At 54.4% G+C, this 57,671-nt stretch carries 50 protein-coding genes (2 of these 50 only partly in view); 7 read left to right on the plus strand and 43 right to left on the minus strand.

Translation table 11 applies throughout. The annotated features are described in order from the left end of the window. The 3 genes in view from bioB to bioA are tightly spaced (at most 13 nt apart) and all read right to left on the minus strand, a layout consistent with a single transcriptional unit that may run on beyond the window. Nucleotides 1–889 carry the 5' portion of a biotin synthase BioB gene (gene bioB, locus AC0YOA_RS20570; RefSeq protein WP_475788181.1) on the minus strand. 110 nt of this gene lie to the left of the window's left edge, so only the first 889 of its 999 coding nucleotides appear in the window; the start codon lies at nucleotides 887–889; its stop codon lies off the left edge, out of view. A 13-nt stretch (nucleotides 890–902) separates the two neighbouring features. Beyond that, nucleotides 903–1,640, minus strand: coding sequence for a dethiobiotin synthase (gene bioD / locus AC0YOA_RS20575; protein ID WP_475788182.1), 738 nt, complete (start codon nucleotides 1,638–1,640; stop codon nucleotides 903–905). Next, a complete protein-coding gene (gene bioA / locus AC0YOA_RS20580) occupies nucleotides 1,637–2,998 on the minus strand; it encodes an adenosylmethionine--8-amino-7-oxononanoate transaminase (RefSeq protein ID WP_475788183.1) in 1,362 nt (453 codons plus the stop codon). Before bioA ends, bioD begins: the two co-directional genes overlap by 4 nt. Nucleotides 2,999–3,372: 374 nt before the next feature. Here bioA and AC0YOA_RS20585 point away from each other — a divergent pair, with 374 nt between their 5' ends. Further along, entirely contained in the window at nucleotides 3,373–3,558 is a 186-nt protein-coding gene (locus AC0YOA_RS20585) for a hypothetical protein (RefSeq protein WP_475788184.1), read from the plus strand. Here AC0YOA_RS20585 and AC0YOA_RS20590 read toward each other — a convergent pair. The 4 genes from AC0YOA_RS20590 to AC0YOA_RS20605 all read right to left on the minus strand — a co-directional run bounded on the left by AC0YOA_RS20590 (nucleotide 3,521) and on the right by AC0YOA_RS20605 (nucleotide 6,109). Next, the gene (locus AC0YOA_RS20590; RefSeq protein WP_475788185.1) at nucleotides 3,521–4,147 is read right to left on the minus strand and encodes a phosphatase PAP2 family protein; all 627 of its coding nucleotides are present in this window, start codon (nucleotides 4,145–4,147) and stop codon (nucleotides 3,521–3,523) included. The two genes, AC0YOA_RS20585 and AC0YOA_RS20590, sit on opposite strands and share 38 nt — an antisense overlap. A gap of 27 nt (nucleotides 4,148–4,174) precedes the next feature. After that, nucleotides 4,175–4,963, minus strand: a complete 789-nt coding sequence (locus tag AC0YOA_RS20595; RefSeq protein ID WP_475788186.1) for a hypothetical protein — start codon at nucleotides 4,961–4,963, stop codon at nucleotides 4,175–4,177. A 30-nt stretch (nucleotides 4,964–4,993) separates the two neighbouring features. Continuing rightward, a complete protein-coding gene (locus AC0YOA_RS20600; protein WP_475788187.1) occupies nucleotides 4,994–5,842 on the minus strand; it encodes a protein phosphatase 2C domain-containing protein in 849 nt (282 codons plus the stop codon). A gap of 111 nt (nucleotides 5,843–5,953) precedes the next feature. Then, nucleotides 5,954–6,109: a hypothetical protein gene (locus AC0YOA_RS20605; protein WP_475788188.1), complete on the minus strand. Its 156-nt coding sequence runs from the start codon at nucleotides 6,107–6,109 to the stop codon at nucleotides 5,954–5,956. A gap of 52 nt (nucleotides 6,110–6,161) precedes the next feature. Here AC0YOA_RS20605 and AC0YOA_RS20610 point away from each other — a divergent pair, with 52 nt between their 5' ends. Then, nucleotides 6,162–6,377 (plus strand): hypothetical protein, encoded by a 216-nt coding sequence (locus AC0YOA_RS20610; RefSeq protein WP_475770115.1) that lies wholly within the window; start codon nucleotides 6,162–6,164, stop codon nucleotides 6,375–6,377. A 116-nt stretch (nucleotides 6,378–6,493) separates the two neighbouring features. On the opposite strand, the gene AC0YOA_RS20615 is transcribed toward AC0YOA_RS20610, so the two are convergent. From AC0YOA_RS20615 to AC0YOA_RS20695, 17 genes are all read right to left on the minus strand, one after another. After that, nucleotides 6,494–7,135 carry a hypothetical protein gene (locus tag AC0YOA_RS20615; protein ID WP_475788189.1) on the minus strand — a complete coding sequence of 214 codons (642 nt, stop codon included), beginning with the start codon at nucleotides 7,133–7,135 and terminating at the stop codon, nucleotides 6,494–6,496. 14 nt (nucleotides 7,136–7,149) lie between these two features. Beyond that, complete coding sequence (locus AC0YOA_RS20620; RefSeq protein ID WP_475788190.1) at nucleotides 7,150–8,271, minus strand: glycoside hydrolase family 88 protein; 1,122 nt, start codon at nucleotides 8,269–8,271, stop codon at nucleotides 7,150–7,152. 59 nt (nucleotides 8,272–8,330) lie between these two features. Next, on the minus strand, nucleotides 8,331–9,155 hold the full coding sequence (locus AC0YOA_RS20625; RefSeq protein WP_475788191.1) for an amidohydrolase family protein: 825 nt from the start codon (nucleotides 9,153–9,155) through the stop codon (nucleotides 8,331–8,333). A gap of 19 nt (nucleotides 9,156–9,174) precedes the next feature. Continuing rightward, complete coding sequence (locus AC0YOA_RS20630) at nucleotides 9,175–11,058, minus strand: heparinase II/III family protein (protein WP_475788192.1); 1,884 nt, start codon at nucleotides 11,056–11,058, stop codon at nucleotides 9,175–9,177. 118 nt (nucleotides 11,059–11,176) lie between these two features. After that, a complete protein-coding gene (locus AC0YOA_RS20635; RefSeq protein ID WP_475788193.1) occupies nucleotides 11,177–12,082 on the minus strand; it encodes an aldo/keto reductase in 906 nt (301 codons plus the stop codon). 294 nt (nucleotides 12,083–12,376) lie between these two features. Beyond that, entirely contained in the window at nucleotides 12,377–14,296 is a 1,920-nt protein-coding gene (locus AC0YOA_RS20640) for a DUF8034 domain-containing protein (protein ID WP_475788194.1), read from the minus strand. A gap of 27 nt (nucleotides 14,297–14,323) precedes the next feature. Further along, the gene (locus tag AC0YOA_RS20645; RefSeq protein ID WP_475788195.1) at nucleotides 14,324–15,865 is read right to left on the minus strand and encodes an ABC transporter substrate-binding protein; all 1,542 of its coding nucleotides are present in this window, start codon (nucleotides 15,863–15,865) and stop codon (nucleotides 14,324–14,326) included. Nucleotides 15,866–15,961: 96 nt separating this feature from the next. Next, nucleotides 15,962–16,849 (minus strand): carbohydrate ABC transporter permease, encoded by an 888-nt coding sequence (locus AC0YOA_RS20650; RefSeq protein WP_210038818.1) that lies wholly within the window; start codon nucleotides 16,847–16,849, stop codon nucleotides 15,962–15,964. Between the two features lie 22 nt (nucleotides 16,850–16,871). Then, nucleotides 16,872–17,801 carry an ABC transporter permease gene (locus AC0YOA_RS20655; protein WP_210038817.1) on the minus strand — a complete coding sequence of 310 codons (930 nt, stop codon included), beginning with the start codon at nucleotides 17,799–17,801 and terminating at the stop codon, nucleotides 16,872–16,874. 924 nt (nucleotides 17,802–18,725) lie between these two features. Beyond that, entirely contained in the window at nucleotides 18,726–21,053 is a 2,328-nt protein-coding gene (locus AC0YOA_RS20660) for a helix-turn-helix domain-containing protein (RefSeq protein WP_475788196.1), read from the minus strand. 299 nt (nucleotides 21,054–21,352) lie between these two features. Beyond that, nucleotides 21,353–23,275: a threonine--tRNA ligase gene (gene thrS / locus AC0YOA_RS20665; RefSeq protein ID WP_475788197.1), complete on the minus strand. Its 1,923-nt coding sequence runs from the start codon at nucleotides 23,273–23,275 to the stop codon at nucleotides 21,353–21,355. 430 nt (nucleotides 23,276–23,705) lie between these two features. Then, nucleotides 23,706–23,867: a hypothetical protein gene (locus tag AC0YOA_RS20670; protein ID WP_475788198.1), complete on the minus strand. Its 162-nt coding sequence runs from the start codon at nucleotides 23,865–23,867 to the stop codon at nucleotides 23,706–23,708. Nucleotides 23,868–23,935: 68 nt separating this feature from the next. Continuing rightward, entirely contained in the window at nucleotides 23,936–24,853 is a 918-nt protein-coding gene (locus AC0YOA_RS20675; RefSeq protein WP_475788199.1) for a helix-turn-helix transcriptional regulator, read from the minus strand. A 117-nt stretch (nucleotides 24,854–24,970) separates the two neighbouring features. Continuing rightward, the gene (locus tag AC0YOA_RS20680; protein ID WP_475788200.1) at nucleotides 24,971–25,984 is read right to left on the minus strand and encodes a zinc-dependent alcohol dehydrogenase; all 1,014 of its coding nucleotides are present in this window, start codon (nucleotides 25,982–25,984) and stop codon (nucleotides 24,971–24,973) included. 2 nt (nucleotides 25,985–25,986) lie between these two features. Continuing rightward, entirely contained in the window at nucleotides 25,987–26,244 is a 258-nt protein-coding gene (locus AC0YOA_RS20685; RefSeq protein WP_475788201.1) for a hypothetical protein, read from the minus strand. An 87-nt stretch (nucleotides 26,245–26,331) separates the two neighbouring features. Further along, a complete protein-coding gene (locus tag AC0YOA_RS20690; RefSeq protein ID WP_475788202.1) occupies nucleotides 26,332–28,239 on the minus strand; it encodes an ABC transporter ATP-binding protein in 1,908 nt (635 codons plus the stop codon). Next, on the minus strand, nucleotides 28,226–29,956 hold the full coding sequence (locus AC0YOA_RS20695) for an ABC transporter ATP-binding protein (RefSeq protein ID WP_475788203.1): 1,731 nt from the start codon (nucleotides 29,954–29,956) through the stop codon (nucleotides 28,226–28,228). The genes AC0YOA_RS20690 and AC0YOA_RS20695 overlap by 14 nt, the downstream gene beginning before the upstream one ends. Nucleotides 29,957–30,230: 274 nt before the next feature. Between AC0YOA_RS20695 and AC0YOA_RS20700 the strand changes: the two genes are divergently transcribed. After that, a complete protein-coding gene (locus AC0YOA_RS20700; RefSeq protein ID WP_475770131.1) occupies nucleotides 30,231–30,683 on the plus strand; it encodes a GNAT family N-acetyltransferase in 453 nt (150 codons plus the stop codon). 155 nt (nucleotides 30,684–30,838) lie between these two features. Here the strand turns inward: AC0YOA_RS20700 and AC0YOA_RS20705 are convergent, their stop codons facing one another. From AC0YOA_RS20705 to AC0YOA_RS20735, 7 genes are all read right to left on the minus strand, one after another. After that, entirely contained in the window at nucleotides 30,839–31,441 is a 603-nt protein-coding gene (locus tag AC0YOA_RS20705) for an ABC transporter ATP-binding protein (RefSeq protein WP_475788204.1), read from the minus strand. Beyond that, on the minus strand, nucleotides 31,431–32,357 hold the full coding sequence (locus AC0YOA_RS20710) for an ABC transporter ATP-binding protein (protein ID WP_475788205.1): 927 nt from the start codon (nucleotides 32,355–32,357) through the stop codon (nucleotides 31,431–31,433). Before AC0YOA_RS20710 ends, AC0YOA_RS20705 begins: the two co-directional genes overlap by 11 nt. Before the next feature lie 28 nt (nucleotides 32,358–32,385). Then, nucleotides 32,386–33,249, minus strand: coding sequence for an ABC transporter permease (locus tag AC0YOA_RS20715; RefSeq protein WP_475788340.1), 864 nt, complete (start codon nucleotides 33,247–33,249; stop codon nucleotides 32,386–32,388). After that, nucleotides 33,249–34,238 carry an ABC transporter permease gene (locus AC0YOA_RS20720; protein WP_475788206.1) on the minus strand — a complete coding sequence of 330 codons (990 nt, stop codon included), beginning with the start codon at nucleotides 34,236–34,238 and terminating at the stop codon, nucleotides 33,249–33,251. Before AC0YOA_RS20720 ends, AC0YOA_RS20715 begins: the two co-directional genes overlap by 1 nt. Before the next feature lie 18 nt (nucleotides 34,239–34,256). Next, entirely contained in the window at nucleotides 34,257–35,873 is a 1,617-nt protein-coding gene (locus tag AC0YOA_RS20725) for an ABC transporter substrate-binding protein (protein WP_475788207.1), read from the minus strand. Nucleotides 35,874–36,020: 147 nt separating this feature from the next. Beyond that, nucleotides 36,021–36,467 (minus strand): nickel-responsive transcriptional regulator NikR, encoded by a 447-nt coding sequence (gene nikR, locus AC0YOA_RS20730; RefSeq protein WP_475788208.1) that lies wholly within the window; start codon nucleotides 36,465–36,467, stop codon nucleotides 36,021–36,023. Nucleotides 36,468–36,585: 118 nt separating this feature from the next. Next, nucleotides 36,586–37,563, minus strand: a complete 978-nt coding sequence (locus AC0YOA_RS20735; protein ID WP_475788209.1) for a YpdA family putative bacillithiol disulfide reductase — start codon at nucleotides 37,561–37,563, stop codon at nucleotides 36,586–36,588. Between the two features lie 255 nt (nucleotides 37,564–37,818). Between AC0YOA_RS20735 and AC0YOA_RS20740 the strand changes: the two genes are divergently transcribed. Beyond that, nucleotides 37,819–38,367, plus strand: coding sequence for a HupE/UreJ family protein (locus AC0YOA_RS20740; RefSeq protein ID WP_475788210.1), 549 nt, complete (start codon nucleotides 37,819–37,821; stop codon nucleotides 38,365–38,367). Between the two features lie 110 nt (nucleotides 38,368–38,477). Here AC0YOA_RS20740 and AC0YOA_RS20745 read toward each other — a convergent pair whose 3' ends face one another. After that, nucleotides 38,478–40,250, minus strand: coding sequence for a methyl-accepting chemotaxis protein (locus tag AC0YOA_RS20745; RefSeq protein WP_475788211.1), 1,773 nt, complete (start codon nucleotides 40,248–40,250; stop codon nucleotides 38,478–38,480). A gap of 275 nt (nucleotides 40,251–40,525) precedes the next feature. Between AC0YOA_RS20745 and AC0YOA_RS20750 the strand changes: the two genes are divergently transcribed. Continuing rightward, nucleotides 40,526–40,732 (plus strand): hypothetical protein, encoded by a 207-nt coding sequence (locus AC0YOA_RS20750; RefSeq protein WP_475788212.1) that lies wholly within the window; start codon nucleotides 40,526–40,528, stop codon nucleotides 40,730–40,732. 164 nt (nucleotides 40,733–40,896) lie between these two features. Here the strand turns inward: AC0YOA_RS20750 and AC0YOA_RS20755 are convergent, their stop codons facing one another. Next, the gene (locus tag AC0YOA_RS20755) at nucleotides 40,897–41,253 is read right to left on the minus strand and encodes a winged helix-turn-helix transcriptional regulator (RefSeq protein WP_475788213.1); all 357 of its coding nucleotides are present in this window, start codon (nucleotides 41,251–41,253) and stop codon (nucleotides 40,897–40,899) included. A gap of 102 nt (nucleotides 41,254–41,355) precedes the next feature. Between AC0YOA_RS20755 and AC0YOA_RS20760 the strand changes: the two genes are divergently transcribed. Next, nucleotides 41,356–41,994 (plus strand): NADPH-dependent F420 reductase, encoded by a 639-nt coding sequence (locus tag AC0YOA_RS20760; RefSeq protein WP_475788214.1) that lies wholly within the window; start codon nucleotides 41,356–41,358, stop codon nucleotides 41,992–41,994. Nucleotides 41,995–42,023: 29 nt separating this feature from the next. On the opposite strand, the gene AC0YOA_RS20765 is transcribed toward AC0YOA_RS20760, so the two are convergent. The 8 genes from AC0YOA_RS20765 to AC0YOA_RS20800 form a co-directional block, all read right to left on the minus strand. Beyond that, entirely contained in the window at nucleotides 42,024–43,199 is a 1,176-nt protein-coding gene (locus tag AC0YOA_RS20765; RefSeq protein WP_475788215.1) for a glycoside hydrolase family 28 protein, read from the minus strand. A 39-nt stretch (nucleotides 43,200–43,238) separates the two neighbouring features. Then, nucleotides 43,239–43,385 (minus strand): hypothetical protein, encoded by a 147-nt coding sequence (locus tag AC0YOA_RS20770; protein ID WP_475788216.1) that lies wholly within the window; start codon nucleotides 43,383–43,385, stop codon nucleotides 43,239–43,241. A 116-nt stretch (nucleotides 43,386–43,501) separates the two neighbouring features. Further along, nucleotides 43,502–45,679 (minus strand): glycoside hydrolase family 88/105 protein, encoded by a 2,178-nt coding sequence (locus tag AC0YOA_RS20775; protein WP_475788217.1) that lies wholly within the window; start codon nucleotides 45,677–45,679, stop codon nucleotides 43,502–43,504. Between the two features lie 114 nt (nucleotides 45,680–45,793). Beyond that, the gene (locus AC0YOA_RS20780) at nucleotides 45,794–48,046 is read right to left on the minus strand and encodes an AraC family transcriptional regulator (RefSeq protein WP_475788218.1); all 2,253 of its coding nucleotides are present in this window, start codon (nucleotides 48,044–48,046) and stop codon (nucleotides 45,794–45,796) included. A 171-nt stretch (nucleotides 48,047–48,217) separates the two neighbouring features. Next, on the minus strand, nucleotides 48,218–49,084 hold the full coding sequence (locus tag AC0YOA_RS20785) for a carbohydrate ABC transporter permease (protein ID WP_475788219.1): 867 nt from the start codon (nucleotides 49,082–49,084) through the stop codon (nucleotides 48,218–48,220). 44 nt (nucleotides 49,085–49,128) lie between these two features. Continuing rightward, nucleotides 49,129–50,106: an ABC transporter permease gene (locus AC0YOA_RS20790; RefSeq protein ID WP_475788220.1), complete on the minus strand. Its 978-nt coding sequence runs from the start codon at nucleotides 50,104–50,106 to the stop codon at nucleotides 49,129–49,131. Nucleotides 50,107–50,151: 45 nt separating this feature from the next. Further along, the gene (locus AC0YOA_RS20795) at nucleotides 50,152–53,445 is read right to left on the minus strand and encodes a glycosyl hydrolase (protein ID WP_475788221.1); all 3,294 of its coding nucleotides are present in this window, start codon (nucleotides 53,443–53,445) and stop codon (nucleotides 50,152–50,154) included. Between the two features lie 77 nt (nucleotides 53,446–53,522). Continuing rightward, on the minus strand, nucleotides 53,523–55,076 hold the full coding sequence (locus tag AC0YOA_RS20800; protein WP_475788222.1) for an extracellular solute-binding protein: 1,554 nt from the start codon (nucleotides 55,074–55,076) through the stop codon (nucleotides 53,523–53,525). Between the two features lie 437 nt (nucleotides 55,077–55,513). On the opposite strand from AC0YOA_RS20800, the gene rbsK reads away from it, so the two are divergent. Continuing rightward, complete coding sequence (gene rbsK, locus AC0YOA_RS20805; RefSeq protein WP_475788223.1) at nucleotides 55,514–56,422, plus strand: ribokinase; 909 nt, start codon at nucleotides 55,514–55,516, stop codon at nucleotides 56,420–56,422. Nucleotides 56,423–56,763: 341 nt separating this feature from the next. Here rbsK and AC0YOA_RS20810 read toward each other — a convergent pair whose 3' ends face one another. Further along, on the minus strand, nucleotides 56,764–57,429 hold the full coding sequence (locus AC0YOA_RS20810; protein WP_475788224.1) for a response regulator: 666 nt from the start codon (nucleotides 57,427–57,429) through the stop codon (nucleotides 56,764–56,766). After that, nucleotides 57,426–57,671 carry the 3' end of a histidine kinase gene (locus tag AC0YOA_RS20815; protein WP_475788225.1) on the minus strand. 1,032 nt of this gene lie beyond the right edge of the window, so only the last 246 of its 1,278 coding nucleotides appear in the window; the start codon falls outside the window, past its right edge; its stop codon occupies nucleotides 57,426–57,428. The genes AC0YOA_RS20810 and AC0YOA_RS20815 overlap by 4 nt, the downstream gene beginning before the upstream one ends.

Genomic DNA, 57,671 nt, shown 5'->3' on the forward strand with positions numbered 1-57,671 from the left:
CTGCATATAGAGACAGCGGCTGCAGCGTACGAAGGTTGACCTCGCGGCCGCCGGCCACGCGGATTTCTTTGGAGGGGCATATAAATCTGAACAAGGCCAGCACCCTCAGCGCTTTTAAGGCCGGTACACGGTTCGCCTTTTCCAGGGGTGTCCCCGGTATCGCATTAAGAAAATTGACCGGGATGGAATCCACATCAAGCTCGCGGAGCGCAAAAGCCATTTCCACAATTTCCTGATGGGTCTCGCCCATGCCGATAATGACTCCGGAGCAGGGAGACATGCCGTAGGCTTTCACCTTTTCCACAGTTTCTACACGCTGTCCATAAGTGTGGGTAGTGGTGATTGCCGGGTAGTTCGCTTTACTTGTATTCAGGTTATGGTTGTACCTATGCACGCCCGCTTCCGCCAGCCGCTCGGCCTGGCCGTCCTTTAACAAGCCCAGACAAGCGCATATTTTGAGCGGCATGGTTCTGCGGATTTCCTGTACCGCGTCCGCTACCTGCTCCAGTTCCTTGTCCGTCGGTCCTTTTCCCGAGGCTACGATGCAGTAGGTTCCGGCTTTGCGCGCCATGGCTTCGCGCGCTCCGGCGAGCAGGGTATCTTTATCCAGCAGGCTGTATTTTTGTATGGAAGCCGTCGATACGATGGACTGCGAGCAGTAGCCGCAATCTTCGGGACACAACCCGCTTTTGGCATTGATGATCATATTTAGCTTAACCTTCCTGCCGTAAAAGAACTTCCTCACACTGAACGCGGCATGCATGAGCGGCAGCAGCTCGTCATTGCCGGCTTCCAGAACGGCGAGCCCTTCTTCCAGTGTCAAGCATTCCCCATTTAACGACTTTTGGGCGAACGATTGCCATTCTATTTGAATTGAAATTGTGTTCATCTCGGTCATCTCCCTAATTTCTAGCCAAAAGCGCCTCTTTGACCAGTGCGAATTGAATATGTTGCCGTACGGTATGTACCAGCGTGTTCGTATCCTCCGGGGCATGAATCCGGGGAAGACGGCCAAGCACCGGAATGCTGCTGTAATGTTCGATCAGCTCTGCATTTGTGGAGAGGCTCGGATCGTCATGCGTTTCTGCCGACTCGCCATCGTTCAGGATGATACCGACAATGGAAATTAATCGAAGCTTCAGGTATGACACCGTCAACAGCGTGTGGTTAATCGTGCCGAGGCCGGATCGGACCACAATAAGTGCGGGCAGACGAAGCTCTGCCATCAGGTCCGCCACGAGGGCATCCTCTGTCAGCGGAACAGCCACGCCTCCCGCTCCCTCTACAAGGAGCGCATCGTAACGCTTGGCAAGCGGTCCGCCGGATGCAATCAGCTTCTCCAGCGTAAGGGTCACTCCCGCTTCCCGGGCTGCGAGCAGCGGTGTAAGCGGAGCGGCAAACGAGAAGGGAGCCACCGCCTCCGGCAGTTCATCGATCCCGGTGCTCTTCAACAGCTGCTGGGCATCAGTCCTTCCACTGCCAAAAGTGCTGCCGGATTGAACCGGCTTCCAGACGCCGACATTCCTTCCTTCGGCGCGAAGTGCAGCGGCGATAGCCGCTGTGACGACCGTTTTGCCAACGCCGGTGTCCGTACCCGTCACGAATAGTCCTCTTATTGGCTGTGCATTCGTTTGGTTCATGCCGCCGGCCCGCTCTCGGTGACGCAAATTATCGCTTCCACCAAAATAGCCGTCATGAGCTCCAATTCCGCTTCGCTGCTGGCAAGCGGAGGGATGAACACGATCACATTGCCGAGCGGCCTCGTCAGCATGCCGAGTTCTCTGGCTTTAAGACTTGTCCGGACGCCGATTCGCTCCACCCAGTCGTACGGTTCGCGTGTATTCTTGTCGCGTACAAGCTCGATTCCAATCATCAGTCCCTGCTGGCGGATGTCCCCAACATGCGGGCGTTCTTTAAGCTCTGCGAGCCTATGCTCCACCAAAGATGCCTTGGCCCGAACCCCTGACAGCATACTGCGCTCTTCAAACAGCTTCAGGCTGGCCAGCGCCACGGCACAGCCAAGCGGGTTTCCCGTAAAGGAATGACCGTGAAAAAAAGTTTTCTGCTCCTCGTAATCGGCATAAAACGCGTCATACACTTCATCGGTCGCAAGCGTCGCCGCCACAGGCAAATAACCGCCCGTAAGACCTTTGCCGATGATCATCAGATCAGGGGAAACCCCTTCAAGGTCGCACGCGAACATCTCTCCCGTCCTGCCGAAGCCAGTCGCCACCTCATCGGCGATTAGCAGGACATCATGCTCGCGGCACAGCTTCGCGATTTCCCGCAAGCAGCCAGGCGGCATCACGATGATGCCCGAAGCCCCCTGCACAATCGGCTCTACGATCAGAGCGGCAATGCTGGCCGCCTGCGAATGGAGCAGCCTGCGCAGGGCGGTAAGCGTAGTTTCCAATGCTTCTGCTTCTCCGCCCTCGCAGCGGTAGGCATAAGGATAAGGAATGACATGGGAAGAAAAAAGCATGGGACGGAACACATCATGGTACAGCGGAATCGCACCGACACTGACCGCGCCGATCGTATCCCCGTGGTACGCCTGATTCATCGTGATAAACTGCGTTTTGCCCCGCACACCCCGGTTATGCCAATATTGAAAAGCCATCTTGATGGCAATTTCGACACCGGTTGCTCCGGAATCGGAGTAGAAGACTTTCGTCAGACCTGGCGGAGTAATTTCGGCCAGCTTCCCGGCAAGCTCAATGGCGGGCACATTGCCCATGCCAAGAAGGGTGGAGTGCGCGACGCGGCCCAGCTGGTCCGTTATGGCCTGATTCAGCTCCGGCACGTTATGTCCGTGAATATTAAGCCAAACCGAGGAGAAGCCGTCAAAATAAGCCCTGCCGTGAATATCGTACAGCCTGATGCCTTCGCCTCGTTCGATAATGAGAGGTTCCGAGGCATGATAGTCTTTCATTTGGGTAAAAGGATTCCATAGATGCGCCTGGCTTATAGCAGCAAGCCGTTCGTAATCCGTATGCACAAGACATCACCATCCATTAGGCATTTCAATTGTTAACCATAAATAAAAATGTGGTTAACAATTAAGTAAAGCCATTGTAGCAAACCCGCATATGTCTGTAAAGGGAAAGCATACGGCGGTTTTATCGCATCGTACAATACAGCTGGGGCATCTTTATAGCTTCCTTCATCCCGTTTAATAGCCATCCTCCATGCGTCTGCTGGCTGGCATACAATCCAATGTACCTTCTCAAGGATATAAATTTAACACGGCTTATCCACCTATTGTTTACTCGGAGTCTGCCAACAAGTAAAACGATGCCGAAGAATGGGGTCACGAAGCCCGCCCTACAGGCTGCTTCCGAATAAGGCTGAATACCGGATGAGGGAACCTTCATGCAGCGAAACACCGCGTGCCGGGAGCTGCGCGCGGTGCGAAGAGATGAGCTGCCAGAAGCGGTGGGACTGGATCAGCAGAATGGGGTGGGGAATTTGCGGCTGAAGAACCGCGGGCTGGAGACAGGGCAGGCAACAGGCAGCCCTGCTACGCTCTGCCGGCTGCAGTCCGTCTTTGCCAGATGAGGAACAGGCGGATGCACAAGGTGATCCAGCAGGCGCTGACCCAGTAACCGCCGAGCACATCGGATGGATAATGAACGCCGAGATAGATGCGGGACAGGCCCATGCACAGTATCATGAACAGGCTGAAGGCGATCAGGGCAATTCGCCAGCGCTTGGTGGACAGATGCCGCCACAGCAGAAAGGTTAATATGCCGTACAAGGTGAAGGCCGACATGGAATGGCCGCTGGGGAAGCTGAAGCCAACTTCCGTGGCAATACGGTGTATATCCGGACGGGCCCGCTGATACAGGGCTTTCAACGTTTCATTGAGCATCCACGAGCCGAGCAAAGCGGCGATAAACAATACAATCTCCCTGCGGTGCTTGAACACCACAGCAAGCAGAACGGCGATAACAAGCGAGAATGGAACGGCGATTTTCGAGGAACCAAAATAGGACAAGCCATTTGCAATCCGGGTGAGCCAATCATTTTCCCAGCCTTGAACGGCATGAATAATTGAAAGATCAAACTGCTTTAGGCTGTCTCTTTGGACAAGCAGGGAAAGCCCCCCGAATCCGGCTAAAGCTAGCAGCAGCAACAAAACCCACATCAAACATTTACCTCCATATTCTATAAATCACAGTACGCCGAGAATCCAGCCTTCCAAAGGAACAATCTCCGCTTTCTGCTGCGGCGTCAGTGTGGACAAGCTCATATAATGCCCCAGTCCGCCGGACCGGTCCTGCTCGTGCAGCCAAAGCGCGATGGCATAAGCATCCCGCTCGTCCCGTTTGGCAAGCTCCCCGGGGTACGAATACCGGTTGTGCAGCAGCGAAGGATACACCTCCGCAATCACGCTCTTGTGCGGGGGCGGCTCGAGACCGTCATAAGGCCAGACGTGCAAGATATCGGCGAACTCCCTGCGTAGATCGTAGATCCAGGGCAGCCCGGCATGCGTGGAGAACGCCACGGAGATCAGCGTCGGATTCAGGTGAAGCACACTTTTCGCGGAAGACGTGTACTTCTCCGTCACTCTCAGCTCCGTCGGGTTCGGATAAGGCAGCGTCGGGGAGGCAATCGCCGACACCGGCTTCTCCCTCGCCTCCCCCCAATGCTCGTCAAAATGCCGCAAAAAGGCCATCCAGTCAGGCAAAGCCGGCTTATGCGGACGCTCGTCCCGAAAATAGGACAAAGGAAAGGACAGCCCGTGATCCATTCCCACAATCATCGTCCCCCGTTTGCCTTCCTGCTGCGCTCTGAGCGAATCCGCCAGATAGGCGTAACAGCCCTGGCGCGACCAGCTCCGGTTATGACGCGCACGCTGCGGCTCCCCGCCGGCAAGGGCCTCAAATACCTGAATCGAGGTATGCTTTTGCCTCGGTGAAGCTTTGCCGGAATAATCGATGCCCACATAATGCTCAAACATAAACAGCCTCCATATTAGCGGACTTATGACTCAAGTGAAGCTGATCACAATCGCCGTCTTGTCGTCCGATTTCTTGACCCGGGGATATATCACGCAGTCGGGATCGGATTCTTCCAGGGCAAGAAGCCAGTCGATATAAGGTTGAAGGCCCATCTCCCGCACCTTGAAGGCGATCTCCAGCGCTCCCTCGCGATCGGATTCGCCTGCTTGCTTCGGTATGTACAGACCGTCGGACAATAGCAGGAGCGACTCGATATTGGTCCGGCTGATCCGCCCGAATTCCGCAAAATCCGCGAATCCCGGATCACCGTTCAGCACGGCGTAGCCCCCCGGCGCGTTAGCCAGATCCCGCCCCTTTATGATCTGCGGCTTGGCATATTCCCACAGCTCCGCCCGCGTCGCCAGTCCCGCCTGAACCCCCTCGGCCCAAACAGCTTTTGTCCGGTCGTCGACATGGGCCAGTTGATCATGTGTGATGATCCGTATCGTGCCATCGTTATAGTAAGCTGCCAGCATACAGTCGCCGGCATGGGCGAATTCAATCCATTTCTCCCCGATATGAATCAGGACGGCGCATGCGCTCCACAGCTCTTCTTTCCGCTCCGGGCGTATGCCCGCGTCCAGCATGCCCGCGCGCAGCAGCCGGTTCGCCTCCTCCAGCAGTCCAAGCGGAGAAACTGCCACGGCTTCCTGAGCATCGCAATAATCGGCGATCAGCCTCGCGGCCAGATAACCCCCGGTCTCCCCACCGGCTCCCGTATAAGGAACGAGCGAGGTGGCCCCGTCCACAACGCCGAACAGTCCGGCTTCTTCATTCACTATGAGGGAATCCTCGTTCCACGGACTTACGCCTTTTACGGTAACACTCGTCAGTTTCAAAAGCCTTCTCCCCCCTGTCGGTTCTCTATTATTATGGAGGTATTTGCGGCACCATTCAAGTATCGGCATGCAGGCGCAGTTATCCGCTTGGGAGGCAGGCACTCGACATTTTCATGCATTGGCTTTATGATGATTCCGATACATAATGAACCTGTTCTCATAGAGACCGGTCACGGGTTCGGCCCCATCAACCCGAACCGGCCAATGAACAAGCAGCATCAGGGCCCGGATCGAATTCAAGCGGGCATAGATTCGGGCTTGAAACAACAAAATCCCCATCCTGTGGAAGAATGGGGATTCATGAAAAGGAGCATGAAGAATGGCACAGCATCGCCGTTTATTGACGGATCAGGATTTCAGTGAAGCGCAGGAGCGCCAGTTCCGCATCCGTGTTTTCAAAGATGATCATATTACCGATACGGGCGGGGTAATTGTCCGTTTTGACGAGCAGACCGTTGTTATCCAGTCCAGCGTCAGCGATGTCGCTTATCATGCCCGGAAGGACTGCGAATTTTTTGAGCTGCGCAAAAGATAACCGCGTGTGGCTGCCATCTAAGCAAGCATCCCCACACCGTGCGCGGGGAGCCCGCGCGCGGTGCCGAGCCTAACGCGCCACTGGAGGATCAGGCCATCAGGGCTGATGACCAGCCGCTAAAAGCTGAAAATCAGCCTCAGCGGACGCCACAGCTCCTGACCATGGGCAGCACCGGCCCAGCGCTCGAAGTGAGGCTCCATGGTTCCGTGCCAATCCTCCGGCGTGCGGCTGCTGTCCAGAAGCCCTCGCCTCGGGACAGCGCTCACCTCTGCCGGAAGCTCCTGATAGGAGAACAGCAGCGTGCCGTGTACTCCGATGATATAGGTTTTATTGAAGCCCTCGGGCCGCTCCTCCTGCAGCTGGTAATGATAGAAGACATAGGATGCGAACTGCTCCGGCTTCAGCCGGGCTATCGCTCCGGCACGCTGCACCACCTTGCGCGAGCCGCGCCAGGAATCAGCATCTTCGGGCAAGCCGTCATGAAAAATATCGATCATCGATACCGACGTTTGCCCGCCGCTTTCGTCCGGCCAGTTCTCCAGCCATCTGCCGGCCGCCGGTTCCCATTCAAAAACAAAATCATCGTTTGCCGTTTCGTAATACAGGCATACATGCCTGTCGCCCGTAAAGACGGAGAACGTGCTTATGCCCTGATTTTGCAGGGCTGCCTGAAGCACGTCCCCATTCTCCTGAAGGACATGCAGAAAAGGCTCTGAACCTCCGGTCTTAAGCATGGAATAAGCCAGTCGTCTTCTCATCCGCATATTCCCCCTTACCAGAATAGCTCCTCATGTCCCCTCAGCTTGCAGATCGCCTCAGCGAAGAAATAATCACCATAGATCATGGGAACATTCACGAATGCCCGCTTCGGAAAATTCGCGGTTCCCATGCGCAGCAAGCCCTCTTCCCCGTCGTCATCCCAGGTCCCGCAGCGATCATCCAGTTTCTTCAGCATGCCAAATGCCGCATCCCGATAGTACCGGGAATTCGCCGCGGGCACGAGCCGGGCGATTTCCAGCATTCCGCTGGCTGCGCAAACGGCGGCGCTGGAGTCCATCCCCATGCCCTCCTCATGTGGGGCCCGGAAATCATAAGGCGGCAGTCCGTCCTCCGGCAGATGATCGAGGAACATCTGTGCCGTCCTCCTTGCCGATTCCAGATACCGGCTTTCGCCCGTATACCGCGCGCCAAGCGCCATTCCGTAGAGCGCCCAGGCCGTTCCGCGGGACCAGGCCGAGTCGGCGGCGTAGCCTTGACCGGAGATCGCCTCAAGCCGCTGCCCCGTTTCGGGATCGAAGCTTACGATATGATTGCTCGACCCATCCGGGCGGATGATGTCGCGCAATGCCATATCCGAATGCTCCATGGCAATATGGCGGTAGCGGGGATCCCCCGTCTCCTCGCTCGCCCAATATAACAAGCCGAGATTCATCAGGCAGTCGATGATCGCCCAGCCCACGCGTTCCGGCTGGTTCCAGGCCCGGATGAAATGTCCCTTGGCATTGTAACGGCTCATCAGATGGCTGGCCGCCGTCAGGGCGCGGCGTCTGGAATCGGGATTGCCCAGCAGCTTGTACTGCGCGACTGACGTCAGGCTCCACATGAAGCCGACATCATGATGCAGCGTCTCGTACTGCTGGAGCGGGGTATCCAGCTGTCTCTCAACAGAGTCGGCAAGATCCCGCAGCCGTTCATCTCCGTTCTCCCGGTAAATCAGCCAAAGCAGCCCCGGCCAGAAGCCATTGGTCCACCAATCCGGCGCTTCATTGTAGTATTGTCCGTCTATCGAAATATAGGGAAATGAGTCTCCGATTCGCCTGCTTGTGAGGCTGACCTTGCCGATAATCTGCTGCCATTTGTCCTCTGCCCATTGAAGCTGTTCCGCATCCTGCATCCCTGTATTCCCCCATCCTTTTTGTGTTCCGTCATCTCTTGCGCTCCCGCCACCGGCCTTCACACGCCATAGATGCGCCTGGCATTGAGGCTTCGTGCAAGTTTACGCTCCGGCTCGCTCCATTCAGACGGCAGCACCTTCTCGAAAAATTCTACTGCTTCGTCATAAGTGCCCCCGAGCAGCGCAACAGGCCAGTCGCTTCCGAACATTACCCGCTTGGGACCGACCGCCCCGCACAGATGATGAACATAGCGGTAGAGCATCTCCGGATAGAACCCTCCCGCCTGGGTCAGCATCCCGGAGATTTTGAAAGCGGTGCCAGGAAGCTGCGCCAGCAGCGAGACTCCCGTGCTCCATGGCTCCCAGGCTTCATCCTTCACGCCTGGAATGCCCAGATGATTGATGACGGCCTTCAGATCCGGCAGCTTCGACAGTAACTTGGCGGCAGCTCCCAAGTGCGCGGCAGTCACCAGCATATCCAGCGTCAGCCCGTCCGACTGCAGGCGGGAAAGCCTGGACAGCAGCAGGCTCTCGGCGCTGCTTCCGGCCTCCGGAATATCGCCTCCGTTGATGCGGATCCCGGCAAAACGGCGGTTCTCCCTCAGCCTGACGTAATCCTGCTCAAAAACGTCCGCCAGCAGGCTCATCCCGCCTACCACCCCCGCGATCCACGGAACCTTCTCCGCAAGCGCCAGCATGTAATCTGTCTCCGCAGTGGTCGCCGCAGCCTGAACAAGAATTACCGAATCGACATGATTCCGCTCCAACGCAGGCAGCAGATCTTCCGGAATGAAGTCCCGCGCAATTACCGGAGTATCCGGTTTAATCCATGCATAATCCCCGCGCGCCAGCTCCCACATATGGACATGGCTGTCTACATACATGCGATTACCCCTTTCTGAATTACACCCGCCATTTGAACCGTACTTCACTCTCAGTCTGCAGATCTGGCCCGATTGCCGTCAAAAGAATGCGGTAGAAGACACGCTCCTCTCCATTCAGCCCTTTGGCGGTCTGCGGGTCGATTTCCAGCTCAAAAGCCCCCGGTTGATAATTCATCTCCACGGGGCCAAGCAGCAGCGTACCTGTCCCCGGCCGCAGCGGCTCAACCGATGAAATAAAGACTTCGACCACCGATTGCGGTTGTCCTTCAAACCGCAGGGAATCCGCTACCATCAGCTCGAACGCTCCCGCTGCTGATCGCTTCCAGCGGAAACGGCGCGTCAGCCCGGCCAAGCCTGGACAGTCATAGGCTCCGGTTAAATCCAGATCAAAGCCAACCTCTTCCTCCGTGCGTGCATAATGGGTGACCTCCGCCCGGTACTCTTTGCCCGCGGACTGCCTTCTGCCCCCGATAATTGGTACTGAATGCCCATGAGATCCGGCTGTCAGTGTCTCATACCGGATTCCGGGCTGAAAATATTGCCGCGTATAATGGCCGGCTCCCGGGTCAGCCAGCACGCTGACGCCATTCACATGCAGCAGAAAGTGCCCCAGATCGTTGTGGTTATGCGGCTCCCCGTTGCTGCCTCCCTTGGCGGCAAAGGCAATGAAATTATCCCCGCTGCGGCTTTTGGAGATCGCCCATTGGTGGCCCTTGAAATAATAATCCTCATGGGTCGGCTCACCCCCAGCCGAGCTGGACGGAGCTTCAGCTGTGGAAGCCGCTTCGGCTGCATCTGCGCCGTCCAATGTCCACATCATCAGCCTGCTCGTATTGGCCCAATACGTGAACAGCTGATTGGCCTCAGGCTGCTGCTGCGGCACCTCGACATTACTGAAACGTGAATGCAGCCGCGCAAACAAGCCCAGATTAAAATCAATCCGCTCCACCGAATCGGAGAAATTGACGACCTTGCTGCCGGAGAGCAGGCAGGCATTCGGAAAAGTGACGATCCGTCCGATCTTATCGCCCTCCAGGAGATCAATCCGTCCTCCCGTCCGCTCGCGCAGCATCTCCGCGAAGTAGACATAGAACCCGAAGCCGAACTGCCAATAGGCTACGCCTTCCGCCGTTGCTCCTTCCTCGTCGAAACCGCTCAGATGGTTCCTCATCGAGTCAATAATCCGCCACAGCATGCCCGACAGCCGCTCGCTGTCACGTTCTTCATAGATAGCGCACGCGCCGATGCCAGCCGCGCATACAGCAGGCCAGTTGTTGGTCTTCAGCTCCCAGGTATGCGGCGCCGGATCTCGGAAGAACGGACCAAAGATGCGGCTGTCCAGCTCCTTGCGGATCCGGTTTCGAATCCAGGGATGCAGCGTATCTCCGAGCATAGCCAGGATTTCGGCAAGCGCGAAGCCGGTGATCGCAGCGAACAAATCCACCGATTCGCGCGGCGGAATTTCGCGGTCCCAAATATCGTCCGGGTACGCATTGCGGTATACCCCCACATGCGCCGGGAACACCCATGTCGATTCCTCGCAAATCGCCCACAGGCAGTCTTCAAGCGGCGTATCCCATTCGCCGGGACCGTCAGTCAGCCTAAGCAGGGAAAGCACGGTAAGGCGCATCCTCCGGTCAAATATTTTGGCCTCGAAGGTCTGCCTGTCTCCCGTCTGCCCGAAGAGAATGAATTCGGAGAACGGCAGAACTTCGGGCTGATTGGCTGCGTAGTACGCGCCCTTCTCCCGCACCTGCGCCCATAAAGGGGCAAACAGCGGCTTGGCCGCGCTTTTCTTCCAGTTATCGGCCGCTAATGATTCGGGGAACAACGTATAACCGTCCCTGTCCGCTTCTTCAAGCGCCGTCTTCAGCTCGCGAAGTGTCAGTTGATCGATGCCCATGGCTTAAGCTCATCGCCTTCCTTAACCATTCTGATTTACTTGCTGGAGCGCGCTTCGCTGCCGGCGTATGCCGGAGGCTTTGTATAGGCGCCGGTTCCTGAATTCGTTCCGGCTCTTGTCAGCCAAAGACGGGTGGGAGCCCACCAAACAACTCATACAAACGGGCAAGCTCCGCTTCCGGCAGCCCTTGCCCGTCACAATAGCTGATGTTCTTAAGCAGCGATTTCACGGAGCTGGTTCCCGTCAGCGTAACGGCAATATCCGGACAGGTCAGGCTGAAGCGCATGGCCGGCTCGATCAGGCCCTTCGGTCCGGGCCTGCGCAGAAAGTCCAGCTGCGCCTTGCGCCGCTCCGCCTCTTCAAGCAGCTCCCGGCCCTGAAGGAAGGGAGCGGGTGAATCCGCGAGCAGTCCCATGCCCAGCACGCTCCCGTTGATAATGCCGACTCCATGTTCTCTTGCAAAGGGGTGCAGCGTGTCCTTCGACGAGAAATCGATCAGCATGTAGCGGCCGTAATTCTGCACCATGTCAATCTTCCCCGCAGCAATGAAGGGGAGCAGCAGCTCGGGCTTGCCGGCATTGACGCCGATTGCCCGTACCTTGCCCTCCTCCTTCAGCTTCAGGAAAGCCGCGACGGTCCCGTTCATCGCTTCCTCGAAGGTCGTCCGCTCCAGCTCATGCAGCTGAATGAGATCGATATAATCGGTTTGCAGGCGGCGGAGGCTGTCCTCGAAGCAGCTTAGGGTATTCTCGTACGTATAGGCCTGATCGCGCCTCACGGCTTTGGTTGCCAGCACCGTATCGGCGCGTCTTCCCTTCAGCGCGCGCCCGATACGCAGCTCGCTTTGCCCGTTGCCGTACAGGGGAGCGGTATCGATGAAATTAATGCCGGAATCAAGCGCCGTGTGAACGACGCGCTCTATCTCTTCATCCGTAGTTGCGCCGAAGTCGCCGCCCAGGGGGGCGCCGCCAAGACCGAGCTTCGACACCCGGATGCCGGTTTGGCCCAGCGTCGTATATTGCATTTCATTCCCTCCTTGCTTTATCATCCCCCGCAAGCAGAAACGGCTAATGCCGTCCTTTGCGGCAGCGTAAATTACTTCCCTTGGACCTTCTAGTAATGGATAAATGCGATACTTATGCATTCTGGCAAGAAGCAACGGCTATCGCCGTCCCTGGCGGTAAAGTTAGTTTCATCCTCACAATTATCAGAAAAAGTGAGGCCAAATTTTATACGTTCTGATTTTCAAGAAGAAACGGCCGTAAGCTTGCGTTTCTCCGGCCGTTCCCGCCCGCACCGCCAGACAATCACCGGACTTCTAAGTCCTGCCTCGCAGCATGAGCGTGCTGTCCGCCTGCTGCCAGGGCGTTTCATAGGAAGGCGCATTCACATAGCGGTCCATCTGCAGCACCAGTTTGACGCCTGCGCCCCTGCCCAGCCTGACCAGCAGCCACTTGCCGGACGCGTCGGCGCTGCCTGTCCTGCTGCCTGCCTCGTCATACAGCTCAGCCTTGCGGAACGCATGCTCCCCGAAGCTTCCTCCCTGCAAAATAACTTCCTTCTCCTCGAACAGGCTTAAATTGACTAACGTCAGCGTAACGGATGTCTCGGATATACGGTCGATCAGAGCGCCGACCGATTCCGGCAGTCCCGGCCGCTTGCCCAGGCCGTCATAATAACGGATGCGGGCGTGCTGCAGGCCGCCGTGCGAAATATGCGCAGGCGCGCCGAAGGTCAGCTGTATGAGCGATTCCATATAGACCGGGCACATTTCCTGCCAGGCGTGGATGCCGTTAATATCTTCCCAGTCCCAATTGGCAGGATCGCCCGCCTCTGAGCGCATTTTGCCCAGCTGCTGTGCGATCAGGCGGTAATTGGCGTCCAGAATGCGCTGGGGATATTCCGGAAATTCGCCCTGCATGAACAGGAACCACGGAATCAGATTGCCGATGAAATGCTTCGTTTCCTTGCCTGAATCCGGATTTCGCCCCGATACGACGGGAATATCGATTTGTCTCAGAAACTCCGGAATGGCAATGCGCCGGACGCGCTGCTGATCCTCTTCGCTCATGGATACGCTCCACAGATGAATGGGATACACGGCATTGGGTATACGGTAATCCGTCCATCCGGCATCCGTATGCTTGTTCGGCGTGACCCAGCGTCCCTCCTGATCCTCCTTGCCCAGACTCCAGTTCATATCCAGCTGGCTTCTTGCAAGATCCAGCTGGCTTTTGTCGCCTGTCAGCAGCAGCGCGTTCATCGACGCATTGATCATCGGCTCGATAATCGTCAGGAAGCCGTGCGGCCACCGCCACCCATAGTAGCCTCCCCACCATTTTCCATCGTTGTATTCGCCGATCTTCCCGCTTAGACCAACGTTATCGGGCGTCAGCCCCCCGTTACTGGCAGTCCGCTCTCTCCAGGCATCCAGATAGCCCAGCACCCACATGCGGTAGGCTTCATCCCCGGTGAACAGGAAGGCGTGGGTGATCAATCCCGTTGCGTTCAGGTTCAACGGCACATCGCCTTTGGCCTTGCGATCATTCATCCGCTGGATGATTTGCCTGTAAATCAGATCGTCGGACCAGCGGCAGGTGCCGCTGGCGTAATCGACGCCATCCAGATCCTCGAAGGGAGCCGGATAATGATCCAGCACCCCCCGGTGAGTGATCCAGTCTTCTTCCGTCATGTCGAACCGGGGACCGCGGCTTCCCGTAATCGGCGAGCGGATAAGCCTTAGTTCCTTATCATAGTTGGGAGCCGCAGGATCGTCGCCGGTATACATGGCTGCGAATTTTACGGTCCGCTGCCTGTTCTTCAGAGACTCCGGGTCGCTCATGCCCAGAAAATAAAAGTATAAATAGCCTTCGCCATGATGCATCCAGTCATAATAACCGTCAAACTCATTATGAATCTGGCCATACGCGGTCCACTGCCAGGTAAGCGCTTCCCACATGAAGCCGGAAAGCCGCTTGACCTCCTCGCTCCCGCCAATTGTGTAGAGCAGAGACAGATACATGAACGCTTCATAAGGATCGTCCGATCCATCCATTCCGGGCCAATTGTCCCGCCAGATCAGCGTTCCGTCCGGACGTGTGTAGCGGGCAACGAATTCCGATGCCGCCTCGTTCAGCGTATCGATCAGCAGCCGCTCCGTCAGCGCCCATTGTGGAGGCGCCCATAGGGTGTCCGCCTGCAGGATGGGCATTTCCGCCCGTTCTCCCGATAATGGCATAGGTTAAGTTCGCTCCTTTTCGTTTCCTTACTGTGAAGCCTTCCAGGCGTCGAGCTGCTTCTGCGCTTCTGCAATAATCTCGTCAATGCCCGCCTGCTTCAGCTTGTCGCGGAATTCGGCCAGCTTATCCGCCGCGCTGATGACTCCTGTATTCAGGCCGGGGGAATACTCGTCTACCACGGAGGTGACGTTGGCAATTTGCGACATGACCGCATCGGATTTGAACTTGAAGCCCATAATCGGCGAAGGCTTCGCGGATTCGTTCTCTGCCTTTGTCTGCTTCGCAACCTCAGGATCCTTGCCGTCCAGCACATAGCCGTTGAATACATTGCCGAGTACCCAATCGCTGAGAGCATAGCCGCTGTCCGGAATCAGCTTGACCTTGTCGTCCGCCGTTTTCGTGTAGTTCGTGCCTTCAATTCCGTAGATGAGCAGATTATATAACTCTTTATCCGTATTGACCAGATTAATCAGCTGCATGGCCCGCTCGGGATTCTCGGACGTCCGGCTGACCGCCGACATTGTCGTAATAATCGTGTTTGTGCCGGTGTATACATCGGTCACAGGAACATAAACCATATCCTGACCGCCCATCTGAACCTTCGATTCCGCTTCTCCGCCCGGCTTCAGCACATTATGATAGGAAGTGATGACATTGCCGGTCAGATTCATATTGGCTGCGTTCTTGAGCGTTGCCGCGTCCTGATTAATATAGCCTTTCTCAAACCAGTCCTGCACCATGGCCAAATATTCCTCGTACTGCGGCGTCTCATACATATTGATGATTTTGCCCGGGTCATTCAGATCGATGACCGCAATATTCGTGATGACATTTTCCATATTGTAGGTGCGGTTCATATTGCCGAATTTCCCTTTGTTGTCCATGCCCATCGGGATGACGGAGCTGTCGTCCGCATGGATTTCCTCCAGAATCGGCGTCAGATCGGAAGGCTTCTTGAGCGTGCTGATATCTATGCCCAGCTTGTCGATATAGCGCTTCTGAATAAGGAAGCCTTCGCGGTTCGTTACCGTCTGGTAATTGGGGACGCCGTAGATTTGCCCGTCAATTTCAGTTGCCTTCCAGACAAAATCCGGCATGCTGGCCTTAACGTCCGGCGCATAGTTGTCAATCAGCTCATTGAGCGGAAGGAATGCGCCCTTGCCCTGATTTTGCACATAGTCAAAATTCCAGTTGGAGGTCCAGATCAAATCCGTTTTCTCCCCGGATGCGACCACAGTGTTCATCTTCTGCGTGTAATCCCCGAACGCCACCGGCATGAATTTGACAGTCGCGTTGATTTTTTCCTTGATGATTTTGTTCGCTTCCGCAGCGACCTTATCCATAGCGGCGGGAACCGCCGAAACCGGGAAATACCAGGTCAGCTCCACTTCCTTGGACGTATCGGCGCCTTTGTCAGCCGTTTCGCCGGCTGCCCCGGAGTTCGGGGTGTTTGTACTGCCGGCTGCGTCATTCGCGCCATTATTGCCGGTGTTGGAACCGCAAGCGGAAAGAACCAGAACCATCAAGCCGAGCATGACCATGAGCACTTTGTTTTTCGCCTTTGTCATCTTCTTGTAACCTCCCGTTTTCTATTCATCTCTTCTTTGAAGCTGTATGTGTCACAGTCCGTCCGGCCTTGGCCGTGCGGAAGCGGATGAACCGGATTAACCTTTGACGGAACCAACCGTGAGTCCGCTTACAAAATACCGCTGGAAGAAAGGGAACACGAACATCATCGGTCCGGCTGCCAGAACGGCCATCGCCATGCGGGCGGACAGCTTCGGAAACTGTGTCATGTCGATTTGGACATTCACCCTGTCGATATTATTGGACAAATAATCAATCGTGTTCATAATCCGGTACAGCAGCAGCTGCAGCGGAACCAGCTTCTGGTTGTCGATGAACAGGAGCCCCAGCCACCAGTCGTTCCAGTAGGCGAAGGAGATAAACAAACCGACCGTAGCCAGCGCCGGCGTGGACAAAGGCAGCACGATTTTGAAAAAAATGCGGTATTCGCTGGCTCCGTCCATTTTTGCCGACTCATAAATTTCACCGGGAAGCTTCTCCATGAATCCTTTCATAATCAGCACATAGAACGGATTGATCAGATAAGGGATGATCAGGGCCCAGATGGAATCCTTGATGCCCAGATATTGGGTCACGAGAATATAGAACGGCACCAGGCCGCCGCTGAACAGCAGCGTGAAGAACACATACAGCGTCGTGGCCCGCCGGTAGCTGTAGTCCGCCCGGGAGATGGAATAGGCAACCATTGAGGTCAGCAGCAAGCCCGCCACAGATCCCACCACGGTAACCAGAATCGTAACGCCGTAAGCCTGCAGCAGCTGGCCGGGATTTTGGAGAATCATGGAGTAGGCGCTGAAATTAATATGGCTGGGAATGAGCCGGTACCCGGTCGTCAGCAGCGATTTTTCGTCTGAAATCGATATGGAAATCACGAGCAGCAGCGGAATGACGATCAGCGCCGACAGCACGAGAAAGAACAGATTAATGATCAGCTGCGCGGATTTTGCACTAGCCGTATTGGACATGGATTCTTACCTCCTCTAACGCTTACCATAAGGCGTTGTCTGAATTGACTTTTCGGATCAGTGCATTTGCCGCTAACACCAGCACCAGCCCCACAACCGACTGGTAAAGACCGATCGCCGTGGACATCCCGATGTTGCCGACAACGCGCAGGGAGCGGTAGACATACGTATCGATAACGTCCGTTGTCCCGTACAGGAAGCTCGTATCGTTGGGAATAAAATAGAACAGCCCGAAATCGGCGCGGAAGATATTGCCCACATCCACAATGAACAGAACCACAATCAAGGGAACGAGCAGCGGAACGGTAATCCGCGTGATGACCTGCCATTTGTTCGCTCCGTCGATGCGGGCCGCTTCATAATAACTCGTATCGATCCCGATTATGCCTGCATAGTAGATCAGCGTCGAGAAGCCGACCATTTTCCACAGCTTCACCAGCACCAGAATATAAGGCCAATATTGGGATTCCTGATACCATTTGACCGGGTGGCCCCCGAAACGGATGAGCAGCTCGTTCAGGTAACCGCTCGTCTGATCGAAGAAGCCAAGCGTCACGTAGCTGATTACCACCCAGGACAGAAAATAGGGCAGAATAAGCACGGTCTGATGCAGCTTCAGCCAACGCCGGTTGATTTCATTCATGAGAATGGCCAGCGTGACGGCAATCAGAATGGTCAGCACAATAAAGGCCGAATTATACAGGATTGTATTGCGGGTAATGCGGAAGGCATTGTCGGATGTGAAGAAAAACTTGAAGTTGTCCCATCCGACCCAGTCGCTCCCGAGCAGGCCTTTTGCGTAATTGTAGTTTTTGAAAGCGATTACCAAACCGATTAGCGGAAGGTAGTTAAAGATGAGCTTGAACAGAAGAGCCGGCAGTGTAAGAATGAACAGCTGCCGGTTCCTGTTCCAGCGCCTCCATCCGGCGCGAAACCGACTGGTAGAATTCATGGCCTCACCCCTCTCTGACGTGTTACTTCCGATTATGAAGCTGCCGCCCGCCTCTTGAACACTGCTAAATTCATACATCGACTGCGATTTGCGCACTTCCCGGCTGCTCAATTCGAACTGTTCATTCCGGCTATGACTGTTAAAATGTGATTTTTGCAGGCTTTCCGCAGGGAATACCGGCCGCTACGTTCGATGGCCTCTGGGCGTTATACCGTTATGTCTCATGTGGTTCATGTCTCATGTGGCTCAACCTGCCGCATTGCTGCCGACCTCGGGTTGAATTCCTCAAAGTGGGGAAAACCTTACTACAGCTCACCCGACGTGCTCCACAATATGCATTTGCCCCATCCGCCCACTCTAGCAAGGAAAAACCCGCTTGCACCGCTCCCAATCTCTGTTTGAAGCCTCTAAGCCGGAAAAACCCTACTACAACTCCCCAGTCGTGCTCCACAGCACGCATTTGTCCCATTCGCCCGCTCTAGCAAGGAAAAACCCGCTTGCACCGCTCCCAGCCTCGGTTTGAAGCCTCTAAGCCGGAAAAACCTTACTACAACTCCCCGGACGTGCTCCACAGCACGCATTTGCCCCATTCACCCACTCTAGCAAGGAAAAAACCGCTTGCACCGGTCCCAATCTCCGTTTGAAACCATCTAAGCAGGAAAAACCTTACTACAGCTCCCCCCGTCTGCTCCACCGTTCATGCCCCACCCCTATCTGGCCCCGCCTGCCCGCTGCCCCAGAAAAAGTTGTCCTTTCTTATATTCGCGAGCGCTGCCGAGTACTATAAAAAGGCACCCCCGGAATCGTGGAATCCTGCACAGGTATTCCAACAGCATTCGATTCCAGTGGTGCCTGTCATACTGCATTAAGCCAACCGTTAACCAGGGGCAGTCTGGCCCGCCTCCTTACAAATCGCTCTTGCCCTTACCCTCTCCGCGCGATGCGGTATTCGCCCGGGGTCATGCCGATGTTTTTCTTGAACAGCTTGAAGAAATTGCTCTCGCTGCTGTAGCCCACTTTATGCATGATCTCGATGACGCTGTCCTCCTCCTGCTCCAGCAGCTTCATCGCCACCGCCAGTCTCACCTGGTTCATATAATCAGCCACGGACAGAGATTCGCTGCTGCGGAAATACCGGCCCAGGTAGGCCGAGGACATTTTCATAATAGCGGCTATGCTTTGCAGGCTTAAATTGGGATCGGTATAATTCAGCTGCACAATCTCCTTGACCGCCTCGACCAGGAAATTCTGCTTGCCCGTCTTGACGTTATTGCGCTCATTGACCAGCTCTTCGAGAACATGCTCGATCTGCTCTCGGATATCCTCCAGCGTTTCCTGCTCCAGAATCAGGTTCGTATAGCGCTTCAGCTTGCTCATAACGGTCTGCACATGCTGAATGTTCAGCTCCCGGATGGTTTGGTGGATGACCATAATAACCTGCAGCACAGCAAAATCGATCTGCTCGATATGAAGGCCCTTGATCCACACCATCCAATCATCCAGCCTGGCTTTCATCATAGGAAGATCATTGCTGCGGATGCTCTCAGAGAGACGCTTCTCCAGATCAAGGGGGATCTGCTCGTTTGCCTCGCCGGCTTCCGCCGCATACAGCTCTGGCGTAATCAACGCCTGCTTGCCCAGGACCATCCGGTGAAGGGAATAAAATTGAAGCTGCTCATACTGCCGCGTCAGCAGCTTGTAATCATTGAAAGGCTGGCCCACGACGATGGTCAGCGTGAGCTTGTAATAACCGCTGACCGTATCCTGGATCAGCCGAAGCCGCTCAAGCAGCGCGGAGTCCGGCTGTGCTCCGACCTGAGGATGGCGAATCAGCAGGACCAGATGGTCGCTTGCCATATCCACCGCCGGATCGGCATCATGCGAAGCGATGATCTCTTCCACGATGTTGGTCACGGCGAATTTGACCAGCTTCTGTTCCCGTTCATTGCGGGAATCGCGGAATTTGGCGTAATCGTCAATTTTTAGCAGGCAAAGCACAAAGGTGGAGTCGGCATCCAGCCCCCGATCCTGGCAGTACTCCTCATATTCGCTCCTGGATATGCCGGGACTGTCCATCAGCCAGCGCTTCAGAAAATAATGATGCCGCACGTCACGGCTCGCTTCGCGGTCATTGCGGAGAAGACTCATGGTCGTCTGCATATCCTCATAGACGAAGGACAGATAGCCCAGCTCATCCCTGCTGCCGCTCACCCGCTCGCGGTCAGGCGTCGGTGGAAGATTCAGCTGATTCATCAGCTTGCCGACCGGCTTGTACAGCTTTATTGAAGCAAATGCGGCAACAAACAACGAAATCGCCACAAATAAAAGCAGAACCACAAGGGAGAACGTCCCGATGGCATTGATTTTGCCAAAAACGGCATCATAGGGCTGAACACTGACGATTTTCCAGCCATTCACCTTGGAGGTGAGATAGTTGACGATCTGCTTGCCCTGCGCCGTCTTGGCGATAAAATAACCCGAGGGCGCCTCGACATCCAGCAGCCTGCCGTTGAGCTCCTGCATAATGCTGTCGTCCGGGGCCGCCTGCTCGCGGGGACTGAATTGATTGCCCTGCGAATCGATAATGAAGGCATAACCTGACGAATTATCGCCCAACTCGTTGATCATGCGGATATTATCGAACATCCAGGAGGACTTCACATTCAGCATCAGAATACTCTGGCTGGACGAATAGTCGCCAGCCGAGCTGTAGATCAGCAGCGATAATACCGAGCCTTTGCCTGCGCCGTCCTCTTCCGACATGGGCTGGAGCGTAAGCTTGGGGAACGTCCGGTTCTTTTCTAAAAACGCTTTCAAAATATTATAAGGCTCCTTCGCGCCGCAGCTGATCGGCGAAAGAAAGGTGGTCGAATAATAGCATTTATTTGAGCTGTTATAGATCGCAATGGAGCTGAGATAAGGATTGGAGATCAATATCCGGTCCATCTTCTCCAGCTTATTGTAGAATTGGAACATATCGAGGGAGGGACTGTTCAATAACGAGATGATATCGCGGTCATTAAAGGTGGATACGGTCAGATTCGTAACCATTTCATTCAGGTTGTCGATATTGTAGTTGATTTGGCTGAGAACCTTGTGGTTGGCGTCCTGCTGAAGCTCAAGAGCGGTGTTCCGCGAGAAGGCATACAGGACGCTGCAGAAGATCAGCAGCAGGGGCACGATAAGCAGGATGGTTGTGAAGAAGATGCGTTTGAAATAATTGCGTGAACGATAGAGCGCAAACAAGCCCATGGGGATGCCCCTCCCTCTTTTGTATGCGATAATGCCGCCATTATATCACGAAGCAGGTTTGCGGGACGAGTGTATCTGTCGGAATAGGCGGTGAGTACAAATAATTGCAAGAAGAGAACGGATCTCATCGTCTTCTGACGGCAAAAAATGCTTCTTCCCACAGACCTTATCGACATTTTCAGAGTGAAGCTTAATACCAAAGAGTTGAAAAAGGCCGGATTATGCGATATGGAACTCGCGTAATCCGGCCTTTCTGCTGTACTCAGGGAGCCTCGATGTCTCTTCCATTTGGCCGCCCGCTAACGCCTGCCCGCAATCTCCCCGAGCAGCAGCTCCGTTACTTCGGCTACGCTCATGGAGCCGAGGTCGCCCTCTCCCCGCTTGCGGACTGCCACAGAGGCTGTCTGCTGCTCCTGCTCGCCCAGCACCAGCATATAAGGAACCTTCTGCAGCTGCGCTTCCCGGATTTTATACCCGAGCTTCTCGCTCCGCAGGTCCGCCTGGGCACGAATACCCGACCGTTCAAGCTGTCGCTTTACCTCTACCGCATAATCCGAAAACACATCGGACACGGGCAGCAGCTTCACCTGTATGGGAGCCAGCCAGAGCGGAAACGCCCCGGCGTAATGCTCTGTAAGAATGCCGATAAAGCGGTCGATGGAGCCGTACACAGCCCGGTGAATGACAACCGGACGATGCTTCTGGTTATCCTCTCCGATGTAATTCAGATCGAATTTCTCCGGCATCTGAAAATCCAGCTGAACCGTTGCGCACTGCCAGCTGCGCCCAAGCGCATCCAGAATATGAAAATCGATTTTCGGCCCGTAGAAAGCCCCGTCGCCTTCATTCAGCCGGTACTGGATTCCACGATCCTCGAGCACACTGCGCAGGGCTGATTCCGCTGCTTCCCACAGCTCGGCAGAACCCATGGAGTCCTCCGGTCTTGTCGACAGCTCCAGCCTGTAATCGAACCCGAACACCCTGTAGAAGCGGTCAATCAAAGCAAGAACGGCATTTATTTCTTCCGCAATCTGGTCGGGCCGCACAAACAGATGCGCGTCATCCTGGCAGAACGTCCGCACCCGCATCATTCCGTTCAAAGCTCCCGAGAACTCGTGACGATGCACCTGTCCGAATTCGGAGATCCGGATGGGAAGCTCCCGATAGGAGCGCAGGGCGTTTTTGAAGATCAGCATATGTCCCGGGCAGTTCATCGGCTTGAGCGCGAATCTAGTTTCGTCCACCTCGGTAAAATACATATTCTCATGATAATGGTCCCAGTGGCCGGATTCCTCCCACAGCCGCTGATTCATCATGAGCGGCGTACGGACCTCCTCGTAGCCTTCCTGCCGCTGCTGCCTGCGCGAGAATTCCTCCAGCTCGTTACGGATAATCATCCCGTTCGGCAAATAAAACGGCATTCCCGGAGCCTCCTCGGAAAACATGAACAATTCCAGCTCCCTGCCAAGCTTGCGGTGATCGCGTTTCTTCGCTTCCTCAAGCCGCTGCAGATGCTCGTCAAGCTCCGTTTTCTTCACAAAAGCCGTTCCGTACACCCGCTGGAGGACGCTCTTGCTGGAGTCGCCCCGCCAATAGGCGCCAGCCACGCTCTGCAGCTTGAAGGCACGGATCAGGCCCGTTGATGGCAGATGCGGGCCCCGGCACAGATCGAAAAATTCACCCTGATCATAGATCGAAATGACGGCAGCCTCCGGCAAATCGCGAATCAGCTCCAGCTTGTACGGATCATCAAGCTCTCCGAAAATCCGCAGCGCTTCGGTCCTTGATACTTCCCGCCGGGTAATCGGCAGATCCTCCTGCGCGATCCGCTTCATCTCTTCCTCGATGGGTCCCAGTTCATCGACGGAAAGCGGCTTCGCCAAATCCATGTCGTAATAGAAGCCGTCTTGAATGACTGGCCCGATGCCAAGCTTTACCGCTTCCTGCCCATATAAGCGCCTGATGGCCTGGGCCATCAGATGGGCCGCGCTGTGCCGGTAGACAGCCAGGCCGTCCTCGCTCGCCAGTGTGACAATTTCCAGAGCACAGTCTTCGACAAGCGCTGTGTCCAGATCGACAAGCCGGCCGTCTACCCGGGCGCACGCGGCGCTTTTCCGCAAGCTCGGGCTGATCGCTTCGGCAACCTGCAGAGCCGTGGTTCCCTGCTCCACCTCTCGTATTTTCCCATCCTGCATCCTTACTTGAACCCGCTTCATTGCCATTCTCCTTCTCCTCCTTTTCTCCGGTATTTTCGTTTATGTGAACGCAAAAAAACGCCTCCATCCCTGGAAAGGGACGAGTGCGTTCAAGCTCGTGGTTCCACCCTCATTCGATCCGCCTCCAGCTGCGCCATATGCGCTGCTTAAACAAGGCAGGATCCTCATTGATGCATCCGGTAACGGGGATGATTCGGTCTCGTCTACTAACGGCTGCTGTCATTCGCAGCGGGTTCGATGCCACGGCTACAAAGGGGTAATTCCACATCCGGTCACCGGGGAGCTCTCAGCCTTGACTCCTTCTCTGGACAGTCCGTTACGTTGAACCATGTCTTTGATTATCGCCTCATATTCAATTTCCCACAGTATAATGAATTGGCGATACGCGGTCAAGCACAAATTCAAACGACATTCCCAAAATGTGCGGTCATGCAGGTTATACGCCTTTCAGACCGATCAGGGCAATCACTGAAGATAGAAGTCTCATGGACCGCTTCCGCTTCGTTTCAATCCACATCCAGGCACTGCTATCGATTTTTTTGAGCTCACGATTACGCAGTTTCATCTGTTCTTCATAGAAAAAGGGATGATTGATCATCAGCTCCACTTTCCTTCCGTTTATCGTATTTGAGCTCATTATAAATAAAAAAGTATGACAACAGAGTGTCATACTTCATCATATCGGGCTAACATATTTTCAATTTTCTTTTTCATCCGGCGCCTCAGCGAGGGCGGTTCGAGAACGACCACATCCTCGCCGAAGCTCAGCAGCCTTTCCATCAGCCAATCGGTATCGATAGCCTGGGCAATCGTCAGCGTAAGCGTGCCGTCTTCATTGAACCTTTTCTCGTCCAGATAAAATTCATCCAGCACCCTGGCGAGCGGGCCTGCCGAGAAATGGATGACCGCATAATCGACCTGCTCCTGAACATCTCCGCCGCCGGAGAAAATATCTTCGGTGGGAACGTTGTGACGGCGTTCGAACAATTCCGGCAGGGCAGCAAGCTCCGACATTCTCGGCAGCTTGAAAACCCGATAGTCGCTGCGCGAACGGCAGAATCCGTATAAATACCAGGAATCGTATTTCAGCAGCAGGCTGACAGGCTCAACGGTCCGCTCCATTCGCTCATCCTTGGCACTCATATAATAAAATCGGACAAGCTGGCCGGCGTTAATCGCTGATCGCAGAGTTCGGAGAATTTCATTGTAAGCCCTCCAGCTTCCCAGATCCATCGTCAGGCTCGGAGTACGGCTATTCTTGCTCTGAACGGTCTTCAACCGATGAATCGTCTGCTGTGCCCGGTCATCCTGGAATACGGTTGCCGTACTGTTTAGAAGGGTGATCAAGGAGGCGATATCGTCGGAACCGAGCAGGCTTTTGTCCATCTTGTATTCTTTAATGATCCCATACCCGCCGTTCACGCCCTGATAGGATACGACGGGAATGCCTGCCGCGCAGATAGCCTCTATGTCCCGGTAAATGGTCCTTTGCGAAACGCCGTATTTGTCCGCCAATTCCGATGCCGAGACCACCTCATTATTCAGCAGCGCATATGTAATGGATATTAGCCTCTCCAGCTTCATGAATGGATCACCGCCTTTGTCCGATATGCGCATATTTGGATTCCAGGCTGTCAATATGCTGTTTTACTTCAATCCAATTTGCAGCACGCAATACCAGGTCGTTAGTAACACCGGCGATCAGGGCCGGATGACGATCTTCAGTGTCGTTTCCTTCTCCTTGCTGCACAGCCTCATCGCTTCTTCCATTTGATCCAGCTCCAGAACATGCGAAATGATCTTGTCCCCGGGTATGACCCCTGCTTTCATATACTCCAGAACCATCGGCAGGTATATGCCGGGGCTGGCATAACTTGCGCGGAGCTGCAGCTTGCGGACGTGAAAATCGTTGACGTCCAGCTCGATCTTCTCGTCCCCCGAAGCGCCGAACCCGATATAGGAGATGATGCCCCCGAAGGCCAGCAGCGGGAGCGCATCTCCCAGGAAGTGCGCAGGCGCTGTCGTCAGCACGCGGTCGAATTTCTTATGCAGATCAGTCCGCTCGCTCAGCGGCCCATCGACAACAAGGACCTCCGCCCCGAGCTCCTTCGCCACCTCCAGACGCTTGCTGTTGCCGGATCGGCCGATGCAGACGACCTGGACCGCGCCGCTGCGCAGTGCCAGCGGAATCGCCATCAGCCCGATCGGTCCCGGTCCGATGATGCAGACACGCGAGCCCAGCTCGATGCCGGCCGTCTTCACCATGTCCAGCGAGACGCCTGCCGGCTCCGCCAGGCAGGCCACCTCCGGCGAGAGCCCCTCATATGGAACGACGCAGCAGGCGGGAACCGTCATATATTCGCTGAACCCCAGGGCCGGGCGGCCCCAAAAATGCGGCGCGCTGCGGCAAAGATCGACCCTGCCGTTGCGGCATACTTCACATTGACCGCAGAAGCTCGACGATTCCAGCACGACCTTCTGTCCAACCTGCAGGCCGTCGCAGCCGGGTCCCAGCTTCTCGATAACGCCGGCGACCTCGTGGCCGAAGGACTGCCACTCCTTCGCTTTGCTCTCAGCCGCGAACAGATCCGAACCGCAGATGCCGCATGCCTCGACCCGGATGAGCACTTCTTTGGCCGGCGGCTCCTCCGGCATGCTGACCCGTCTGATCTCGGTCTGCCATGGTGCCTTCAAATACGCGCTTCTTATTTCCATATTTACACTCCCCCCACTGCAACCGTTGGATGCAGGCTTGCCGCTGCCCGGTTGTCAGTAACTGCAACCGTTGGATGCAGGCTTGCCGCTGCCCGGTTGTCAGTAACTGCAACCGTTGGATGCAGGCTCGCCGCTGCCCGGTTGTCAGTAACTGCAACCGCTGGATGCAGGCTCGCCGCTGCCCGGTTGTCAGATGAACTGTCATCTCCGCAGAGTTTTTTTGAAGCGCTTACAGCTTCACTGACTCTGCTTACCCTCATTTTACACTTCCAGTCCGTCACTTGTCCTTTGTAATATTGTTCAGCGGACTGGAAATGCCGGATCAGGACAAAGCAGGCGAAAGCCGGCTAACCGCCGGCCACCGCTCCGAACTGATTCGTGAACATTGTAAAATAGATTCCCCGCCGCCCCATCAGCTCCGAATGGGAGCCGCTCTCCACGATTGCGCCGCGGTCGACGACCATAATGGTATCCGCATCGCGGATCGTATTGAGGCGGTGGGCGATGAGGAAGCTGGTCCGCCCCCGCAGCACGCCCCGCAGCGCGTCCTGAATATGCAGCTCTGTCCGCGTATCGATGCTGCTGGTCGCCTCATCGAGAATAAGTATAGACGGATCGGCCAATATAACCCGCGCAATCGCCAGCAATTGGCGCTGGCCCTGGCTCAAATTGCCGCCGTTCTCGGTTAGCGGGGTATCGTAGCGCAGCGGCAGCCTGGCGATGAAAGCTGCTGCATTGGCCAGCTCTGCGGCGCGCTCTACCTCACTGTCGGAGGCATCCGGCTTGCCGTACTTGATATTGTCCTTGATCGTGCCGGAGAACAGATACGTGTCCTGAAGCACGATGCCGAACGCCCGGCGCAGGCTGTCCTTCGTATAGTCGCGGATATCGCGCCCGTCAATCCGGATGGAGCCTTCCGTAACATCGTAAAATCGCGTGATCAGATTCACGACTGTCGTCTTTCCCGCTCCCGTAGGGCCAATGAAAGCAGTGCTCGTTCCTTCTGCCGAGTCGAAGCTGACGTTCTTCAGAATCGGCACGTCGGCTCGGTAGCCGAACGATACATTGTCGAAGACGACATGTCCCCGCGGGTTCGTAAGGGGCACCGCACCCGGCGGGTCCTCCGGCTCCTCTTCCTCGTCAAGCACCTCGAATACCCGCTCCACGCCGGCAACACCCGACTGCAGCACATTGAACAGATTGGCAATATCCGTGAGCGGACGAACGAACTGGCGCGAATAGCTGAGAAAACTGGCGATCACCCCGACCGTAATATGGCCGTTCACCGCCAGGATACCGCCGACAAGAGCCACTGCGGCGAAGCCGATATTGTTGATGACGTTCATGATCGGCATCAGAAAGCCCGCACGGATCTGCGCCTTGATGCCGACCTCGCACAGCTCGGCATTCACCTCGTCGAACTCGGAGATCGCTTTTTCCTCGCGGTTGAACGCCTTGACGATGTGGATGCCGGAGATCGTCTCCTCCACATGGCCGTTCAGCCTTCCAAGGCGGTTCTGCTGCTCCTTGAACAGCGGTCCTGTCGAGCGTGCGATCGCGCGCGTCAGCAGGAAAACGCCGGGCACTGTAATCAGACTCGCCAGCGTCAGCCACGGGCTGAGGACGATCATCATTACAAGCGAACCGACAAGCGCGACCGAGCCCGTCATGACCTGGACGGCGGACTGGGCCACCGTATTGCTGACATTGTCGATATCATTGGACATGCGGCTCATCAGATCGCCGTGCGTTCGGGTATCGAAGAAGCGGATGGGCAGCTTCTGCAGTTTGCCGAACAGCGATGTCCGCAGTCGCCCGACGATACGCTGCGCCACGCCGGCCATCAGCCAGCCCTGCAGAAAAATCAGCCCGCCATCCGCAAGATAGGAAACAACAAGCGCAATCAGCGCAACTTGAAGGAGGCTGAAATCGACCTGCCCGACCGCCTTCCCGCCCCCTGCGCCGGACATCGCATCTACAGCCATCCCGATAAGATAAGGACCGGTCAGCGTAATGAGGGCATCAACCAGGATAATGGCGAAGATAACGGTAAGCCGCTTTCGCTCGCTGCCGACATACGTCCACATCCGCTTCAACGTCGCGGCCAGGTTTTTGGGCTTAACGACCGGGCCGCCTCTGCGTCCGGCGCCGAAGCCGCCCCGTCCCGCCATTCCTATCGGCGGGGGAGGAGGGGCAGGCGTACCAGCCTGCGGCTCGCGGCGTTCATTCTCCTCACTGCGTTCAGACACTGGCATCCACCTCCTGCCCGGCCTGCGACCGGTAAATTTCCTGATACGCCCTGCAGCTTCTCATCAGCTCGTCATGCTTGCCCGTGCCGACGATCTCCCCGTTGTCGAGAACGACGATCTGGTCGGCGTCCATGACGGACGTAATGCGCTGGGCGATCAGCAGACATGTCAGCCCTTCGGCATAACGCTTCAGCGCCTCCTTGATCTTCGCCTCCGTCGCCGCGTCGACGGCGCTCGTGCAATCGTCGAGAATGAGGATCGACGGCTGCCGCACAAGCGCCCTGGCGATCGACAGCCGCTGCTTTTGCCCGCCCGACAGATTGACGCCGCCCTGGCCAAGCTTCGTCTCGTACCCCTCGGGGCATTTCAGAATGAACTCTTCCGCCTGCGCCATCCTCGCCGCCCGCTCCAGCTCCTCCTGAGAGGCATCCTCCTTGCCCCAGAGCAGATTCTCGCGGATCGTTCCCGTGAACAGCACGGTTTTCTGCGGAACAATGGCAATTTTCTCCCTCAGCCGCGCCGGCTCGATCGCGCTCACGTCTTCCCCGCCGACCTCCACCGATCCGGAATCCGCATCATAGAATCGCGGAATGAGGCTGACGAGCGTGCTTTTGCCCGAGCCGGTGGAGCCGATGATGCCGATGGTCTCTCCGGGAAGGCAGTCAAGCGTAATGTTCCGCAGCACGGCTTCCTTGCCCACATAGGCAAAGGATACGTCCTTGAACTCGACGCTTCCGGTCGCCTTCGGCGCGCGCGGCTGTTCCTCTTTCCAGGCCATCGCATCCTGCTCCGCGAAAACCTCGCCGATCCGTTCCGAGGAAGCCTTGGCCCTGATGAACATATTGAATACGTTGGAGATCATCATCAGGGAAAACAGAATCTGCGTCATGTAGTTGATGAAAGCAATGATATGGCCGACCTGCATCTGGCCTTGATCGACGCGGATGCCCCCGATCCAGATGACGGCAACGATGCCGAGGTTGACCGACAGCATGATGCCGGGACTGAACAGCGCCATTGTCCGCATGGCGCGGGTGGAGGCGGTCTGATAGCCCCTGTTGACCTCGTCGAACTTGTCGACCTCGTAATCGAACCGGTTAAACGCCTTGACGACGCGGACGCCGGAGAGATACTCCCTGGAGAGTCCATTGACCCGGTCGAGCGCCGTCTGCACCCTGGCAAATCGCGGGAAGCCGATCCGCATATTGGAGACGATCAGCACCGCCACAATCGGGACGACGACAATCAGCACAACCGACAGCGGCGGATTAAGCCGCACGGCCATGATCAGGCTTCCCAGGCAGACAAGCGGGGCTTTGACAAAAATACGCATCAGCCCGTTCGTAAAATTCTGAATCTGCGTGACATCGTTGGTCAGCCGGGTGACCAGCGAAGCGCGGTCGAACTTGTCGATGCTGTTGAAGGATAAGGATTGGATTTTGCGGAACAGATCCGAGCGGAGCTTCGTGCCGAAATTTTGCGATACATGACTGGAGATGATGTTGCGCATGGACGCACCCACTGCGCCTGCTGCCGTGACAAGCAGCATATAGCCGCCGAACTGCAGCACGTAATCCATCTGCTTGTTCGCGACGCCCTCATCGATGATGCGCGACATCAGCAGAGGCTGCAGCAGATCGCAGAAAGCTTCCAGCATGAGGAAAAGAAGAGCAGCGAAAAAAGGCTTGCCGAATTGGCGGAAGTAAGGTTTCAGAAAGCTCACTTTAGAGGACTCCCTTGCCGTTGTGTATAATCCTCCAAATTATATCACATCGCAAAGCGGATACGTCCCTCACAAAATTTGATTCGGTCATTCATTTAATGAATGAGTGATTTAAGAAATGCAGGCTTCCCCGAAGCCGCCTGTTCGACGGATCTTTCCCTGCCCGTTCCACGCGCTGCACGCCGCTTCAATCCCGCAGATGTATTTTGGGAATACCTTTGGAATTTCCTATGTTAAACTACAAGTAATGATGGTTAGAGGGATGTGGCATGAAATGGAAATCCGGGAACTGCATGGAGATGAACAAGCTCCGATGGATTTGCTGCTGTTGGCGGATCCGTCCCGCAAACTCGTTGACGAGTATATCCGAAGAGGGCAATGCTTCGTCGCAGAATTGAATGATGGGATCGCAGGCGTCTATGTGCTGCTGCCAACGAGGCCGGAAACCGTCGAGATCGTAAATATAGCCGTTGATGAGAGCAAGCAGGGTCAAGGGATAGGCAGGCGGCTGGTAAACCATGCCATTCAGCAGGCCAGGATCCACGGTTACAAGACGATTGAAATCGGAACTGGAAATTCAGGGATCGGGCAGCTTGCGCTTTACCAGAAATGCGGGTTCCGGATAACCGGAGTGGACAGGGACTTCTTCATCAGACATTACACGGAAGAGATATTCGAGAACGGAATACAGGTAGTGGACATGATACGGTTGGCGCAGGATCTGTAGGGTAGGGTTCAGTTCAAAAAACCACATAAAAATGCCTCCGAATCCACTTCTTAAGCGGGACGGAGGTTCCTGGACAAATGAGAGCTGCTGCTGCGGTTTTTTTTCTATTCATTCCACTTTGACAAAGAACTGACTCTTTGAGGTCGGGAGCCTACTCATGCCTCACCCAGCCTGATCCATCGGTGGCAGAGCCGCTCAATCAAATGCAGGTCATGACTGATCAGAAGCAGACCGAGCTTCCGCTCGCGCGCAATCGCAAGCACCGCATGCCAAATCTGCGCTTGCGTAACGGCATCCAGCATAGTGGTCATTTCGTCGGCGATCACAAAGTGGGTCTTGCTGCCCAATGCTCTGGCGATGCAAATACGCTGCAGCTCTCCTCCGGACAACTCATTGGGCCATCGCTTCAGCCAGGCCTTCTCAATGCCCAGCTCCTGCAGATAGGCCGGCTCTGGTTCGCCCGCCTCTGCAAGAATGCGATGGATGCGCCACCTCGGATTGACGGCCCGCTCCGGATGCTGGAACACCAGCTGAACCGGATGATAGCCGCTGCGGGGCAGCTCTTGACCGTCAAGCGTTATGGCTCCTTCTTCCGGCTTCTCATAACCGGCCAGAATCCGGCCAATCGTTGTCTTGCCGAATCCGCTCGGACCGACAAGACCGACGATTTCACCGGATTGAACCGCTACTTCAAGACTTCGGAAAAGCCATGGTCCCTTGCCGTAGCGAAAACCGAGACCTTCTCCCTTAAGAAGCATGAAAGCACCTCACGGATCCGCCGCGCAGATCCCGCATATCAGGTCCGTCATCCATGCATGCTGAAGTGGCCGCCTCACAGCGAGGGGCGAACAGACACCCTGGCGGCAGATTGTCAGGTCCGGGCTGGGCGCCGGGAAGCGGCAGGAAGCCGTTCTGCGGCAGCGCCTGCCAGAGCGCCTTGCTATATGGATGCCGCAGCTGCGCTCCATTGCCGGCGAAATCCGCAGCCAAGGCGATTTCAACGGTTGTTCCGGCATAAAAGACCGCAACCCGGTCGGCAATCCGGAGCGCCGCTTCGATATCATGCGTAATGAGCAGCACCGCGCAGCCCTCATCGGCCAATTCCCTGAATGTAGCCAAGGCTTCCGCCATATCGTCCGGATGCATGCCCGGCGTTGGTTCGTCCGCAACGATAAGCCGGGCGCCGCTGATTGTCGCTGTCGCCACCAATACCCGGCGGGCCATTCCGCCGGATAATTGAAAAGGGTACAGCCGCTCAGTCTGTTCGGCAAGCCTGTAACGTTTGAATATGGCCCGCTGCGCAGCCAGCGGCTCCGGGCCGGCAGCCGTCGTTCTTACTTGCGCTCCGACCTTTATGAGCGGATCCAGATGATTCACCGACTGCGGCACAAGCGCAATTTCTTTGCCCCGCAATGTATTCAGCCGCTCGGCGGACATTGTTCTCCCGTCATAGCGGATCGTTCCCGACATCCGGGCATTCTCCGGCAGAATGCCCATAATGGCGTGAGCGAGCAAGCTTTTGCCGGAACCGCTCGAACCGATGATGGCCATGACTTCTCCTGCTTCCACCTTCAAATGCAGGCCCGTGATGGGCTGAACCGAATGCTGACCCAGCCCGCCGCCGTCATATTGCGTGAAAGAAACAGAGAGATTATCGACCTCGAGCAATGCCATATTGGCTTTCACCCCGCATTCCAATGAATTATTCATGTGCGCGACGCGGATCAAGCAGCGTTCGCAAATGGTCACCAAGACGGTCGAACGAGCGGACGATCACGAGCAGTCCAAAACCCGGAAATACCGCCAGCCACCACATGCCCGTTGACAAGTACCGCATCGCTTCCGATAATATAATGCCGATTGCCGGCTGATGAGGCGACAGCCCCAACCCAAGAAATGTAATAGAGGCCTCGTGCAATATCGCATGCGGAAACAACAGCATGAGACCCACGAGCAGCTGCGGAACAAGATGCGGAATGAGATGCCGCGAAGCCACCCACCAGCTCGATTTCCCCAGATGCCTGGACACCTGAATGAATTCGGCGGATCGCAGCTGCAGCACTTCGGCGCGGATAATCCGCGAGAGACCCGGCCAGTGGGTCAAGGCAACGCCGATAATGACCCCTTTAATGCCGCCGCCGCATACAAAGGCGATAAGAATGAGAGACACCAGATGCGGAACGCTCAGAAACAGATCAATCAGCCATGACAGGATCCGGTCCGCTGTTTTCCCCAGGGTAGCGGCAGCCAGCCCGACAGCGGTGGCGATAATGACACTGCAGACAGCGGCGATCATGCCTACGCCGATACTGAGCGCCAGCCCCTTGATCGTGCGGACAAACATATCCCTCCCCAGCCAATCCGTCCCGAAGGGATGCAGCAGCGAAGGCGGTAAATTCCGGATTTCCAGATTCGTTGCAAGCTGCCCGTCCCCCAGCAGCATGGCAAGAATCCCGATCGCGACAAGAAGAGCCGAGAGACAAACAGCCCATGCTAACGCCCGTTTCCGCCGATTGACCCGGAAACGAAATGCCGGGTTCCCGGCAGGCTGAACCAGATTTTCCATCATAGCGCCCTGCCTTCCCGGACCCGCGGATCAATTACTTTATACAGCAGATCCGCGATCGTATTGCCTGTAAAGACGAACAGCGAGCTGCACAGGACAAGTCCCATAAGCAGCGGAACATCCCCTCTTAAACCCGCCTCAACCGTCGCTTGTCCAAGGCCCGGGTACGAAAATACCTGCTCTGCCAGCACGGCGCCTCCGAACAATTCGCTGAAGGAGGTGAACTGCAGGGTGACGGCCGGCAGGGCAATATTGCGCAGACCATGCCTTCGCACCAGTCCGAATCCCCTCTCCCCTCTGGCTCTGGCAAACCGTACATAATCGCTCTCCAGAACATCGATCAGCTTCTGCCTGGTATGCAGCGCGATTGGCGCAATTCCGATGATGCTAAGGGTCAGCGCAGGCAGAATGATATGCCGGATGCGATCCGCGAGCGTAACCTGCTCCGCAAGAACGCCTGCGGGTACGCCGAGTCCGATCGGAAACCACCCGAGCCAAACGGAGAAAAACATGAGCAGCAGCAGTCCCAGCCAGAATGTCGGTGTGGACGCCAGCGTATAGCAGTACCACTGAATGAGGCGGTCCATCCAAGAATTTCTTTTCATCGCCGCTATTACACCGGCTGTAAATCCTGTAATTCCGGAGAGCAGCCAGGCTATCGCCATCAGCGCGGCGGAATTCAGGAACCGCTCGCGGATAACCTCCGCCACCGGTTCGCGGAATATCATCGAGGTGCCGAGGTCGCCGCGGAGCAGAGCCGAGCCCCAACGGGCAAACTGCTCCGCAGGCGGCTTATCCAGCCCCCAATAAGCGGAAATGCTTTGGCGCTGCTCAGGCCCGACACGCATGACATCCGATCCAATGTAAGCCTGAACCGGGTCGATTGGCGAGAGACTGACAAGCGTGAACGAAACGATGCTGACAGCAGCCAGAAGCGTCGCCAGACGAACCAGCTTCAGCCCCAGATACGCACCCAAATTGCGTGTCATGACCAACCCTCTTTTCCACTAATTGTTCCATTTCCATTCTTCGATATTATCCGTGATCGGCCAGCCATGCCCGTGCGGTTGGATACGCTGCTTGCCGATGTCCAGCTTGTCGTTTACGAGATACAGATGATCGATATTCACAAGCCACGCCCATGGCGCGTCCCCGAGCGAGCTGAGTCCCGTCTTTCCATCCCACTGCGCATTCTTCCAATATTTCAAAGCCTCATCTTCGTTCGTTGCGCGAAGAGCCTGGTTCATCCAATCATCTACCACCGGATTGCTGTAATAACCGGCGTTGTAATAATCAACTCCCCGATACGTGCTGCTGTACAGGTTGTACATTTCCAGGGGATCGTGGCTGCCCCAGCCGAACATCACAGCGTCGGCATGCATTCTTTTATCAATATCGTCCCAGCTCTTCCCTTCCACATTCATATGAATGCCGGCAGGCTTGACCATATCCGCAGCAGCGAGAGCAAGCGATTGGTGGGCAATATCTCCGGATGGATAAAGAAGATTGAACTCAGCCTTGAGCGAACCCTTCTCGGCAATCCCGTCACCGTCTGTATCCGTCCATCCCGCATCGCTCAAAATGGTCTTCGCTTCATTCACATCGGCGTCTTTGATTACGATTTGATCATTCCCCCAGGGAAGTCCGTCGTTGGCCGAGTAAGCGGGCGAGCCATAGCCTTCCAGAATCCCCTCAACCAGCGCGCTCCGGTCGATGGCCACATTAACCGCCTTGCGGATGGCAATATCCGCGGTTACATCGTTGCCGATTGGATTGCCGTCCTTGGTATGGCTGCCAGACGGAACATAGGGGAACAGGATGCCCCGGTTATCGACGGTTTTGATATCCTCAAGACGCATGCCCGCTGCCGTTTCCTTGCTGTAGGAGGACGGGATATAGGCCACATCGACCTTGCCTGATTTGGCAGCCCCAAACGCTGCATCTTCACTCAGAAACAAAAACGTCATTCGTTTGAAATACGGCTTCGCGCCATAATAATCGGGATTCGCTTCGGCGATGACCTGCTGGCCTTTATCCCACTGCACAAATTTATACGGCCCCGATCCAATGGGGAGCTCCGCGTAGTCTTTTCCGTATGCGTGTTTGGGAACGATACCGGTTGAAACAAGAAGAGAAACAAAAGTAGATTGCGGCTCCTTGAGTGTGAAGATGACGGTACCCTGCCCTTCGGACTGCACGCTCTTCAAATTGGTCAGATCAATGGCGGAGCCGTTCCCGGCCGCCGTATCAAAGGTGAATTCAACATCTTCTGCCGTAAGCGGCTTGCCGTCGGTAAAAACAACATTGGACCGCAGCTTCACCGTCCATACCGTACCATCTTCACTCACCTCATAGCCGGTTGCCAGATCATTCTCAATGCGCAGATCATCGTCCCGCTTCAGCAGTGTGCTCTGAAACAGCGGTGAACCGTAGCGCCCCCAACCTGTCGTTGGATCAAACCCGGTTTCCGGTTCCGCGCCAACAGCCAATATTAATTCGTCTTTGCCGGTGTTCCCGCTCTCCTTGGGGGATGACGAGCAGCCCACAAGCAGAAGTCCGGTAATCATCATCGCCAATATCGAATAAACCCCGATCTTCCTCACGTTTCTCCCACTCCATCCCATCGATTTTATATGTGGCACGTTTTTAGTAAATTGTAGCACAATAAAAAAAGGGAATCACTCCCTTTTTCACCGAAATGCTCAAAAATATTGGAATATTCCAACAAAAAAACGACCGCCCCTTTTTGGGACGATCGCATATTCTGGTTTTTATTTATGATCATGAATCTCTAAGCCTTGTTCCTCCGCATAAGTAACAGAAAGCTCGGCATAATGTACGCCTTTTTGTACTTGTATCTGATGATGGAGCGTGCGAAGCCCCGATAAGCGGCCCCGAACGACGATGACCTCCAGGCACTGGTTATGGTTCAGGTGAACATGCATCGTGGATATAATGTCGTGGTGGAACCGGTGCTGGAGCTCTGTCAGTAGAAGAGGGAGATCCCGGATATGATGGTCGTATACCATGACTATGGTTCCGGCAACATGCGCATCGGATGGAAGCTTCGCAGGATCCAGCATCGCTTTTCTGGCCATATCCCGAATCGCTTCGGACCGGTTCGTATAGCCTTGTTCCTCAATATAATGATCGAACTGCTCGATTAATGGAGCCGGAAACGCCACTCCGAACCGGATCAGTTCTTCCTTGTCTGCCATAAAACCACCCTGCCCTGCCTTCATTTCACTAAATTGTATCATAGGCGATATGAAATGAAAAATGCATCCGATGGGGCAGCATCAGACCGGGCATTCTATCCAAAATACGGCATCCTTCCTATTTCCTGCCCATATCGACCGCAATTTTTTCGGCAATTTTCGGCCCATGAAGCCGTCCATCATCAATAAACACTTTATTGGTTATTCCTCCCGTAACGACGCCGGCAACAAATATGTCCGCCACATTGGTTTCATACGTTTCAGGGTCAAAGAGCGGAATTTGAGTCTGATGATCTAACATAATTCCCAGATCGTTCAGCATCGAAAGGTCAGGCTGATACCCGATTAAGGAAAATACAAAATCATTTCGGATTTTAATTTGCTCATTCCCGCTTTGGACGAATACCTGCTCTTCTTCAATACGCGTGATTGCCGACTCGGGATAAAACCCGATTCTTCCTTTTTCAATCAAATTCCGTATATCGAGCAGCAGGGTGGGCTTAATACCTTGATAAACCGTAGCGCCACGGTGAACCAACGATACTTGCGCTCCGCTGCGATATAAGTCGATTGCTGCTTCAACCGCGGAATTTTTGCCTCCCGCTACAAGAACAGACCTTCCCGAATAAGAGTGTCCTTCCGTATAGTAATGCATCACTTTGGATAAGTTCTCGCCTGGAACCCCTAACAGTCTCGGGTGATCATATATCCCTGTCGCGATTACGATCCTTCTTGCTTCAAATACTTCCTCTTTCCCCAGATGATTATGGGTATGAACGAGAAAGCCATCCGAAGAACGCCCGATCCTAATGACATGATGAAACGTTAGAATATTCATTTGCTGCCTTGTAACGACAGCGCGATAATAGCGCATTACCTCATGTCGGGTGGGACGTTCTTCTTCTGATAAAAAAGGAACATTGCCGATTTCCAGCCTGTCGCTTGTACTATAAAAACGCATATTAGCAGGAAATGAAAGAATCGTATTTACAATAGCCTTTTTTTCGAGTATTAAGTAATCAATTCCCTGCTCCTGCAAGGCCATCCCGACAGAAAGTCCGCATGGGCCACCGCCTATTATGATTGCTTCTCTCATCTGATTTCCCCTTTGTTCATTGAGATTACGTCATCCTTGTGTCATTTTACTTGACATTCTACATCATTTACAAATTTATTTGGGTTATTACAATTAAAATCCGATCATAAAAGAGAATATTCTACATAATTTTTTAATAATTTGATGACAAAAATCGATATATTCTCCCAATTCTCTTACGGTATACTGCATAAAGCAGTCTTCTTTCATCCAGAAACGGCAAATGAACTTGGTATCATTCGAGGAGGAACATAAGTGAACTCAGGTTGGTATTCTTTCTTTACACTTGGCATGAACCATATTTTATCCGGGTACGATCATCTATTATTTTTGTTTTCTCTCGTTGTTGCGAGGCAGACGTTCAAACAGTATACGGGCATGATCACCGCTTTTACGATCGCTCACAGCATCACGTTATCATTGACTGTATTGGGAATTATTGATATATCTCCCCGGATTGTCGAGCCTGCCATCGCTTTGAGCATCTGTTTTGTCGCCATTGATAATATTATTCGCAAACAGGTCAGTCACCGTTGGGTGCTGACGTTCTTCTTCGGCTTAATCCATGGAATGGGCTTTGCTGACATTCTTAAAGGAATGAATCTTCCCAAAAGCCAGCTGGCTGTGGATTTGCTCAGCTTCAATCTCGGAATCGAGGTTGTTCAGATCACGTTGGTCGGCGTTGCCCTCCCTCTGCTCATGATGATGCACAAATGGAAGTTTTCCAGAAATGCCGTTATCGCAGGTTCCGCATTGGCCTTTGTTTTGGGTGGAATCTGGTTGTCCCAGCGCGTATTCTTCTAAACTCCTTAATTGGGGGAAGCAGCACCTGAAGCCCGCTGTTCCTGCACTGAAAACCAGACAAAAAAAACGAGCCTCCAGGTTGTTTCCAAGGCTCGTTTTTTTTGTTCGAGTTACACCTTTACCTGCTTGACGGCCGCAAGCAAATGATGCGTCGTCCCGCTCAGCTCTGCGGCGGAATCGGCAAACTGCTGAACGATGCGCAGCTGCTGATCCGTCAGCTCCCGGATCTGAAACGTCTGGTCGGAGGAGGCTTTGGCGATTTCGGCGATCGTGACGCTGGATGCCAGAACCTCTTCGGAGCCAGCTGTCATTTGCTCGGTTCCGGCGGAAATTTCTTGAATTTGTCCGGTCACTAACCGGAACATTTCCACCACATGCGTAAACGACTCGTCCGCCTCCACGGATAGCGCTTCTCCCGTATGCACTTCTCTTGCGCCATTCTCCATCGCCTCGCTGATGCGAAGCGATTCGCTTTGAACATTTTGCAGCAATGAAGCTATCAGCTCCGTGGAGACGAAAGCCTCATCCGCCAGCTTTCTTACTTCCCCTGCAACAACCGCGAATCCGGCACCGTGCTCGCCGGCCCGCGCCGCCTCAATAGATGCATTGAGCGCAAGCAGCTTCGTCTGGTTGGCAATTTGGGAAATGGCCGCCAACGCTCCTTCGATCTCGACCGAATAATTGCGCAGAGTCGCCACCCGCAAGGCAGCTTCCTCCGCAGCCGCAGAAATCGTGCGGATCTGCTTGTTCATTCGTCCGACGGAATGCCTGCCGGATTCCGCGCTTTCGAGGGCCTGCATGGATGCGTCCGATACGGCAGATGCCGCTTCGGAGATCCGCTGGATAATAGCCGCAATCTCCCCCATCGAGCCCGCGCTTTCTTCCGAGCTGATGCGCTGGGCGCTTGCGCCCTCGGCCAACAGGCTCGAAGCCTCGCTGACATGGGTATTCATTTCAAGCAAATGCTGGGCTTCCGCCGCAAACCGGTCCGAGGATTGGGCAACCTGCGCGGATGTCTGGGCAATGTTCGATACCATACCGCCGACGATCGTGTTCAAGCTGGTTGACATGTTGACGATCGCCCTGTACATGGCGCCCACCTCATCCACCGACCGAACAGGATGCTCAAGCATCTGCCGGTTTGCTTTGGCAAATTCGCCAGCCGCTATATTCTCCGCTCCGGATACAATCCACTTAAGCGGACGGAATGCGCGGAAGAGCACCCATACAATAAGCGCGAGTCCCAGCAAGGTCATCAAGATGATGAGTAGATAAAAGGGAAGGCTTTCGCGTATGGCGCCGCTTGCGATGCTTTCAATAACCGCGGCTTCCGTATCGATTCCAAGCACGCCGATGACCGTTCCGTCCGGACGTTTGATCGGTGCGTATGAGGAGATATATTTTCCGTACTGCGGATTATCGATTACCGGCGAATTCGCCGGGCTGCCAGCCAGCAGCGACTTTACCGCATCCGCGGGGATATCCGTCACTTCATTGATCGGAGATGCGGAGTCCGAATCCTTCGGCTGGCCGTCGATCATAATCAGCGGACGCTGGCTTGCGTCTATTTGGACAATATACACATACAGAGCGCCGATTTGCGTACGGAACCGGTCAAGCCCCTGCCGGATCGTCCAGTACAATTCGTTTTCCTGCGGATCGGTTAAAAATTGCTCCAGACTTTGCGTATCGAGCTGGCTGGAATAGCTGCCGGCCATACGCGTGCCATAGCTCGTAATCGCCTCCTTGGCCGCTGTTTTCATATTGCTGATTTGCAGCCAGATATAACATGACGATAACAGGAGAAAGACCGCCATGACCACCGCTGCAATCCGTAATGTTAAGCGTTTTCTAAACCACACAAACCCCTTCATAATCTTCATCCAGTCCCTTCGGATTGTACAATATTATTCCTGCTGCCTGCTGCGATAAAACGACCATGCTGCTTATATCGGCTTCCAGTGCCTATATGTATATATGTAAATGCGAAATAGCCTGAGGCATATTGTCACAATTCCTTCTTATTTGTTCCATAAAATGTCATAAAAACCCGAATTCTTTCAGAATTTGTTCAGTGGCGTCCGATATAATAGGTAATAGTAACCAGGACTAAAGATTTACCTTTTGAAGAAACCACCTAGAAGGAGTGCGAAACAGCATGAATGGCGAATATTTCGAAGAAATGCGGAAGCTGAGTCACGATGACGATCGCAGACACCTAATGCTGATGAGAGGCCTGCGAATGATGCAGGAGGAGAGGAAGAACAGCAGTTTCCTGAAAAAGCTGAGCAAGAAATGGGGCCACAAAAGCAAACTGGAGATCAAGGAATGGAATAGCGGTCAGCAGTCTACTGCCGCTCATTAACTATAGAGACGAATGCGCCGCTTCCTTGAGAGGAAGCCTTGAAACAGGCTTCCTCTTGCGAAGCGATACTTCAATCTGGTTTGTCTAACTCCGTACCATTTATATCGGACTGTTAAAGCGGAAGCTCTGGATCAAGGACTCTCTTTTTCTCCCGCTAACCTCTGTCATTGTGAATGCTTCGAAGAAAAGTGCTTAACCCCCCACTCGCTCATCATGTCAAGAAACGATATCATCGACCGTCCGCGCGGAGTCAATGAATATTCTACCTTCAGCAGCATTCCGCTATAAATTTCCCTGTCAATTATGCCGTCAGCCTCAAGCTCCCGAAGCTGCTCCGTCAGCATCTTTTTTGAAATGGATGGCAGATGCCGGCGCAGTTCGGCATATCGCACAGGGCCATTCTTATATAAGTGTCTATATATGGGGATTTTCCACTTCCCGCTCAAGAGAGAAAATACAATTTCGACCGGACATTCGTTAGGCTTAACAGGCATCGAATCACCTCGTTTTTTTAAAACCATTATACCCGATATCAGTTTCGCGGATATTGGAAACCAAAAAGTGCCTTATTGTCCGCCCCATCATAAGCTCTTATAATCTCATCTAGAGAGGAGAGGATGTTTGTGAATATCGGAATCATCGGGGCAGGCAGCGCAGGGGCAGTTATAGGCCATGGCCTGATACGGGCCGGCCATCATGCGGCAATCAGCAGCCGCGATCCGCAGCATGCGAAGCACGGGGCATGGAAGCAAGCAGCAGGCGGACAAGGGGACGTCGTTTCCTTTAATGAAGCGGCCCGGTTCGGTGAAATCATTGTCGTGGCGCTTCCCTGGTCTTGCGCGGCGGATGTGCTTGATAACATTGATCATTCATACATGAAGAACAAAACGGTTATTGATGTAAGCAACGCGGTTGAGTTCAGCAGCGGCCTGCGGCTGCTGTACGACAATACATCAGCGGGTGAAATCATGCAGCAGATGCTGCCGGAGAGCCGTGTCGTTAAAACACTCAATACGGTCAGCGACAAAAGAATGGTGCGGCCGGCATACCGGGAGGGCGTACCCGTCATGTTTATGTCCGGCAATGAACAGCATGCCAAAAACCAGGCCGCGTCCCTCCTGAACGATCTAGGGTGGAAGGACGTCGTCGACCTGGGCGATATCCGGCAAAGCCGCCTGCAGGAATCCATCATGCTTGCTTGCGTCATAAGCGAAATCCGGCTTCAGTCGCCTGGTGCGGCATTTGCCCTGCTGAGAGATTAATAATCGCGGATCAGACCAGGATTTCCAGTCTAAGAATCTTCCAAGGTTTTGAAAACAAAGTGCTCCGCTTCCGGCAGGTCAACGTCATCACAATGGTTCAAGCGGACATTGACGCCATCCAATGTGCGAATGACCACATCGTTCATTGTCCAGTCCTTCGCATGCGAGATTGTGCCGGCTGCATGGCTTTCTATCAAGATATTGCTCAAGCGGATGCCGCAGATCGGCTTTTCAGGATACGCCTCCACCTCGAAGGCATAGGATACGGGTCTGCCGGAACCGGGGAGCAGATTATTCCTGACCGTGACATTGGCGATCTCCACATTGCGGAACTCCGGTATTCCCCGCTGCTCGGGCAGCACGGGCTCTGCGAGAACCTGCCAATGAACAGGGACCTCGCCCTCCCAGGTTTCCGGAATTTGAGCATAGCTGTAGCTGGGGTTCCAGTTCAGCAGGAAGCTGAACGGATTACGCACATCGCTCATCTCCAGGTCATGGACCCGGATATTCTCAATCAGGCCTCCGCGGTTCCGCGCCGATTTAAACCGCAGGCCGTTGCTCGTCCCGACAGATTTGATGTTGTATATCTCTACATTGCGAATGCCCCCGGAGGTCTCGCTGCCAAGGGTGATGCCGGCTCCCGCTCCCGTTATGCAATTGCGGATAACGATATCCTCGGCGGGCCGGTTGACCCTCAGTCCATCGGCGTCGCGCCCGGCTTTAATACAGAGATTATCATCGTTGCAATCGATGTAGCAGTTCTCCACCAGAACATGGGAGGACGAATCAATATCGATCCCGTCGGTGCTTGGTCCCTCATTGTCGCGGATTGTTAGCCCCGACACCGCTACGTGCTCGGAGTAGCAGATATGCACGTTCCAGAAGCCTGAGCGGAGGGAGGTGAAATCCTTCAGTTCGATCCGGGACGAATCGATAACCAGAATGTTCCGCGGCCTTTTGCAGTCGTAGTCGACGGCCCAGCGCAGCCCCTGCTCCGTATATACCTTGCGCATGCTCCAATATTTATCCCACCAGCAGCTGCCTTGACCGTCTATGGTTCCCTTTCCGGTTATGCTTGCATTCTCCTGACCGCAAATGTTGATCAATGCGCTGTACCAGTTCATCTCGATGCCGGCAACACGCGACCATAGCTCAGGGTAGTCCTCCTCGCCTGCGGCACCGCGCAGCTCCACACCTTCAGCCAAATGCAGCTGCACATTGGACTTAAGAAACAGAGCCCCCGTCTAATAGGAGCCCGGAGCAAATTCAATCCGGCCCCCGCCTGCGCCCCATGCAGCGTCGATAGCCTCCTGAATTGAAGCGGTGGCCAGCGTGTCTCCGTCCGCAACCGCGCCATAATCATTCACCAAGAAAACTTCGTTTCGTCTCATTTCTTTCCCGCCCGTCTCCGCAAAGCAGTTCATTTTTTTCAAGCTCCAGCCAAAGCATCCGCATGAAGGGGTTCACAAGAGTTCCTGCGGGTTAACCTCCTGGTCAGTCACAGCCACTAGCTTCCTAGGGGAGCCGCGTGCATCCCGGCAAGCATCTGCTCCATTTGCAGAACCTCGATCCCCGCAAGCAGCACGATTCCAATACCGTGCGTATCATTAAGCAGCCAAGGCAGATCATCCTTGTAGTAATCTCCATTGAATGAATACCCGGAGCCCCTGCATACGCCGTAAACATTGCCTGTTTTGTCGATGGAGATCTGCGTCATACCCTTCCAGCCCTTCAGGACCGCTTCGACATACCGCTGCTTGCCGGTTAACCAGCCGAAGCGAATGCCGCGCGCAAAGGCATATATAAACATGGAGGTGCAGGAAGTCTCCTGATACGATTCCGCATCGGTCAGCACCTGATGCCACAGGCCATTCACCCCCTGCAGCCGCAAATACCCTTCGCACAGCTCATTAAAATAGCGCAGCAGCTCCCGGCGCTGTTCATGATCTTCCGGCAGAGCCGCCAGCAGCTCGGAGAGCGAGAACAGCACCCAGCCATTACCCCGCCCCCATGCCACCACGGTCGGTTTGTTCAAAGTGAGGTCATACACATGGGACATGACCTGCAGATGCGGAATATACATCAGCTTCCTGAACTGAAGGAGCTGGTTGACCGCGTCCTCAATATAGCGGATGTCGCCGGTGCGCTGATAATAACGGCAAAGGAAAGGCACGCTCATATACAGATCGTCGCACCAGACCGTCTCATGGGTAAAATCGGCGATTCGCGGCTTGCGGTACAAGGCCCCGGTCGGAAGCCGGTATTGTTCGCCAGAGATGTAATCTGCGATCAACTCGGCGATCTCGTCAGCTCCGTTCATGCCCTGCTCCTGAAGCGCCAGCAGCATGGTAGCCCCGAAGGAGCCGCAGTCGTCCAGACTGTCAAGTGTAGCGAGCGTATTGAGCACACCCGACGCCCCGAACTGCTGCTTGTCCCACATGGCATAACGGTACAGCTGCGTGCAGGTTTCGATATGGCTTCGCACATAGGCCGTCACATCCCCGCGATCGAGCAGTCTGCCGGTTTGCAGCAAACCGTAGAGCGTAACGCCAAGCGGATAATTCCATCTGCCGAACAATGCGTTATCCGCGAAGAGGCGCACCCAGGTATTGGGCTGATCCAGCCGCCAGAAGGTGCCGCCCGCTTTCGTATCGATCAGCGCATAAGCCGTCCCGGTTGGCGGCAGCGGCTCATCCGCTTCGAGCGGGCCGGCATATAACCACTCGTCCGCTCCGCCCTCCACGGGATAAGGCGGCGCCAAGAGGACTCCTGCAGGCAGCTCATCCAGCCGGAATCCCCAATTCTCCATGGTGCCGGCGCAGCGGATATGCAGATCGTGCCGGCCGTATGAGAGATCGAGCGGTATGGAAAAATCCCCTGTCGTCTGTTCGGCTATTTTGTTCCCGTCGATGAATATCTCTGTGATTCCCGCTGCCCGGCCTTTCAGTACAATAGAGGAGGCGCCGTCCAGGGTACAGGTTAATTTCGTCCAGGCTACGGCATAACGGTTGTTCAAATCTCCAAATATGCGTGCCATGGGATGTAAGTGATCCCGCTCACCCCACTGCAGGCATGGATACCAGACGATTCCGCTGTCACCCTCTTTGGTTTGCGGACCGGGCAGCTCCTGGCGCTTGTCCAGCGGACCGCTGTATATCCAACCCTCGTGCCCGTTTCTCTCTGGTGACGGGGCCAGCACATAGGTCGGATTGCTCTTGTATGAGCCGGGTCCGAAGGAACCCCCGCAGCCAGCCTCAGTCTTCGTAAACAGGATGACAAAATGGTTCCAGCCCTTGTTCAAAGGTACGGTTACGGGTATTCTCCGCTTGGCATTCAATTCGTCGGCCAGATTCGCTTTATATACGGAAGCCCCATTTGCAAAAAATTGAAGGGGTCCATAGCAATGCAAAATAAAGGTCATGGGCGCATCCTGCTCACTCCAGAATTTGGACCAGGCATAGATGTACTGCCCGTTTCGCATATCGGGAAAGCGCTCCGTCAGAATGAAATTATAGCTGTAATCGTGCTTTTTCAGTATCCCGTCGGCATTGAAGGCCCGGCAGGTCATCGGATGCTGCGGATGATTGCCGATGTAGCGATTCGTTACCGTTGTTAATGCCTCGCCCACGCTTCCGCCACATGCCGTAAATATGCTGTCATGCTCATTTATATACGCTTCATTCATGGCTTAAAGAACCTCCTGTCGCATTATTGCAGGAACACTCAACGGCATGCTTGTCCCTGCGTTGTAATATGCGCCTTCCTGCCGTTTGGCGCTTTGGGCGGGATGATCCCGCTGTCATTTTCCTTGCCGGTTCAGCTCGCGGTAGCTGCTGGGTGTAATGCCCTCATATTTTTTGAAAATACGGTTGAAGTAGCTGTGCTGATAGCCAACCTTCTCTGCGACCTCATTAATTTTCAGGTCGGGGTCCAGAAGGAGCAGCTTGGCGTTCCGGATTCGAATATCGGTCAGGTAATCGATGAAGTTGATGCCTGCTATCTGCTTGAACGCCCGGCTGAGCGTATAAGGACTTGTTTCAAATCTGTCAGCGCATGATTCAAGCGATAGTCCGGTCATATATTGTTCGTTCAAAAAAAGAATGACCTTCTCAATAATATGCTTCAAGTGGTAATCCTGCCTGCTGATCATCTCCTGAACCAGCACCTTGACCACCTTATGCCGGAACCATTTCTGCATTTCGTCCCGCTCCTTGATCCCGGCCAGTTCATCGAAGAGATTGACACTCCCGAATAGTCGAACGGGGTTCATGCCGGATTGCAGCGCAGCATAACGGATACTGCCGAGCAGCTGCAGCATGCCCTGTTGAATATAAAATTCAGTTGAGCCGTTGGCTGACAAATCGTCCATGAACTGGCTGATCAACTCGCCCGCAGTCTCCTCCAGACCGCTGCGGATGGCGTTGATGATCTCTTTGTCGAGGGAGAACGGATAACTGCACTCCATGAGCAGGCTTGATTTCGCCAGCTCCTCGGTCCATAGTATCTGGTTGTCGTCGTCGATCAGCTCGCGGTATGCCATTGCCTGTCTGACTTCCTCAAAAATATGCGGAATCTGCTTGACGCTGTATACTGATTTGCTGATCGCGACCGTCACCTGCATCCTGATAATATGATTAATGGTCCGCATCAGCTCCCGGCAGAACAGATCCAGATCGGCATTCAACCACTTGACAGGCTGGTCGCTCGGCAGTGCCAGCAGCAAGCCGATAGAGAAGTTGTGGAAATTGATCACTTCCGCCTGCTCATACTGCTTTCTTGCCAGCTCGTCGACGATGTTGGCCGTCGCGTAGGTAACCAGATCCTCATCGCCAAGCGAGAATCGCCCCTCAAGACCGGAGAACCCGGTCAAACGGAACATGAGCGCTACATACTGCACATTATCATTTTCCCAGCCATAATGCCGGATTCGCCCCTTTATCTCGTTTTCGCCCAGAGCAAACAAATAGCCCTGAGCCAGCTGCAGGAAGAACCCTTCGCGCAGAACCGGAAGCTGTTCCTTCAGCTTCGAGTGAAGCAGCTCCCGCTCACTGGCCAGATGCTTCCATTCCACCTCGAACATATCGAATTCATCGCTGTACTCGGAGCCCTTGCCTCCGGTCAACAAGGCCACAAGCCGTTCCACCGGTGAATAAATGCGCCGCAAAACAAACGACGACATCAGTAGAGCAATGGTCAGACCCGTCAAGCTGATGTACAGGATCCATTTGGATACCATCACGACAGGGGCGACAATAGAGCTGAGCGGCGTCGCCGAGATGTACACCCAGGTTGAGCCGAGACGATTGAACTGGCCGTAGGAAACGGAATAGCTCTTATCCTTATACGGAAACAGAAAAGATTCCGAACTGGAGCTGTGCGCTTCATATTCCTGCTTCAGCGCCTCTTCCAGCCTTGAGAACGGCTTCCCGCTCGTCGACATCTCCAATCCCCCGTTCTTATTCAACAACAGCGTCACTCCCTCATGGGTTGGAGTCAGCGTCTTCAGAGACTGAATCAGCTTGCTTGTGTTAATTGTTGCAATGATCATGCCGAATGGCTTGAGGCTGCCTCCGGGTATTTTGTTGACAAGAGCAATGTTATCCTCGGTACCATATTGATTCGTCCAGAAAGCCGACTTTTTCTGGTTTAACAACGTGCTGTAGATCTCGGCGTCCCCAGGCTGGTCGATATAAGTGAACCTTTCCGTCGAGAAGAGAACCGGCCGCGGTTCATTGAGAAACAGCTGCACCTTCTGCAGAAAAGGATGGGTTCCCTCCATCAGGAGCAGGGTTCGATACAAATCCTTCACCTGCTCAAAATCATAGCCGATGTTAAGCGTTTTCAATTTCTCGTCTTCAAACTTGGGATCAAACGCCCAGTGCGACATCGTAAGCTCCAGATAATTCAGCTGATCGTCAATGACCGCGGCCCCTTGATTAATCTGATCGATATGCAGACGCTGCAGCTCTCCCTCCAATTTATCAGTTGCAATCCAGTAGGTGCAGAAGCCGATAATCAAACCGGGGAAGCTGGCAACAAGCAAAATCAGCACCAGATTTCTGCGATAAAAGCGGCTTTTCGATTTAAATTTACTAGCTTTACCGAGTCGTGGCTTCCAGAATCCTGTCAAGGAGAGTTCACCTTCCAAAATTTCGTTTTTATATGACCCATTTCGACAGTACAAAGATGGAATCCTTTATAGCCGACCGACCCGGCCCCTGGCTTATCCTTTGACCGAGCCTACCATCGCACCTTTGGCAAAGTGCTTCTGCAGAAACGGATAAACAAGAAGAATCGGAACTGTGGCAACGATGACAGCCGCCATTTTGAGCGTTTCCGTTGGCGGGGCAATCGCCGTTGCGTCCGTGCTAAGCTCGCTGTTGTTGGCATTAAGCAGAATATTCTGCAGCATAACCTGCATCGGCCATTTGGAGGCATCGTTAATGTAAATCAAGGCATTGAAGAACTGGTTCCAGTACCCGACCGCGTAGAACAATCCGAAGGCGGCCAGCGAAGGAAGCGACAGCGGCAGGATAATACGGATGAAGATCGACAAATCGTTGCAGCCGTCCATCGCCGCCGACTCCTCCAGCTCGGCTGGAATATTGTCGAAAAAATTTTTCATCAGGATCACGTTCCATCCGCTGGCCAGTGCCGGCAGAATCAGCGACCAGAGACTGTCAATCAGATTCAATTCACGAACAATCAGATAGTTAGGAATAATGCCCGGGCTGAACAGGACCGTAAGCAGGATTAGCAGCAAAATAATCTGCCTCCCGCGCAATCTTTTGCGTGACAGCGTATAGGCAAATGCTGCAGTCACCACCAGGCTGCAGGCTGTTCCCACCACCGTCACATACACGCTGACGCCGATGGAATGTGTAAAGGCGCCTGTGGAAAACAGGAATTTGTAGGACTCAAGCGACCATTTTGTCGGGAACAGGACAAAGTTTTTGGTTACGTATTCCGTGGGATCGGTAAAAGAAACGACAAACACATAGTACAGAGGAAAGGCAGACACAACGGCAATCAAGCCGAGCAATGCGATATTCATTACGCTAAACATGCGATCTCCCAGACCGGTTCTCATTGTACCCCTCCTTGTAAGGCTTCGGGTGCTTTCATGGAGTCTTGTCAATATACGCCATCCTCACCCATTTTCTTGGACAGCCAGTTGGCTGCCAGGACCAGCGTCAATCCGACAACCGACTTGAACAAGCCTGCCGCAGTACTGTAACTGAACTGTCCCTGCTGAATTCCGACCCTGTACACGTAAGTGTCAAATACCTCCGCCACTTCCGATACCGCGCCATTGTACATGAGAAACACCTGCTCGAAGCCGACGTCCATCATATGGCCAAGCCTTAGGATCAGCAGGACAACGATCACACTGCGGATCGCCGGCAGCGTAACATGCCACATCTGTCTGATTCTGCTGGCACCGTCCATGCGCGCCGCTTCATACACCCCGGGATCAATGCTTGCCATGGCCGCCAGAAACAGGATTGTACCCCAGCCGCATTCCTTCCAGATCGATTGGAGCGTCAGCATAATCCAGAACAGGTCGGCATTGGTCAGAAAGTCGATCTTGGCCCCTCCAATCGCCTCCAGCACCTTGTTGACCAGACCTTCGCCCGTGGCAAACAGCAGGAAGGTAAGGCCGGAGATAATCACCCATGACAGAAAGTGGGGCATATAGACGACGGATTGAACCACCCGCTTGTAGACCATGTTCTTCACTTCATTGAGCATGAGTGAAAGGATGATCGGCAGAGGGAAGAAAAAGATCAGGCTCATCAGATTAATCGCCATCGTATTCCGGAAAAGGAGCATAAATTCGGGATTGGAGAAAAATCGTCTGAAATGCTCCAACCCGGCCCACTCGCTCCCTGTTATTCCCGCAAACGGGGAGTAATTCTGAAAGGCAATCACGATTCCGCCCAATGGGAAATACTTGAATATCAGAAAGAAAAGAAGACCCGGCAAGGCCAGCAGGTACAGATACTTATCACGCTGCAGGTCTTTCCACAGTTTTCTTAAACGGGATTGCCGCGATAAAGGGAAGCTTGATGCGCCCTGCGGCGGAGATTGCTGCTGGCTTAAAGTTGTCATGACATTTCTCCTTTCTCGGATGATTAATCGGGCAGCCTCCAGCCATTACAGGGTCTGCACCGGTTTCAAGCTATGATCGGCATAATCGAAATACTTCCCTTCCAGCAGTCCGATCAGCGTCGTGGTAACACGAACCTCTATGCGGTTCTCCCCTTCGTGCAGCAGCCCGGCCTCTCCGCTCCACCGGTACGGCATCCATGTGCATACGCCTAGCGAATGCCCGTTGACCAGCACCTCGGCAGTCTCGTGGAATTGAGGATCCAAATCGTTGAACGAAAGCTCGAACGGGCTGGAGCCGGCATCGGACGGGAGGTTGACCGTCCGCTGAAACGACATTACGCCTGCAAAGAACGGATGGCCCGGATATGGGCCTGCCTTAAGCGCCGACAACCGTTCAACCGGAGGACCGAGCACAACCCGGCTGCCGTTAAAGCCGGCATCGAAGCTCCCTGTCAGATAGATGGCATCGACCAGACCGTCCCAGTCATGTCCGAGCTCGACCTCGACGCTGATCGAATTCATGCCTGCCTGCAGATAGGCTGTAATGTCGCAGCCTATATTCATGTGATCGTACAAGAAGACGCTCTCAAAGCACGATGCATTCAAAATATTATCGTTTACTCTGATCGTCCATTCCCCCGAGACCGCCCCTTGATCCATGACGATTCGAACGGCATCCGGCACTTCCAGCATCTCGACCTCCACGCTGTAGCGGCCAGCCAGCGGATAAGCCATCGCAATTCGCTGCGGTGTTCCGAATAATTGCCCCATATTCACAGGCAAAGGCATGGAGGCAGTCAGATCCGCACATTGATCAATAAAGGTTTTCACCGGCACATTGTCCGCTTCAATCAGAGGAGCAGCCGCATCCGGCCCACCGCTATGAACACTCAAGCGGAAGGTGTCGAGCCGTACCGCGTTATCCTGCAACGGCCTGATCTGCCACTCCCCGGAAGCATCCACCGTCAGCTTCCATGGCTGGTCTCCGGCGCTTGCCTTCTCCTGCCCGTCATTCACAGATGGAACCCGCTGGAGCATAACCAGACAAGAATCGTAAGCGGTCAGCTTGACCGGCAAGATCCATTGGCCATCGCGGCATTCACCCGCTGCAGGCTTCACAGAGCCGTCATTGAGCGACAGGAGCTGGAATTGTACGCCGTAAGCATCCCCATCGGCTGCTCTGCCCCATAGGCTAACGTCTGCCTGCAAAACAACGTCCCGCTGCGCCTCCTCCTGATTGCTGATGAAGACGAGCGCCGTATCGGGAGATAGGCGCCGGGTCTGCAGCAGCAGCCCCCAATCGCCGCAAGCAGGCAGCAGCTTAACCGGCGCAGGCTGAAGCTTGTTCAACAGCTCCGCAAGCTGCACCACGCCGGATTTCACGTCCATGGACGCCGGGCAGGCAAGGTGGTACGCCTCCAGAGGGCCTTTGCTCCACTGCGGGCTCTGATGGCCGTAATTGCCGGACAGTCCGCTCCAGAAATTCTCGCGGATCCCCTCAGGCAAGCCGAATGCGCGCCCGATGCTCTCCCCGTCCCATGGCTCCCCGCTTATATTCTCATAAGGCAGCTGACCTAAGCTGAGCACCGTTCCGCCCGCTTCAATAAAGGCTTCAAGCTTGTTCCATGCGCCTGTTTCCAGGTTCGTGAGCGGTGGAACAACCAGCACCGAATAACGGGCGCTGCCCAGCACAAGCTCTCCTCCGTCCAGCTCCGCAAGAGCCAGAAGCCCGGTATCCAGATGGTCGAAGTCTCTGCCGCTCTTGGTCAGCCCGTCGCATAGGCCTCCCCACCAGCGCTTCAAATCCTCCAGACGCCGTTTCTCCTCCGGCTGCCGGCCCCCATAGCCGAAGCCATGCAGCGGATTGCCCATATGCGTCCAGAGAGAAGTCGTCGGCTGCAGAACGGCAATTGAAATAGCCGCTTCGCCTGTGCTCATCACGTAGCTGATCCTTCCCACATAGTCCCCCAACTGGCGGAAATGCTCCCAATACGGATTTTGCAGAAACTGCGAGGGCGGGGCATCATGCTTGGCCAACCCGTCGAGCGTGTAGAAGAACGCATGGAAATTGAAAAAATTCGTGCCCATCGCAGCCATCCGGTCGATCATCCACTTGGCATCCTGAAGCGTCATGGACCACCCTACACTGTGGAAGCATTCGATCAGATTGCGTTCCCGCTTGAACTGGCGCGCGATGGAACTGACCATCTTGGCATTGCTTCGGAAATTGACGGCATTGCGCTCCAATATCCAGTCGAGCGAACGTCCGAGCTTCTCATGGGCGGTGTCTCCTCCGGGCACGTGGCTGTATGTTTGGGTTGTGGCTCTGACGGAAGGAACCTCCGTCACATACTTAAGCCCGTGGCTTTCACACCAGTCATGGACCTGCTTGTGATAGCTTTGGAGCAGCAGCAGGTGAACAGCCTGATAATAATCGTAGCGAATCCGAGCCGCCTGCTCTGCATCGTGAAACAGCAGCGCTTCCAGGTACTCGCGAATATCGTAGCCGTTAAGCTCCAGGAAAAACTCCGCCAATTGGGGCGACCAGGGGATGCTTCCGAGCAGTCCGATTTCATCGGTAAACATTCCCTTGATGGTGCCGCCGAAATACTCGGACAAATGTTCGGCGTACTTATCGTGCGTCAGACGGATGAAAGCAGCCATCGCTTCGCTGTTGCAAGGATCGACGAAGGTGCCGTAGTATTTGAAATCCTCGATCTCTTCCTCCTGGACGATGATGACTTCCCATTCTCCGTCCGGTGCCGTCCAATCCATTTTTTGCACCGTCCGGTAGGTGAAGAAGCGCTTCTGGTTATAAGCGGTCAAGCCGGCCTTCTGGAAAATCGGTTCCGATTGATAATTTCCGATAGATCCGCGCACATCAACGGCTTTATTCCAGATATGCTCCCCTGCAGGGGTGAGCGGCACAGCCTTCGCATACAGGATACGGGCCCATGGCAATTCCAGCGCCAGATGCTGCCCGCCCGAAGCGCGCTCCGTCCGATGGACAAGGGTGTAGTGCTTGGCTTCAGGATGTTCCAGCACGACCTCTCCCCCGGCTATGCCGCTGGGATACGGGTATTCGTCATACAGCCATACGTTCAGGCGGTGCTCCTTGGCCGCTTCAACGGCCACCTTCACCTTGCGGAACCAGGTGTCCGATAAATAGGGGATTTTCAAGCCTTGCCTGGCGCATATAAAGAAGCCGCCGAGTCCTTTCTCCGCCATCTCGCGAATTTGCAGACGGATCTGATCATCGGCCATTTCTCCGTTCCAAAACCAGAAGGGATGCACCCTGTACTCTGGCGCAGGATCCATGAACGATTGCAAATCAAACATATTGATTCCTCCTTGCTTCATTATGATCAGAATAGTATGAGGGACGGCCGGCTTGCCGGGCCGGCTGTCCCGTTTGGTTATTTGCTGGAGATACGCTGTTTGTACGCGTCCGTCAGTTCCTGGCTCAATTTGACCATATCCGGGTCATCCTTCATCTTCGTTACGAAGTCGTCCCAGGCGGTCATTGGCTCTCTGCCAAGAATGATTTTGGTCTTGAGATCCGTTACCTTCTTATCGAATTCAGGAAGGAAGGTTTGCGCTGTCGGAGAGTACAGGCCAGTGGCGATATCCGCTACGCTGGTTTTTGCGCGCTCGTCCTGGATCGATGTATAGAGCTTATTGACCTCATCCGGAAAATTGATTTTGGTGGAGCTGGCATACGGGTCGGCCACATAGACGATCTGGTTGAAGTTCGAAGCCCCGTCCTTGTCCAGCGCCTCCTTGTCGATGATTTTCTTGCCGTTCTCCACCTTATAATGTTGACCTTCAAAGCCATACTGCTGGATAGCGAACACATCATCGTTCATCCATGTGTCGATAAGCCCCAGAATCTGCTTCATCTTGGCTTCCGGAACTGATTTCGGAATAGCCAGAATCCCGGAGAAGCCGGTGCCTTTGGGATTATAGCCGTCGATGCTCGTCAGCGGGTAAAAGTCTGCTTCCTTGAAGCTCGGGTCCACCTTTTTCAGCGTATTGTAGTATTCGGTCATGGTTCCCGCCTTCTCCACAATCATCCCGGCTTTTCCGGCTTTAAACATATCCCCGACCTGCGATAGCTTTAAGGACGCAAAGTCCTCGGGAATCAGCTTTTCTTTATACAGCTTGGTTTCAAATTCAATTGCTTTGCGCATTTCAGGGAGGAAGTTTACATTTACCAGCTGATCATTTATATATTTCCATTTGCCATTTACTCCTGTAAAGCTGTTTTCCACCTGATTCAAGGCTCCCATGTCAAGAGGGGAATTCAAGTATGCCGCGAAGGGCACAATGTCCTTTTGTCCGGTTTTACTTGGATTCTTTTCTGAAAAGGCTTTCAAAACCTGATAAAACTCATCCATCGTCGTGGGTTCTTTCATCCCCACGCTGTCAAGCCAATCCTTTCGGACAACAAAGAAGCTGTCTGCTTCCTCGGGGCGAGGGCGGGGAACGCCGTAATTTTTTCCATCCTCCATCTTGGTCAGCTGCCATGCTGTCTCCGATATCTTCGAATTAAGATTGGGGTAATCCTTAATATAAGGCGTCACGTCCCAGAAGGCTCCCTGAGAGACCGCATTGCGGAAGACAGGGGTAAACGGATCATTGATCAGGATGATGTTCGGGATATCTCCCGAAGCCAGCGTAACATTCAATTTGTCCGCGTAATTATTGCCGGATACCCATTGAATATTCATCTTGGAGTTGGTAGCTTTCTCAATTGCCAGCTTAAGAGGGTTGTCGTCGGCCGTAGGGGTGGAGCTGAGCAATATGGTCATGATGCTAACCTCAAGCGGCTTTTCACTTTGGGCAGTCCCCTGAGTCTCTCCTTCACTGTTACTGTTTGAACTGCCGCAGCCCGTTAACGCGAGTGACAAGGCCAAAGCGATTGCCGGCAGCATGATCGCTGCTTTTCTGATCTTTCCAGTCCTGAACATGTTGTTCCTCCCTTTAATGAATCGAATAGTAAGCGCTGTACACAAACCGTCCATGCACAAGGAAAACATTAGTACAGCCGGTCTTGCACCGACAATGGTCTTTTTTTGCCGGAGCTCCCAGGGAGCATAGGACTTTTTCCTGCTGTTTGCACATTGAAGCGGGCTGCAAGGAATTCACCGCTAACACGGCAATACCGGCCGTTCCCGAAAAACCCTCCGGCTGGAGAGATCTGCTATTTAACAGCTTCCCCGTGCAAGGTTTATAATCGTAAGAAGCAAGAATGTCTTAGCCTGCAAAAAAATGCCCCTGAACGCATCCGGTTCTTATCTGGCCTAATATACGCCGGCCAAGCGGTCATGATATAGTAAGTAAACGTTATCATAAATTCAGAGCAAGGACCAAAAGTTACATGACCAATATGGAAGGGGCAGACCGAATGAAAAAACCAAACATTGCAGTTGTGGGCAGCTTGAATATGGATCTTGTCATTTCTCTGGACCGGTTGCCGGTCATCGGGGAGACTCTACCCGGCAAGGAAATCCATTATATATCAGGCGGCAAAGGGGCCAATCAGGCTGTCGGGTGCGCACGGCTGGGCGCAGCCGTTACGATGATCGGAGCCGTGGGCGATGATATGTTCGGCGCGCAAATCATTAGCCGAATGGAACAGTTCGGCGTCAGCACCCCGGCAATCGCCGTGAAGCACGATACTTCCACAGGCACAGCCACAATTATGCATACGCAGGAGGACAACTGCATTGTCATCATCCCCGGCGCTAACGGGTTGTGCGATCCCGAGATGGTAGAGTCGCATGCGGAAGCCATCCGCTGCGCGGATATCCTGCTCGTCCAGCTGGAAATTCCGCTGCCCGCGGTGGAGCGCGCGATGCGCATTGCCGCTGCAGCCGGTGTGACAATCGTGCTGAATCCGGCGCCCGCTCTCCCGCTGCCGGATGAATGGATTCAGCTCGCGGATATCTTCACGCCCAACGAGACCGAATTTGCCCATTACAGCGGCTCTTCCATCGATTCGGAGGAGGAGCTGTTCAGGCAAATGAGCAAATGGCAGTCCCGCTACGGCAATACGCTGATCGTCACCAGAGGCGAAGCCGGCATATCCTGCATCAATGGGGATGGCATCATTACCGTGCCTGCGCGGAGGGTCAAGCCGGTCGATACCACCGGCGCCGGAGATTCCTTCAATGCCGCGCTCAGCTTCGCCATCGCAAGCGGACGGGAGCTTGAGCCAAGTCTGAATTTCGCCGTCAAGGCAGCCTCCTTGTCTGTCATGAAGTTCGGCGCCCAGGACGGCATGCCGTCGCTTGATGAAGTGGAAAGCGAGTGAACGACTCTTTTGTCCCGGATAGCTTGAAGGAAATAAGCCAGGCTGCTGCCGGGTTGAGGAAAGCCATTTATTCCAAGAAGAGACGGCTGTTGCCGTCCTTATGGCGGTGCCGTTAGTTTCTTCCCTAGAAAGTTATAGGCGTGAAACATTCTATAAGTACGCAAAAGGGTCTTCCACAGCTGTTCTGCCAGCTGTAGAAGACCCATTCTTTAAGCCATTTATAACCTTTCGTCTTTCGTAACCGGCAGATTATCCGGAAGCCCGGCTAATGAGATCTATACGATGGAGCTTGGCATCTGAACCTGCTTGCCTCGTTGTTGAGAGGAGTCCGGCTGCAGCGGTTAACGTACAATACGGTTGCGTATCGCAAAGACAACGGCCTGCGTCCGGTCATCCACTCCGATTTTGTGCAAAATCCGGTGGACATGGGTTTTGACCGTACTTTCCCCGATATGAAGCCTGCCGGCAATCTCTTCATTGCGCAGGCCGTAGGCCATTTGCTGCAGCACCTCAAGCTCCCGCTCCGTGAATGGCTCCAGAAGCTGCGCCTGGGACTCGGCTGTGCCCACTGCGGCCGGTCCGACCGCCCGGGCAATAACCTTCGCCGCAGTCGCCGTACGGAAGATCGCTTCACCGCGGTAGGCGGCCCGAATGGCGTCTACCAGCTCATCGGGAGCGGCATCCTTCAGCAAATAGCCGACAGCTCCGGCCCGTATGCCGTCATAAACATATTCCTCCAGATCGAAGGTGGTCAGGATGACCACTTTGCTCTCCGGCAGCGACGATAAAATATCGCGGGTAGCGGCGATGCCGTCATATTCCGGCATCTGCACATCCATTAAGAGGACATGGGGTCGGGTGCGGTTCGCCAATATTACCGCCTCCCGTCCATTGACAGCCTCGCCGGCTACCTCCATATCTTCCTGCGCGTTGATGATAAAGCCCAGGCCATGTCTGACCAGATGCTGATCGTCGACAATTGCGACCCGGATAAGCTCGTCTGTCATTCCTCTCCACCTCCAACCGGATGGCCCTCAAGCGGCACTCTTACTGCAACAATCACACCGTGGGGCATACTCGCCCGGATATCGAATATGCCTCCTTCCCGCTCGCATCTCGCCTTCATCCCTGACAGACCAAAGCCCGGCACGAGCGGCGGTTCCCCGGTATAAGCTCCATCGTCCTTCACCGTCATGATCAGCTCCCCCGGCCCCTCGCTTATCCCGATATCGACATGCAAGGCTCCCGA

This window comes from Paenibacillus sp. JT22N12, assembly GCF_056269365.1.

Bases quoted from the DNA above. Each gene is read 5' to 3' on its own strand.
- AC0YOA_RS20615 (WP_475788189.1), bottom strand. From the start codon at position 7,135: ATGAGAAGACGACTGGCTTATTCCATGCTTAAGACCGGAGGTTCAGAG.
- AC0YOA_RS20620 (WP_475788190.1), bottom strand. From the start codon at position 8,271: ATGCAGGATGCGGAACAGCTTCAATGGGCAGAGGACAAATGGCAGCAG.
- thrS (WP_475788197.1), bottom strand. From the start codon at position 23,275: ATGGCAATGAAGCGGGTTCAAGTAAGGATGCAGGATGGGAAAATACGA.
- nikR (WP_475788208.1), bottom strand. From the start codon at position 36,467: ATGGCAGACAAGGAAGAACTGATCCGGTTCGGAGTGGCGTTTCCGGCT.
- AC0YOA_RS20675 (WP_475788199.1), bottom strand. From the start codon at position 24,853: ATGAAGCTGGAGAGGCTAATATCCATTACATATGCGCTGCTGAATAAT.
- AC0YOA_RS20635 (WP_475788193.1), bottom strand. From the start codon at position 12,082: ATGCAATATACGACGCTGGGCCAAACCGGCATCCGGGTGTCGAAGCTC.
- AC0YOA_RS20700 (WP_475770131.1), top strand. From the start codon at position 30,231: ATGGAAATCCGGGAACTGCATGGAGATGAACAAGCTCCGATGGATTTG.
- AC0YOA_RS20785 (WP_475788219.1), bottom strand. From the start codon at position 49,084: ATGAGAACCGGTCTGGGAGATCGCATGTTTAGCGTAATGAATATCGCA.
- AC0YOA_RS20690 (WP_475788202.1), bottom strand. From the start codon at position 28,239: ATGCCAGTGTCTGAACGCAGTGAGGAGAATGAACGCCGCGAGCCGCAG.
- AC0YOA_RS20710 (WP_475788205.1), bottom strand. From the start codon at position 32,357: ATGGCATTGCTCGAGGTCGATAATCTCTCTGTTTCTTTCACGCAATAT.
- AC0YOA_RS20650 (WP_210038818.1), bottom strand. From the start codon at position 16,849: ATGTCCAATACGGCTAGTGCAAAATCCGCGCAGCTGATCATTAATCTG.
- AC0YOA_RS20610 (WP_475770115.1), top strand. From the start codon at position 6,162: ATGGCACAGCATCGCCGTTTATTGACGGATCAGGATTTCAGTGAAGCG.
- AC0YOA_RS20660 (WP_475788196.1), bottom strand. From the start codon at position 21,053: ATGGGCTTGTTTGCGCTCTATCGTTCACGCAATTATTTCAAACGCATC.
- bioD (WP_475788182.1), bottom strand. From the start codon at position 1,640: ATGAACCAAACGAATGCACAGCCAATAAGAGGACTATTCGTGACGGGT.
- AC0YOA_RS20770 (WP_475788216.1), bottom strand. From the start codon at position 43,385: ATGAGACGAAACGAAGTTTTCTTGGTGAATGATTATGGCGCGGTTGCG.
- AC0YOA_RS20790 (WP_475788220.1), bottom strand. From the start codon at position 50,106: ATGACAACTTTAAGCCAGCAGCAATCTCCGCCGCAGGGCGCATCAAGC.
- AC0YOA_RS20590 (WP_475788185.1), bottom strand. From the start codon at position 4,147: ATGTGGGTTTTGTTGCTGCTGCTAGCTTTAGCCGGATTCGGGGGGCTT.
- AC0YOA_RS20630 (WP_475788192.1), bottom strand. From the start codon at position 11,058: ATGGGCATCGATCAACTGACACTTCGCGAGCTGAAGACGGCGCTTGAA.
- AC0YOA_RS20810 (WP_475788224.1), bottom strand. From the start codon at position 57,429: ATGACAGACGAGCTTATCCGGGTCGCAATTGTCGACGATCAGCATCTG.
- AC0YOA_RS20670 (WP_475788198.1), bottom strand. From the start codon at position 23,867: ATGATCAATCATCCCTTTTTCTATGAAGAACAGATGAAACTGCGTAAT.
- AC0YOA_RS20645 (WP_475788195.1), bottom strand. From the start codon at position 15,865: ATGACAAAGGCGAAAAACAAAGTGCTCATGGTCATGCTCGGCTTGATG.
- AC0YOA_RS20720 (WP_475788206.1), bottom strand. From the start codon at position 34,238: ATGACACGCAATTTGGGTGCGTATCTGGGGCTGAAGCTGGTTCGTCTG.
- AC0YOA_RS20585 (WP_475788184.1), top strand. From the start codon at position 3,373: ATGCAGCGAAACACCGCGTGCCGGGAGCTGCGCGCGGTGCGAAGAGAT.
- AC0YOA_RS20735 (WP_475788209.1), bottom strand. From the start codon at position 37,563: ATGAGAGAAGCAATCATAATAGGCGGTGGCCCATGCGGACTTTCTGTC.
- AC0YOA_RS20755 (WP_475788213.1), bottom strand. From the start codon at position 41,253: ATGGTTTTAAAAAAACGAGGTGATTCGATGCCTGTTAAGCCTAACGAA.
- AC0YOA_RS20640 (WP_475788194.1), bottom strand. From the start codon at position 14,296: ATGCCATTATCGGGAGAACGGGCGGAAATGCCCATCCTGCAGGCGGAC.
- AC0YOA_RS20705 (WP_475788204.1), bottom strand. From the start codon at position 31,441: ATGCTTCTTAAGGGAGAAGGTCTCGGTTTTCGCTACGGCAAGGGACCA.
- AC0YOA_RS20750 (WP_475788212.1), top strand. From the start codon at position 40,526: ATGAATGGCGAATATTTCGAAGAAATGCGGAAGCTGAGTCACGATGAC.
- AC0YOA_RS20685 (WP_475788201.1), bottom strand. From the start codon at position 26,244: ATGAGGGTAAGCAGAGTCAGTGAAGCTGTAAGCGCTTCAAAAAAACTC.
- AC0YOA_RS20595 (WP_475788186.1), bottom strand. From the start codon at position 4,963: ATGTTTGAGCATTATGTGGGCATCGATTATTCCGGCAAAGCTTCACCG.
- AC0YOA_RS20745 (WP_475788211.1), bottom strand. From the start codon at position 40,250: ATGAAGATTATGAAGGGGTTTGTGTGGTTTAGAAAACGCTTAACATTA.
- AC0YOA_RS20795 (WP_475788221.1), bottom strand. From the start codon at position 53,445: ATGTTTGATTTGCAATCGTTCATGGATCCTGCGCCAGAGTACAGGGTG.
- rbsK (WP_475788223.1), top strand. From the start codon at position 55,514: ATGAAAAAACCAAACATTGCAGTTGTGGGCAGCTTGAATATGGATCTT.
- AC0YOA_RS20625 (WP_475788191.1), bottom strand. From the start codon at position 9,155: ATGTATGTAGACAGCCATGTCCATATGTGGGAGCTGGCGCGCGGGGAT.
- AC0YOA_RS20655 (WP_210038817.1), bottom strand. From the start codon at position 17,801: ATGAATTCTACCAGTCGGTTTCGCGCCGGATGGAGGCGCTGGAACAGG.
- AC0YOA_RS20800 (WP_475788222.1), bottom strand. From the start codon at position 55,076: ATGTTCAGGACTGGAAAGATCAGAAAAGCAGCGATCATGCTGCCGGCA.
- AC0YOA_RS20725 (WP_475788207.1), bottom strand. From the start codon at position 35,873: ATGGGATGGAGTGGGAGAAACGTGAGGAAGATCGGGGTTTATTCGATA.
- AC0YOA_RS20715 (WP_475788340.1), bottom strand. From the start codon at position 33,249: ATGGAAAATCTGGTTCAGCCTGCCGGGAACCCGGCATTTCGTTTCCGG.
- AC0YOA_RS20775 (WP_475788217.1), bottom strand. From the start codon at position 45,679: ATGAATGAAGCGTATATAAATGAGCATGACAGCATATTTACGGCATGT.
- AC0YOA_RS20680 (WP_475788200.1), bottom strand. From the start codon at position 25,984: ATGGAAATAAGAAGCGCGTATTTGAAGGCACCATGGCAGACCGAGATC.